Source organism: Paenibacillus polysaccharolyticus, from assembly GCF_900102085.1.
Lineage (GTDB): Bacteria > Bacillota > Bacilli > Paenibacillales > Paenibacillaceae > Paenibacillus > Paenibacillus polysaccharolyticus.
Genome location: NZ_FMVM01000011.1, coordinates 114,869 through 170,677, shown reverse-complemented (window position 1 = coordinate 170,677; position 55,809 = coordinate 114,869). Strand labels below are relative to the sequence as shown.

Below are 55,809 nucleotides of genomic sequence, written 5' to 3'. Positions count from 1 at the left end.
GCTTGGGTGCTTGAAAATCATGCCCCATATTCACCATAACCTCCGCACATTGTGGACATTTATGTTCAAGTCGCGCTGCGGTTTCCTTACTTAGATCATACGGCGATACTTGTTTATAAGACTTACGGCAGTTAAAGCATGCATATATTTCTTTATACGGTCCAGACATGGCATATCGGCACATCTTCCATCAAGCCTCCTTGTCATTTTCCATTATACGGGTTTTTATACATGGTTACGAATCTACTTTTACTTCACTTGTACATAACCTCTTTCCAAGCCAAGCCCAAATCCGCCACAGAAGTGAATCGCTGGAACCGATCCGGATTTACCGCACGAAGGGCAACTTCATATAGTGCTTCTCCGGCATCCCAACGTTCCTGGGAGCGATCAAGTTCTCCCCCAAGCAGTGCAAAGGCCATAGCGCCCATGTTAAACACATTCGTGACAGCATCTATTAACGCACCAAGTTCAAATTCCTCCGGAGACATAAAGCGGGATGAACCCCACATCCGTCCCATCGTATTCGTGAATGTCCCTGCACGGTATAGATCAATATCACAGATGTGAATCTCGTCCGCTGCAAAATCATAAATCAAACTGCCATCGTAGAAGTCTACAGCCACATATCCTTTGCGCTCCGCTTCAATATGAAAGTCCAGAATGCGCTCCATGGCCTGAATTCGCCTCTGTACCGGAAGTTGTCTGAACTGAACATAAGGTGAGCGTGGATCTTCGTACTTGGCTGGAGGCGGGAAAGACCAGTGCGAATGCAGACACTCTCCCTCCACCCAATCGAACATACAAGCGTAACCGTTATCAGTCGCAAAATGGTCTATTAACCGAATCAGACTGTCATGTGCCAGATCTTCATAGATCAAGACGGAAGACTGCAAATGACGTATCGCTTCCTCCGGGTCTGCCATATCATTGGCCTGAAGAGTACGTGCCCCTGCATACTTCACAAATTGCTTTTGACCATCCTCCTGCACCAAACCGAATGAAATATTGCCGGAGTCCTGCTGATCAAATACACAGAAGACAGTACCCAGCGGAGTCAGCCAATCGAAGGCATGTTTTTCTTTTAACATAAATGATACACCATCTATTTCATGAACAACCCGATCGGTCATAGAATTCCTCCTCTTGCCTATAAATTAGATGTTTTTATCTACACTTCTGTTGTAAAAATACGTCATGTGCGCTTCATCATACCCTTGGCCGCCCACTTCTAGCGCATTGCGTTCGATGCCGTAGGTTTCAAATCCATGCCGCTCATACAACCGTTTTGCTGAACTATTTGTCGTCACTACACTTAGGTTAATCTGCTTCATAGTCTCCAGATGTTTACCCCGTTCCAGAACCTCGGATAACAGCTGGGAAGCCAGTCCATTCCCCCGATGAGCTGGTGATACATAGACACCCCAGATGAATCCTTTGTGCCTGAGCTTTAGACCATATTCTCTTTTGAAACCCATCATGCCCGCAAGCATGCCATCAGGTGTGAATGCACCAAGAATGTAATCATCAGGCTCATTATGTATTCGCTCTTTCACCTCACTGATGGATAACTGGCTGGACACCTCGTATGAAGCGCCAAAGGCTTCAGGATGCGTCCGTAGCGCTTCCAGCCGCAGAGGCCAATACAGATCCGATTCATCCCGTTGAATATTACGTAGCATATACCTTTCTTTGAAAGCATCTGAACTCATCCCTCATCCACTCCTTACATGTCAAGAAATATCAGGTCAATCATAATACAATCACTTTCTTACTCTGGAACACCCTTATTCAGTTTATCCTTTCTGCTTCGCCTACCGATCTCGGCTCTGGTTCTGGCTGTCGCGCCGATCACGGTCACGTCCCATCGCTTCCTGAACCCGGTCACGGGCCGGGAGTTTGCTGTTGATATGCAGGAGTAGTCCTGTAATGATCATGAGCAACGCAATGACAATCACTTCAAACATTGATCAGACCTCCATTTCCACTTGGAAAAGATGATGATTCTGCTTCATGTATGGTCGTATAATCACTTATTCCCCACTATTGCAGACCACGGGCAATCAGCCACTCCAGCCATTTCCACGGCAACAACGCCTTTGCAATAATAAGAACCCGTGAACCCTTGCCCAGTGCATAGCGCAATTTTGGTGCACGCATGCGCGCAATGCGTCCGATCAGATCAGCGACCTCTTGCGGATCAGGAGCAGTCTCACTGGCATGTTTCGAATAACGCAGAACCGCATCCAGCTTATGTTTATAAGCCGAATCCTCATTCCGGTGAATCTCACCGAGACCTTTATTCCAGATGGGCGTGCGATAGGCTCCTGGCTCCACCAATACGACCCTTATTCCAAATGAAGACATCTCATGGCGCAGACTTTCTGTGAATCCTTCCACAGCAAATTTTGAGGCAGCGTATGGGGCATATCCCGGAAAACCGGATAGGCCGCTTACACTCGAAAGATTAACAATCAGCCCGCGTTTCTGTCCACGCATGACAGGCAGAACCGCTCGTGTCACCGCGATGAGCCCGAACAGGTTCGTTTCCATCTGGCGTCGCCAGTCCTCCATAGACACTTCCTCAATAAATCCGCCTACAGCAAAACCCGCATTATTCACCAGCACATCGATTTGTCCATATTGCTGAAGCACCGTATCCACAGCGGTATGCACAGATTCCGAATCTGTCACATCAAGCTGTACATAATGAATCCGCTCGGTCACTCCTGCTTCCTCGGCACGATTCGCAAGTTCTCCCTTTCGACTTAGATCACGCATTGTAGCCATAACACGATACCCTTGCTTAGCAAGAGTGATGGCAGTCAGCATCCCAAATCCGCTGGAGGTACCTGTAATGAGAGCTACAGGAGGTTGTTGCCCCGGCTGGCCTGATCTGGTTACATTTGCATGAGCTGATTGAAGTAATTCCGTTGTTTTTTCCGCTCCTGATGTAACCTTGCCATCCACAGGTTTTGGCGAATCCTCTCCTATTTTATACGCCCACACGGTCACATTATCACCTACTTTCATGATCGTTCGATTCATTTTTAACTATATAAATTGAACTAAAGATTTTACACAGTCCACTCCGATGACAGATTAACCTTCCAATCGCTGTTATCCCCAGATTTTTTTTAATTCCCTTCTCCAAAAGGGAAAATCCGGTGATAAAGGCGAACGCTTCGCTTTTCCAGGTTTTTCCTGTCCTCTTCGTTAACGTGTAAAAGAATAGTTCAACTTATATAGTACATGTAGACCCTGCATTGAACTTTAATTAATCCAACCGTCTCTCCACCCGTCGCAACTTCGTGATCCCTGCTTCATACGTATACGGCACAAATTGAACCTCAGGTAACACACATTGCAGTCGACCTGCCAATTTCCCCAACTCTTGCAACACAGCGGCGTGCGCCTGCTCCTGACCCACTTCCTCGCTGACCCGCATTGACACCTCCAGCATCCCACTGCCACGTTGCACCACACGATAATGCTGAATAGCCGGTGAAGCTGCAATCACGGCACGACTGATAAAATCCGGAAAAACCGAAACAGCCTTCTCCTCATAGGTATGCGAAAAATAAAGCGTATCATCACAGCGGCCTTCAATCCGCTCGATGGCAGTAAACAACGAACCACAGGCGCACTGCGCTGCCGCCTCGGTTAAGATATCATTCAGCCGATACCGGATAATCGGCTGCGACGTTCGGGAAAAGTCCGTGATCACAGGCACGAACCGCCGGGTTGCAGGATCAATGTACTCTTTTTCAATATACACAATGTCTTCATTCAGATGTATCGTTCCGTGCTCGCACGTTGCTCCCAAAAAGCCTTCTGTACACTGGTACACTTGATGAACCGTCTGACCGAAGACATGCTCCAGCACCTTACGATCCAGAGGGTCAAGCACCTCGGCTACGGAAATAATTTTCTGAGGCACATGTGTTAGACGTCCTTGCTGATAAGCATCAGCCAGTATACGAAGCATGGAAGGAGGAGCCACCCACACCGTAGGCTGGTATTCTTTCATACGTTCAATCAGGACATCCACACGCTCCAGCAGGTCAAAATATTGGAATTGCAGCTTGCCACGCTTGACCGATTCGTACAGGTTGCTATTCGCCCGCAGGAAGAACGCGATTTTCGCGGGTTTCCACAACCCGCCTGGAAGAAGTTTGGCTAGCACGGTGCCCGTCCACGCATCTTGTTCCCGATCACTTACCAGAAAAATGCCCCGGTTACCCGATGTGCCCGAAGATAACCCTACCGTGACGCCTTGAATGGAGGATTGCTTAAAGTTACGGGTATCCTCACTTTCTCCAGCGAGGATCAGGGCGTCTTCCTTTGTAATACCTACCGTGCTCAGCGTATCGAAATACTGCATCATTACCGTTTTATCGATCTGCGGGAACTGTTTCCACTCGGATGCGTTCAGGTCTCCCCACCACTTTTGGTAAAACGGAGACTGTACCCGTATCCGCTCCACATGCCGAATGATTCGACGTTCCTGCCAAAGTTCAAGCTGTGCCCTGGTACGCCATCTTCGCAAGCCACGTGCAAGTGCATAATGAGTAACGATACGAACAGGATTGCTCATCTCGCTGTTCCTCCTGTTCCCCATGCTTTCAGCGCCTCTTGGCAATGACTCGGCACGATGCGAAGCCGAGGGAACTGTTGATGCAGGTGAACCAGCTTGTCAAAGTTCTGTCTATACTCCTGCCGGTCTGACATAATAATACCTGCCAGTGCATGAGGTCTGAGCTGTTCACGGAAAGCCCGGCTCGACCATACTGCATCTGCACATAAAAAATAATCATGTTGCTCTGTCCGCAGCAATAAACCCATCATGCCTTCCGCATGACCCGATACATCCACGCCGAGCAGGCTGCCATCTCCAAAAAGATCGTATACCTCTTGCCAAGGAAACCCTGATGGGGTTTCCTTGCCTGTAGTCTCACTCATGTCCGCCCATCGCTTGGCAGGGTCGTTCACGGGCAGTGAGCGCTGGATAAAATCGTCAGGTAGCAGTCCGGCCAGAAAACCGGCCTTCACCGCCGCAATTGAACCAAGAGAACGAACCGCCTCATAGGCTCTCGGCAAATAAATAAACTGAGCCTCCGGGAAGTCCTTGGCACCTGCAATGTGATCTCCGTGAAAATGCGAAAGAATAACATAACGGACATCTGACGGCACCAGCCCAATCTGCTTCAGAAAATGAACGGCACTGTCTTCTTCCCGAAATACAACGGGCGTGATATGACGATATAATGCGTTCGGAAGTCGAGCGGTCTCTTCAAAAAAACGGGAACTGTACCCCGTGTCCAGTAGTATCGGGCCATGATCGGGATGAAGAATACAAGCGAAGCCTGCCGGAAAACGAACAGGCCGGAAGCTTCCTCCCCGTAACGTAAGGAACTCTGGATGAGTACAGTAACCCGCTGCGCCTAAATATAATTTTACCGGCTTCGTTGTTAACATTATTCACTCCTCCACCAATCTGCAAATTGTCGCAAACCCGCTTCAATGGACACCTGCGGTACATATCCTAGCTGCGCCTTAGCATCGGTAATATCCAACGTTTGCGGCACACCCAAAGATCCAACGGAGTATCTGGTCAGTAACGGCTCTCCCAGAGCAGGGATGAATCGATGCACACCTTCCAGCATACTGGCCACTCCATAGGCCACTCGATAAGGAATATTCAGACGCCGCAGCGGCATGTCTAACATGTCAAAAAGAGTCCCGACCAACTCTGCAAATGGTCTCGGGTCTGCGTTCGAAATATTGTAGGCTCTCCCAAGCGCATCATCAGAAGCATCACTGCACAATAACAGCGCATCCACCACATTATCTACGCACGTCAGATCAATCAGCGCCTGTCCACCATCAATCATCGGTACTCCCCGCTTGGCATTCGCTGCAACAATCCGCGGGAAAAGCGTTTGGTCGTACGGGCCAAAAATGGCTCGCGGGCGAATCATAATCGATGGCAATCCGTTACGATGTGCCTCCATCACAATGTCTTCAGCCATACGTTTGGTAGCCGCATAATGATTGGCCGATTTAGCCGGCAGCAGGTCATGTTCATGAACTTCATAACGCGGTATGTAGTTAAAATAAATACTCGGCGTGGAAACATGCACGAACCGCTGCACCTGATGGCGTAGAGAATGATCAATCAGATTTTGCGTTCCCTGCACATTACTGCTGTAGAAATCCTGATATTTCCCCCAAGGTGAGGATAAGGCCGCACAGTGGAACACGATATCCTGACTTGTACATGCTGCATCTACAATCTGGACATCTCGAATATCTCCCCTGATAAAGCGAACTCCAGCCGCTTCAAGCACACTGCCGATCTCTTGCTGTCGCCCCATGCCTGTCACTTCCCAGCCTTCTGCTGCAAGCCTTATCGCCAGATGTCTACCCAGACAACCTGTAGCCCCGGTCACTAATGCTCTCTTCATCGTTGTTCACCGTTCCATTCTATGTCATGAGTCAATGCTTCCGTCAGCGTAATCTGCTGTGAACGTGCAAGACGCCAGGCAGCAAGTACGACCGCAAATTGTTCAAAAAAAGGCCGCCGATCCTGCCGCACATACACCACATCCCTGGCACCCTGCCAAGCCGTCCTCCAAGCTCGCAGGCTACCTCTGCTGCTATGAATCTGCCGGATACCACTTCCCAGCATGGGCAGTGCTAACATCGCCTTATCATTACCTGACCGCGGTGTCACTTCGATCCCTTCGCTAAGTACCACTTCAGGTTCGAGCAATGCACGCACCAAGTCGTTACCAGGATGAAATAGATGAATGCCACTGGTTGCCCTCGGGTTACACTCAATCGCATACACCTGACCCGTCACGTCTTCGATAAAATCAAATCCAATCTGTCCGCTGAAGCTCGTCGCGCGCACAAAGTGTTCTACCCACGCGCGCGTGCCCTCATGTTGCACCTGTTCAAAAAAAACACTCGCGCCTACACTGCCCGTACGATATCGGCTGTCGTAGGTGGCATGCGCGATTAAATGGCCTTCATGCACTACACTGTAGGTGCACAATCCTCGTCCATGAATGTACCGCTGCGCCACCCAAGGTGAGGCAGGAGACAACGTATCTTCGCCCGGTGGATCGTGGTACCCAAGTTTCGGCATACGTACTTTGGCCGCAAAACGGGAATAGACCGGTTTCCAGACCCACTCTCCCTTTAAAACCTGATGCATCTCCAGCCACTCCTGCGGAGTTTGAATCAGATGTGTATCCGGAACCGGAAGCCCCATAGACTTGGCAAGCCTATTAAAATCATACTTATGATGCAGAACGTGCAACTGCTCCAGACTGGAAACAAGAACACGACAACGCTGTCTTAAGCGTTCAGCCCCACCAGCCACATAAAACACTTCTTCGCACATCGGAATCAGCACATCGATCTGCCATATCTTAACCCAATGTTCCAGTGCGGACAGGTACTTCTCCGTATGGTGACGTGGCGATGGAACAAGTACGCATTGCTCCACCGCACTAGACGTTCTGCACAGATGATGTTCCATACTCTCCGCAATAAATACAAGGTGACCTGACCGATGCAACATACGCGCCAAATCCAGCGTAACCGGAGCTCTTCCCCCGGTAAGGAGTACCCTGTATGTATGACCCGTTTGTCCTTGAAGCACACGTTGGTCACGTCGTGCAAATCTAGTAGTCAAAGATCAGTCCTCCCAAAGACAGCCCAGCCGCCGTTCCGATCATCAATACCCGATCACCACGCTCTATTCGTTGCTGACGAATCGCCTCATGCAATCCCATCGGAATGGAGGCCGCAATCGTATTACCATGACCTTGTGTAATATCCATGAACCGTTCTGCCGGAATTCCAAGCTTCTTGCGAATCAGGCGCATCGCCATTGCACTGCCCTGATGAGGAATGACCAGAGAGAAATCCTCCATTCGATCCCCGGAAGCTTGAAGCATCTCATTCATAAACCCGGGTAACAGCTTGGACGCCATGCGAAAAATCGCCTGTCCATCCATATGAAAGAGGAATGGATCTGGATGCGCTACATCATACTGGGCCGCATGATGCCGCGTGCCTCCGCCTGCAATCTCCGAAAACCGTGCCCCGCGGCTATAGGTTCGCAGCGATGCATGAACGATCTGTGACCCGGATTCCTCAGATGCTCGCTCAATGATGACTGCCGCCGCGCCATCACCAAACAAGGCAGCACTTTCAGGATCTTTCCAGTTTAATCCGGCTGAAGCAATCTCGGTGGCTACGAGCAATACACGCTGGTAACGTCCAGCGTCTACCATATAAGAGATGACATCGAGTCCGTTCAGGAAACTCAGACAAGTCGCATCCATATCAAAGGCAGGAACACCTGATTCTTCCTGTCCCATGGCCTGCTGGATAAAGACGGCTGTGCTTGGCAACGGCTGTTCTTTCGTACCGCTGGTGCATACCAAACAATCGATCTCACCAAAAGACAGCCCTGCATCGGCCAGAGCTGCTTCTGCCGCTCTGGCACCCATATAGGAAGAAGTCTCTTCGTCCGAAGCATAATAACGATAGCCGACGCCCGTCGCTTTGCTGACCCAGCCTGCGGGCACATGTAATCGCTCATCCAACTCTTCGTCTGTCACCTTCATCTGAGGCAGGTATTTTCCTGTACCTGCGATTCTTACTCTTCTAAGCTGCATATGCCCAACCTCTTCTCTTTCAAGCGTGTTATGTAAATTTCGTGATATTACCCATTAAACGAATATACCTGCAACTGAATAATAGTGATAATGAAAAAGAATATTTGAAGCAGCCTGATGATCGATCCCGAGCCTAAATATCATCGAAATAGACGGAAGGGCAGATTGCTCTGCCCTCCCATTCACATATTAATGATTCCTGCACATGTTTTTCACAGTCTGAAAATGGAGGCACCTATGTAAACTGTCTGCTCCCCATTATTTGGATTTAAGGAGATCAGCAAGTGCCTTATCCAGCGAAGCATAAGTGAACGTAAAACCTGCCTTTTCGATTCTGTCGGGAATGACCCAGCGGCTCTTGAGTACCAGTTCCGTTTCCGTACGGATAAATATAGCTCCAAGCTCAAGCATCCAGCGTGGGGACGGAAGTCCGATACGTGCACCCATCTGCTTCCTAAGACTTGCCATCAGTTCCCGATTGGTCACTGGATGAGGAGATGAAGCATTATAGACCCCTTCCAGATCCGGATGCTCCTGTACAAATATCACCATGCGGAACAGGTCCTCCATATGAATCCAGCTAAATTTTTGGGTTCCTGCTCCCTGGGCTCCACCCAGGCCAAATCGAACCAGATTCGTCAGTGGTTCCATCACCCCACCTTCCCCAAGCACAATCGCAATGCGTAGTGCAATTTGACGTGTAGATGGTAGCTTGAATCCGAAGAATGCCTGCTCCCAAGCCTTGGCAACCTCCACAGAGAAACCCGAACCGATCTCTCCATCTTGTTCCGTCATTGGACGATCTTCCGCATGTCTATAGATGGTAGCCGTACTGGAGTTAATCCACAATTCAGGCGGATGCACACAAGCCAATACCGCTTCCCCGAGAATGTTTGTGGTTTCTGTTCTGGAATCCATAATGATTTTACGATTCTCGTCAGTATAACGGCAATTGACCGATTTACCAGCCAGATTAATCAGCATCTCCGCGCCTTCAAGTGCTTCAATGATGGCTGTTCGATCTTCCCAGGCGATGTGTCCAGACTGGCGTGAGATCACCAGCACATCGTACCCCAGCTTTTTAAACCGGACTGTAAAATCTTGACCAACAAATCCCGTTCCACCAGCAAGTACAACCTTTTTCACGGTATCCCCTCATTTCAGCAGATGCATCATGCCATCTACGCATTGCATTCATATCAGACTAAACAACGTAGCAGACCGTTTCGTTTGATATGGATTCCATTTCCGTGTAGAGAGACGCCCATCGACGTTTAAAAAGTTCAATTTCATTCAAATCGCTCGCTCAGCCTGCTTCTTGCACGCCAATCGCTGTATATAACCGACTTCGCTCTTCGTTCGCCCAAGCATTCGATGCATCCTGCTCTAGTCGAACCTGTAGTTCGTCATGAAAATCATGAATCATATACCCTTCGGGGAGTTCACCCAATATGGATGCAAAATCATACTCAGGCAAAATTCGCCGCCCTTCGCCAATTTCTTTTAGCCAATTCATCCAGTCTTGCAGTGCAAGCACACCTTCCTGCCACAACTCAGCCTGCAGACCAAGCACATCCTGCAACTGCTCATAGGCAAGTACATCCGTAAATTGGCGACAAGCCTTGACCCCCAGTTCGTACAATTCAATCGCTGCACGACGAATATCATGCGTTAACCCTATCTCAAGACCTCCCAGGTAATCCTGAACCTGAATATGCTGACCATCATCATACAGTAAAGGCGCATGGGCGAGCATGCGAATAATGTCTTGTAAATCGTTCGTTGAAATCATGTTCTGCTCCTTCAGAGCAGGTAATTGATATGCTGTAATGATCATTCACTCCTGTTTCGGTCATCTATTGTTGACCTATAGTATAACATGCTTTTCTTCGTTGAATCTGGGATATAGAAACAGAACCCTCTTGACAAACAGAGGAAGAAACGAGGTTCTCACACACTGCGCTTGACTATATACTACAAGTTGTAGTAGTTTATACTTACTACGTAGTGTAGTAATAAAATTATCGTTATGGACGCATAACGTTGTAAAGGAGTGCTTCTTTGGTGCACCAAACTCAAAAATGGTCCGAAACCGAGCTGGAACTGATGGAGGTGATCTGGTCTTGTACTCCTCCGGTCACTTCTTCCGAACTGTTAGACATGTTTAAGGAAAAGGGAAAAGCGTGGAAGGCACAGACCATTTCCACTTTCCTATCCAGACTGGTGGATAAAGGGGCTCTCACTGTCACGAGACAGGGTCGAACCAACTATTATGAGCCTCTTTTACAGCCAGAAGACTACAAACTTCTGAAAACCAAAACAGTACTCGATGGCCTCTATCAAGGCTCTGTTAAAAATCTGGTTTCAGCCATGTATGACGGGGATAAGCTTTCAGAGAAAGACATTGCCGAACTAAAACAATGGCTGTCGGAAAAGTAGGTGGCGCGCATGAATCTCTTTATTGATCTGCTGATAACGTTGACGGTGGCTGGAAGCATTGCCGCTGCTTGCATTCTTGCCTTGCGCCTTCTGCCGGTATATCTTTTCCCCGCTTCCTGGCGTTACGGACTGAGTAAAATGGCTTTCGCCTTTTATGTACTGCCCCTATCGTTCGGAATGACATGGTTCTCCAGTCTTTTTCATCATGCTTCACACCGAAACCTTGAACAATCTAACTTTTTGAACGGTATGCTTGAAGGAGCGCTTACCCCAGAATGGACGATATCTTCTACAGCGGCGTATGTTTTGCTCAGTGCTTGGGGAGTAGGCGTTCTCGGTTATACGACGTGGCAGATCTATTGTTATTACAGATTCATCCATGCGTTGAAACGTACACAGTCAGATGTGAAAGAAAATAGTGAGGCCGCCTTACTGCTCCCCATGATCAAAGAAAAGTTAGGTATTCGGCAGCATGTCAACCTGGCATATAGTCCAATGTTACGAAGTCCCGTGCTGGTCGGTTTAACGAAACCTACGATTTATTTGCCTCAAGCGGGTACAGCTCACTTGAATATGGGTCTGGTTTATCACCATGAATTAACTCACCTTAAATATAAAGATCTGTGGGTCAAGGCACTCACTCTAGCGGTCAGCGCTTTGCACTGGTTCAATCCTCTCGTTCACCTCCTTCGCCAAGAGATTCACACCTGGAGTGAATTTTCTTGTGATGAAAAGGTTGTCCAGAAGATGTCCATCGAAGATCGCAAACGTTATGGCGAAACCATTTTAAATGTCACCGCAGGGGCGCGAAGCTTGCCTGTGCAATTTTGCTCATCCCTTTCAGGGGAGGGAAAACAATTAAAAAGGAGACTTACGATGATGTTTGATGTCAAAAAAATGAAAAAGAAACATTGGATCATAACAATTTCATCCGTTTGTTTAATTGCTGTAGCAAGTACGTCTACAGCTGTATGGGCATCGAGCCATACGCCCAAAGTAGAGCGTGGAGCCACTGAAGCTATAATTGTACCTGACAACTCCAGAGAGACTGCCAGTCGAGCCACCGAACCTAGTGCTTCTACACCTCGAGATGAAGTCTCTGAAGCCGTAATTGTACCTGACAGCTCCAGAGAGGCTACCGTTCCAGCGGCTGCTTCCAGAACCACTTCTCTTTGGGATGAGGTCTCTGAGGCTACAATTGCACCTGACATCTCCAGAGAGGCTACTGTTCCAGCGGCTGCTTCCAGAACCACTTCTCTTCGGGATGAGGTCTCTGAGGCTACAATTGCACCTGACATCTCCAGAGAGGCTACTGTTCCAGCGGCTGCTTCCAGAACCACTTCTCCTCGTGATAAGGTCTCTGAGGCTGTAATCGCACCTGACAACTCCAGAGCAGCTGCCGAGTCCAGAGCAACTGAGCTTAGAGCTGCTTCTAGCGATTCTGCAAAAAAATGAGTCTTGTCCACCCAAGTTTAATGTAGTGTTCACCATAAAAAATAGAAAACAGGACGAAGCATTTTTATTCCTTCCGCTTCGTCCTGTTTCTCGTTTGACTATAAAAATGCCTTCACAGTGCCAAAATATTCACGAATCATATTAATCGGCTTCAAGTACCCCGGTGAAGGAGCGGATATGCCGTATTCTGCAGCGTATCCGTTTTTGGCCGCAATATATTTCGACCTGAACATGTGGTAATCGCTTGTGACAATCATAATTTTGGGATGTTCCAGCCCGGAAGCAAGAATGATTTTTTTAGAAAAAGCCAAATTTTCCTGCGTACTTGTCGAGCGATCCTCCATGATGATCTGAGCAGGGGCAATGCCCTGATCCACCAGGTAATTTTTCATCGCAAGGGCTTCAGGAATGGATTCACCTGGCCCCTGTCCACCAGATACAATAACTGGAGTCTGCGGGTGAGTGCGAATATAATCCAAGCTGGCATCCAACCTTTGTTTCAAGGTCAGTGACAATTCGGTGCCCTTGATGCCCGACCCAAGTATGATGACATAGTCCGCTCGCTCCTCTTCCTTTGAACCAAGCTGGGTAAATACCAGAGCTTCAATAATGATAAAGGAGACGGCGCCAATGCCGAAAACGACCAACAACCCGCGTTTCAGCCAGATGTGTTTCTCGTAATCAATCCGTCTTAATATGATAAAGGTTGCCGCGAGGAGAGTAAAAAATTTCACGGCAAAGTTCCAGCCCCAAAAGATCAGAAAGAAAACCAAACACGCCAGCAGGATCAGATCCAAAATATATCCTTTCTCCCGTAAAAATTTCTGTATCAGTACAGCAACACTCCTTCCCATACATAGACATCCACACTTGTTATATTATGCTCTTACAATCGTGAGCTTGGGCCAGTGCTGTTGCCAATTCTTTTTGCACACACGTTCGTAATAGTAGGCCGCGTCCATAAACGCCGGGCTTTTGCGCACAACTAACGCATACAGATCCTCCAGTCCATAAGGGGCACATATCCTGATTTGATCGTCAGATTGTAGTTGTACACCGATGGCTGTTACTTGCTCAGGCCAAAAGCGCAGTGCATCTTCAGTCGAGTGATATGGCATGTCTCCGTTGTGCAGGTGCATCCTGGCTTGATTTTTAACCGACCACTTCGTGTTACCTGTTGCAGTACACAGCTCCTGCTCCAGTTCGTAATCCCGTTCCTCTCGAAGATCGGCAGCATTAAAATAAACAACATCAATATCGCTATTCAGCTCCCGTCTGGTAAATCCATGAAGATCATCCCATATGTAATTACGAATATAACCCGCACCGATGTAACAATCGGGCAACTCTAGCGAACGTACAATCCGCAGATCCTGCATGATCTGCTCATGTTGTCGCAACGTTTGCACAAGTCGTTCTTCATATTGCACAGCAAATCCTCCTTGACCTACTCGAATCCGATATCTTCATTCCAGCTTGGCCGTCCGTCGTTCTTAGGGATAGATGAGACTACTGTTTTTTAATATAACATGTTTCGAACCCTGGAATAAAATAAACAACTCCTCTCAAGCTGTCATTTTCATGTACATCCAAAACGAATGCACGCCTGAAAATCACGATTCCTGAGCGGAGTTATGATGTCATATTGATCGATGATCATTGGTGAAGATAATTAACGCTTACGATCCAGATATTTAATACTTATTATAGGGCTATTTAATACTTATTATAGGGCTATTTAATACTTACTATTGAGCTATCTAATGCTACCTATCCGGCTATTTAATCGGTATCCAGATTTGAGGCGCATGTTTCATGCCGCGGTAGACTTCCAGTTCAGGCAGCCAGGCATGTTCGTATGCATTTGAAGGGAACCATTCACCTACAATACGTTTCCACAGCTTTTGTATTCCCTGAGGCATCGGTTCCTCAACCTCGAAAACCACCCATTTACTCGCGGGGAACGTGAACGTAGATAGCCCTTCCGGTTGCTCCCCTTCATACGTTGTTGCAATCCAGTACTCCATCTGCTTGTCCTCGATCTCGCCCTGATCTACACACACCCCTAGCAAACCCGGGATAACCCCGTTATTCAATGCAGCTATCCGATCCTCTGCACCGCTGTGATACGCTTCCTCCCACATATTAGGAATCCCCTGCAAATGCTGCCCATCCACATATGAAAAGCGTTGTTTGATGCCTGCGATGGAAAATGCCTCTTGTTCGACAATATGATGTTTCATTGGCTCTGCTCCTTGTAAACTGACTTGAATAACGAGTCGATTATACGACTGGACTGAGGCACCGGACTTTCGGGTTTCGCTTGGCGATATTCCATGTTGTCTGCGGTAAGCCTTGGTGAACGATTCAGGCGTATCATAGCCATACTTGAAGGCCAAATCCATAATTTTGGGATCTCCCTGCAACAGTTCATGGGCCGCCAGTGTTAATCTTCTGCGCCGGATGTACTCCGCCACGGTAACGTCGGTCATTAAACCAAAGATACGTTGAAAATGAAATGCCGACATATGCGCATGCGCCGCAATCTGATCCGTCGTCATAGGCTCCAGTAAATGCTCTTCTATATATTGAATCGACTTCTGTATGGCTTCAATCCATTTCATGTACTGCATCACTCCTTGCTTATCATGATACACGAAGAAGGGTAGAGAAGCCTGTCATTTTGTGCTTTCTTTTGACCGATGTCTTTCTATCCTATCCCCACACACCAATCAGGAGAATGCCGCCAAAAATAACGATGGAACAGAGAATCCGTTTCATGCCCTGCTGTTCTTTTAATAACCATATCCCGAGAAAAGCCGCAAATACCGTACCCACTTCCCGAAGCGGGCCCAATCTGGCCATCGGAGCCTGTTCCAGTGCAAATAGAAAGAGCAGATATGATCCCGGATTCAGCAAAGCCCCAAGCAAAATCGTCGAACGATTGACCTTCCATTCCTGACGCAAGCCAGCTGAAGCGAGCAGCGCTGGCGTTAATCCAGCCACAAAACCAATATTCGTAACCTCAAGCAACGCCAAGGGCGAAATATGTTGCAGATTTAATTTGTCCACAAATACATAACTCGTCGTACATAAACCCACACACAAGGCCATCAGAACTGGCTTCGCCCCCTTCATTCCAGAGCCTGCTTGTCCCTTCCTGCTCCCCACACCACTAAGAACGATGAAACCAACAATCATACAGGCAATGCCTAACCATCCGAATCCCGACAACCTTTCTCCTAGAAAAGCAACCCCGATCAACGGCACCAGCAACGTACTCGTGCCCCGCATAATCGGATAGATCTGAGACAGATCACCAAGCTCATACGTCTGAGACAACAGCCAGGAGTATAACGCCTGAAGTGCCATCGACACGATCAACAGCGCATAAGCTGACACGGGTAACGACTCGCGGGACAATTCCACCACCAGCACAGGCAGCAGCAATACGGTGGGAATCATCATAATCGACCATAGAAAAACACTTTTGTTCAAACTTCGTTTTGTAAACATACTCCAGACGGCATGTGCCATTCCTGAAGCAAGCACCAGAATTAACGGTAAAATCATGCTGTATACGTTCCTCTCTGTTTTCCTTGCTTATTTGCTTATCGCTTTCTATTTCCCTTGCCACGCTATAGTACACTCTAGAATACCTTACGTCGCGGTCTCCGGTTGATGCTCCGGCTGTTCCTTCACCACCGATCCATCCTCCAGACGGAGCCAGGTATCAAACTCCCGCTCACCTTCACACATCTGAATGACACGTCCTCCGCGTAGCATACCTTCCCTTCCATAGGTACTGTGGCCACTCGAACGCCCGTAACAAAGACGTATCCCTTGATACTGACCGTGAAAATCATTCACATGATCGTGTCCGCAGAACGTACCCATTACATCCCCCATCTCCAGCAGTGCAGCAAACAAACCCGAATTGACTTTCGCACAGCAGACAGGTTCATATTTGTTGCCATAGCAAACCTGACTATCCCACATCAGTTGATATTCCGGAATCGGGATATGGAAAAACGCCAAGGCTGGCAGCTTATCCCCCGGACTGCGGCCGGGATTGACGCGTGTGGATTCATCCATCAGCCATCGGAGCTGACTCTGCTGAATCCAACCATAACCGGGGATCGATTCCACGGTCGAATAACTCCCGGAATCGAGCAGATACAACACGGCTGCCGGAAGTCCATTCGCCCCGGCAATCTCCAGCGTGTAATTGCCCAATCCTGCAATATCACGCGGACCGGCTTTCGTCACACTATGCGTATGCTCCTGAACTACACGCATGAGCTCTACTGGATTGATTCGTTGCTCGGCATCATGATTGCCAAACACAAAAGCCCACGGAATCCCACACGCCTCCACAGCCGAGACAGCATTGCGAAAAGCCTGCTCCGGATGCTCGCACGCCTGATTTCCCGAATCGACAGGCCCGGTGTAGATCACATCTCCTGTGAAAATAACCAGATCCGGCTGTTCCAGTTCGATGATTGATTGCATCATCCGCCGGCTTCGCAGATCTTCAGGTCGCCCGTCTTTCCAGTGTATATCGGTAAATTGTACGATGGTAAAGGTTCCATTTTCACGAAAAGCAAGCGGTCGTTTCACTGTGTTGTCCTCCCGAATACCACATGAATACGCATTGAATGCGAACAATAAGCTTCACTTCATTCATGCAGTTTGATCTATTGGTTATATGTATTGCTGATTAGTGCTTGAAATAACTCTTGAAACAACTCGTGTTCAATCCTGTTTTAAAATGTGGTTTATTGTGGTTTTCAGTTGTTTCATTTGATAATATCGCCACATCTATCCTCTGTCAACACATCTCTAGATATCTATCAACCATATCTACCGAATGAAATTGACAAGTGATTTTCTTCAACTTAAACTGTTAAAAACAACAACAATCCACACAAAGGCCAAACTTCTATAAAAGAAAGTAACGGAGGCGGAATTTGAATGTCGTTAACATATGAGGAGCGAAAACAGACGATCCTTGCCCAGCTTGCCACACAAGGCAAAGTTCAGGTACAAACGTTGGCTCAGCTATTTCAGGTATCCACGGAAACCATAAGGCGGGATCTGGATCGGCTGGAGAAGGAAGGTGAATTACGTAAAGTGTACGGGGGCGCTGTACGTGTCCGCTCAGGTATGATCGAAGCGCCCTTCCAGAAGCGCTCACAGTTGCAAGTTCAAGAAAAGCAGGCTATTGCTGTCGCTGCAGCTGCCTTGATTGAAGACGGCGAAACCATCATGCTGGACAACGGCACAACCACACTCGAAATCATGCGCCAATTGCAACATCGCTCCCTTATCACGGTGATTACGAATTCCGCACCCATCCTGACTATTGCCCTGGAATCTTTTACAGGTAAAATCATTTTTGCCGGAGGCGAAATCAACACTGCTGTTCAAGCCGCCACTGGGCCTGGGGCACATGAGATACTTGACCAGTTCAAAGTGAACAAAGCGTTCATTTCGGCTGGAGGTGTTTCCTTCACCGATGGAATTACCGATTATGTACTGGAGGAAGCCCTGATCTCGCGTAAAATGATGGAACGCGCCGAAGAAGCCATCCTGGTGGCGGATCATACCAAGTTTGGACGCTCCACGTTTGCCAGAATTGCACCTGCCGATCACATATCCATGGTGATTACAGATTCAAACTGCCCTACTGAATGGATCGAAAACTTTGGGCGACTGGAGATTGAAACTGTCATTTCAGATTGACATCGATATACACATTCTATATTTTGGATATAATGATCATTCTATTTTTACTGAAAAATGGGTGAAAGGAGTGGCCCAAGCGATTATGAGTAGCAAAAAGGAAAAGCTTCTTAACGTGTCTGAGGACCTGTTCTATTTGCATGGCTTTCATGCCATTGGCCTAAAACGGATTATTACCGATGCTGACGTGGCTATCATGACGTTATATAATCACTTTGCATCCAAGGAAGACCTGATTGTCGAGGTACTTCTGCGCCGCGAACAGCGCTATCTCGAGCAACTCCGTTTATATGCAGACAACAAGGCAAAGTCCGTCTTTCTCAATCTGGCTGAGGGTCATGCCAAGTGGCTGATGGAACATGAAGCCAGGGGATGTCTTTTTTTACGAGCGAAGGAAGAATTCGGGGCTGATCCGAACCATGTTATCGTACAAACCGTTAACGGGCACAAAAAACACCTCATAACCCTGATAAAAAAAAGTGATCCCGAAGCAAACGATCGAAGCATCATGCAATTTATGCTGTTGTTAGAGGGCTCGACGGCGCTGGCCGAAACGGAAAATGTAAAAGAGGTCTGCCGGGAACTGATTCACATGACTCAAAATAGTTTCAATTCATAACACAAAGGGTGAGTTCATATTTCAACTCACTTTTTTATTTTCATAAGAAGTATAATGATCGTTCTATCTAAAATAAGGCGGTGAAATTCAATGAAAAAGATAGTCCTTCCTGGCGTTGCCCTGATCGCAGTATGTTATGCTTTTGGGCGTTTCAGTTACGGACTGTTTATGCCAGAAATCTCCGAGGCTTTACAATTATCCGAATCGGCATCCGGGGCCAGTAACTCGGCAACCTATATTGCTTATTGTCTTGCCCTTCTGACTGCGCCGCTTATCATTAATCACAAAGGGCACCATTACGTCATTCAACTTGCTGGAATCAGCGCTATTCTTGGTTTGATCGGCATCGGACTTGCGCATGATACCTGGCTACTTGCGGTCAGCGTATTTCTTGCCGGACTCAGCACAGGATGGGCCTCTCCAGCCCTCGGGAATGCAGTGAGTGCAGAACTCGCACCAGATCTGCACGCCAGAGGGAACAGCTGGATCAATACAGGCACCAGCTTTGGCATTATCGTCTCCGGTCCACTCTACTTGCTATTCACCGATTTATGGCGTATAAGTTATATCCTGTTTGCCCTCATAGGCATAACCGTGTTGCTATGGAACCGACATGCGATTCCTGCAACCAAAACACTCCCTTGTACGAAGTCCATCTGGTCTTGCATGAGACCCACCAGACCGGGATCGGCTTTACTCATGGCTTGTATGTTAACAGGCGCAAGCTCTGCGATTTATTGGACTTTTGCCCGAAACTTTCTTACGGACGAGAAAGGGGCCTCCGATTCGGAAGCCGTCTTATTCTGGATTGTTATGGGCGTGACAGGTATACTCGGCGGAAGTGCGGGTCGGATTATAGAACGGATTGAGTTAAGCTGGTCTTATCGTATAGGTATCCTGTTGTTATCCATTTCGCTTGGCGTTATTGTTCTGCCTTCGATGACGGCAAGTCTGGTTTCAGCTGTCCTGTTCGGTAGCACGTACATTTTTCTCACAAGTATATTCATCGTGTGGGCAACGAGACTGTTCCAGCCGAATGTCTCCATCGGCATTAGTCTTGCATTTCTTGCACTTGGCGTGGGTCAATTCCTAGGATCATTTATGGCGGGATACAGCATTGAGGTATTTTCAAGCACGGTCGCTTTTCTGGCTTTTGCTATTCTCGGTTTGCTGGGATTATTCCTTCGTGTTAAACCCGCTTAAGATGGCTCTGAACAATCGAAAGCCAAGCTACGTTCTATTCAATCGTAAACGTAAATAAAGCATCGTCATGAGTGGATTTAACGATATGCCCGTATAACCTCGTTGTCCCAGACTTGAATTTCAATATATCGTTCGGGCCCATGTTCGCCCGTTCGATTCCACTCCTGCGGCAAACCATAAGTCTGAATCAATTCACCGATTTCGTCTTTGGTATAAACCTGCTTGCGATAGGATTTATCGTCTTCATAACGCATCGTTGGGAAGAGATCACCGTACGTAAAGCTCACAACTTCTGCCGGCAATGCTTCCCATGGAATGATGATATGGTTCGGCTCCTTGTACCATGTTTCCAGCCAGGGGCATACACCTAGCGTGAGATAATGGGGATAGTCTTGTGCCGGCTTTCCTCCCTTAGCTGTGAATTTCTCATATGCCATATGCTCGAGGCGTCTCCTTATTGTTATGTAGTCGGAAGACCGCTGAGCGGCAAAAACTCGGCCTTCCTGCCGAATCTGTTGTGAAACTGCTTCGGCCTCTCTCTGAGACAGGCTTGAGAGATTACGGAACGGGCCTACATTTTTCTCGAAATAATGGTATCCATTAAGTTTTTTTATGCAGCTCATCTCCTTACAAAACATTGGATGGATTGATTCTACTCAAACATCATATCTTATGTTGAAATTTTTAGTTACTTCATCTTTATTAATTAGGAATTTTTAGTCAAAAATGATAAACTAGAACTATCGTATACCTAATACGGTTTCATCACTTTGTTAGTCCAATCATTTGATTTGTACAAAAGAAGGAGGTCATCCTATGTTTGATGTAAACGTAAAGCAAGTAGATGATCAACTGATCATACGCTGGCAGTTTACCAAGATTGAAATCCCCATTTCACAAATCACATCTGTAACTTTAGATAACACCTATGGAGGAAGTGAGCCTTCAGCTGTCCGAATCGGTTATGCTCGTTCAACCGAGCGGATTCTGATCCGAACCACTCATCAATCCTACATTTTATTTACGAGCAGCGAGAACATGTATCCTGCAATTCAAGCCATGGTTTCTCCCTCAGTAACCTCATCTATCGAGTAGCAAATGGCTAAGAGCCACCGATCAGATTAAAAATCTAGTCGGTGGCTCTTTTCAGTTTGATCTCGTTTTACGTATCCGTTCGTACCTCGTCCCACGTTTGATCCAGATAACTGATTAACCAGTTAAGTGCGCGATGCCGTTCATAAGCTACACCGGGATTTAAACCCGCAGGTGGTAACTCCTCTTTAATTCTGCTGTTTACACAGACCCAATTGTACCGATAAATCAAGTCGGCCTCGTCCAAAATTTCATCTTTACTACGCAGAGTGGCATCCGACAGGAACTCTGCGTAGCTGTCCTTTTGCTGTAGATAACCAACGTCCTTACTTACGTTGCAAAGCTCAGTAGGTGCACTCAATTCTTCCACGTACCCTAGTGCCCATAGCATGACATGGTATGCCTCATATCCCCAAGAGAAGCGAATAACCTCTTGCTGCTGTGCTCCATGCTGATCCAGAAAAGACTTTTCATCCGGAGAAAAGAAGGCGGATGCATCATACTTGTCGATGACTTCCTGCACAAGCGCTGCCGTGTCATCGTCACTTTCACCCGCTCCAAGGCACTCACCTTTTAGGGCGGCTATACAAAGAGCTACAGCACGCTGCGCAACCTCTTCCTTCGTTCGAATCGTTGTATCCTGCTCACCTGCCCTTGCTGGCAGATTGGCATTATACGGAACACCTTGCGCCGCTAATCGCTGCTCTGAACGCGCCTTGCGCTCCACAGCATCCGCTGAGGGTGGACGAGTGTCATCCAGATAACTCGTGTGCGCGGTTACCGTGTAATCCTCTACTTCGGATTCTCCGTTTACATCCAGAAGCAGCTGACCCTGAGCATTCAGTAGGGAGCCACCTCCGCAGAAAATGATGGCATCCAGCGCTTCAGCCAGTTGTAATAACTCGTTAAAGAACTCTTCCGAGATATCTTCCTCTGTCTCGATGCCGATCACCATGTTCAGGGTGGAGCATTTAATCAGTACCTTTTCCTGAAGCGCAGCATTACGCCCTTCGATCTGACTCATAAACCCAAGCATACCTTGAATCATCGTGCCGAACTCCTCGGGATGCGTCTGGCTGGTCATGATGTTGAATCCCTTTGTTTTTTTGCTAAACCATTTCTTCTGAATCACCTGTATGTGCGTATGGTCTTCTCTTCGCTGGATGGCAGCATCAGGATAGATGGATTGGATCATTTCATACAACTGATCCAGGTCAAACTGGGAGCTGTATATCGCACAGTTTCTCATGGGGTGTTCGCCCTCCTTCTTGTGTCTGAATTCTAGTTAAGTTAGATTAAAGATTTTACACAGGCCACTCCAAAGACAGAACAACCTTCCAATCGCTGTTATCCGCAGGTTGATCTTCGATTAATCCTTGTAGGGGTCGAACTCATTGCCACCCGCCATCGCTACGCCTACCGGGCGCAGTACATGATTGATTTTGAGCGTATTGGCATGCGCATTCAGCACGTCTTGCAATTTTTTGTAGACAAACGGGCTCTCATCCGTGCCAGCTCCACGGAGCTCCACACCATATGCTCGAATGGCGGCTTGCATCTGTTCTTCACTAATCTCGCCGCCCATACGTGTGCGAAGTTTGTAATTCATTTTGCCTGCCGCCTGCGTACGACTCATGATCCGTCCTGCCCCGTGAACCGTACTGCGGAAAGACTCCGTATTCTCCTCACTATGAATTCCTTCTACAATGACCGAAATATCCCCCATACTCCCGCCGACAAAGCCAAGCTGGCCCGGTGCCAGCGGTGTCGCTCCTTTACGAACAACGACGACTTCCTCGCCCATATGCTGCTCTTTCCACGCAAAGTTATGATGATTATGTACGGCATATTCAGCACTCGCTCCAAGGATATCCAGCACCTGTTCAATCACGTAATCCCTTCCGGCATAGGCATAACGACCCGCCAGTGTCATACCCGCCCAATACATATCACCCATTTCACTGTTCAAGTCAAACAGGGTCGGCGGCTGATCCATCGATTCACCCGGTGCTTTGCCACTGAACTCTCGTCCAGCCGCCAGATTAAGGAATCCACTCGCTACCTTATGTCCGAAGCCACGGCTGCCAAAATGATTGGCAATCCATACCTTGCCCGTTTTCTCTTCCACAAAAATATCGACAAAATGATTGCCGCTTCCCACGGTTCCGAGTTGATTGCGCGCCAGTGTCTTCAGCTTCTGTTGCAATCCGCTCTCGATGGTATCAAAAAGCTTCCAGTTCGGATCGTCGAACAACTCATGTTCCACCGGGGTTGGGTTGTTCCGCCCTACGCCGAATGAGATCGTTGCATTAATATCATCCATAATGACCGCAATCCGGTCACGAATATCGTCCCACATCAGGTTCGTGCGCACTGCTTTGTTGCCGCAGGCAATATCGTACCCCACTCCTGACGGACTGATCATGTTGCGGTAAGCAACCACTCCGCCGATCGGCTGCGAATATCCCTTGTGATGATCGGCCATTAAAGCCACGCCCAGCACATCTCCATATTTCGAACAAGTCACCGCCTGACTGACGGCATTCTCCAGCGGTTCCCCCCAGACTTTGATGTTATCCACGATACGCATATTCGGTAACCTCCTATGTATTCTTTTTCCTAAAGTTTAACAAAAATCTATCCTTCTCGATATGCTACTAAAGTATAGGTGTAGGATACGCTATATTGCTGTAAAGAGCTCCCCCCTTCCGTTGGATAACAGAAAAAGAGAGCGTCCGCCAAGGCTCACTCCCTTTTAACTGTGTTATAGAAAACATACTGCCGTTTATAAATGTTTTCGGTATCCCTGAACCTTCTCGTCTCTAAAGCCCAGTTTCTCGTAAAATCGATGGGCTTCCTTGCGCTGATCTCCAGACACCAGAATGATGTACGCACATCCCAGATCTTTGGCAATATGTTCGATCTTAAGCATGAGCTTCTGTCCAACACCCTGCCTGCGAACCCGTTCGGAGACAATGACATTTTCCACGACCATAAATGGCTCGCAAGAACCCATCAGATCCATGCATTCAACTCCCATAACCGATCCCACAAGTTTATCCTGATCATAGGCTCCAAGCACATAGTATTGACCCTGTTTCTTCATTTGCTGAAACGTCTTTTGCATTTGCTGCGCATTCATATGCTGTTCATTGGGAGGTGTACCCATCAATTCATGGTACAGCTGGTTTAACGCAGGCAAATCCTGCGGTTCAATCTGTTTAATTGTAATCATCGTGATGCCTCTGCTCCTTCTGATCTGATGAGATCCTTCTTGAAATAGTATTGTTGGTGTCCCGTAGGTGCATTCTCGATCATCGTCATCAGCTCATACCCGTGTTTTAGGTAAAATTCAGGAGCCTGATACGAGAAGGTGTTCAGCATAATGAAATCACACTCCTTCTCCCGGGCCAAACGCTCTACCTCCTGTAGCAGTTTCGTTCCATACCCTTTGTGCCTCTCTTTGGCATCAACCCACAAGATATCTAGCTCGACCCAGTTCCAGCATAAGGTGCTCAGTACCCCTGCTACAATCTGCCCTGCCTCGTTTCGAATATGAAAATGAAGTTCCTCGTATCTGTTCCTTAAAGCCTCGCTCACATGTGCCGCATTGTAAGCGACCAGTTGCTGGCGGACATAGGCTGAATCTTCTTCGGTACTTGGCGTAATGTTGGTATTTGGCATATTTGCTCTCCCTCTCGGTTCTACATCAATTAAAATTCGCAATCTACTATCTATGTATTTCATATTATCGCTTAACGTTATCTCACTCATCTTATACTAAATTACACAAAATGGAAACAACGCACCTCCCTCATAGGAAAGTGCGTTTGTTATCGTTCCATTCAATTCTGACTAAGCTACTAGCTACTGGGCTTCGGTCAGATAAACATCTACATACCCCCAACCCGTCATCCCCAACGGATCTGTAGCCATTATCCCAATTCGTATAGGCGTATTACTTGTTCCTAATGCTTTCACGTATAAGTTTTGTCCAACCATTCGAACAGTTGCTAATTGATTATCAGAAAATGTCGCTTCTAACTTAAGGGTCGAACTGTCATCATCCTCATCTCTAAACATGTAGGACAAGTCTATCTCGATTTCATCTCCACCTACATAAGCTGTATTTCCTGCTGGTGCCTCGATCAATTTAGGAGGAGAACCATCAAAACCATATATCAGTTCTTCTTTCAGTAGCAGGGCATGATGCATTATGGAATCTGGTTCTTTTCTGAGGTTGATTTGATTGGAATCTAACCTTACATATTCCAAATTCATTAAATCTACCAGTCCCCCTGGAATGTGAACAAGCTGATTGTTTTGCATAAACAATGTTTGCAAGGAAGTCAGCCCTGTCACGTCCAGCACACTAAGCTCATTATCTCTCAGATTTAGGTAATGCAACTTCTCAAGCCCTGTGACGTTAATTTCACTCAGACGGTTGTTCGACAGATCAAGCCACTCTAATTGTTCAAATTCAGAGGCATCCGCTTTGCTTATGTTATTTCCAGATAAATCAATTTCTACGACATTTAATCCATTAAATATATCGACACCGGTAAGATCGGAAATGCCAGCATCTCTTGCATACAATCCTCCTTGAGTCTGGACAAGTGCCGTAGCTAATTCTGCTTTGGTCAGCGGATCATCTAGCCCCTTCTGTAGCCAAAATGCCATAGCTCCAGCCAATTGCTCGTCAGGGAATTGGCGGCTAATCGTATTCACTTGCACGGTAACCTGGAGTTGTGCCGTTACACTGGCACCTTGTTCATCAGTAGCTTGAATGGTCAGCATCGTCTGACCAACAGCTCGTGGTGCAAGGCGAATTACCGAGTCCGTCACAGTAGAAGATACCATGTTCTCATCTCCCGACAAGATAGCGAACTTCAATGGTCCACCCTCTGGATCGCTGAAATAAGAAGAGGCCTGCAAGTCCTTAGAAGCGTGATCCAACGTCAATTCCTGAGCAGGCAAACCTCCAGGGGCAACGATTGGAGCATGATTGCTGGTTCCTGGATTAGATGGATTTGTTGGATTAGATGGATTGGAAGGGGTTGAAGGTACAGACGGATTAACCGATCCTCCACTTCCTCCATCTGTTGTTCCGCCGGACGTTGTTCCAGTATTATTGTTGTTGTTGTTCCCTGTACCTGTACCATTCGCAGTGCCTACTGTTCCTGTAATTGTACCTTGTGTCTCCGTCACCTTGCCTGGATTATCTTTTGGAGCCTGCGAATTAGAACCATCTTGCTCTGAACCTGATTCCCTCAATACTCGAATCGTGTCTGTTGTTCGCACTGCAATGACAGCCATCTCTTGTCTGGACGTGGAACGTTTGGGTGCAAAATATCCATTCTCCCCCTTGAGAAGACCTAATCCAACGGCCTGTTGCACACCGGGCAAAGCCCAGGCGCTAATATCCTTGCTATCCTTAAATGATAACGATTGTTGACCATCAGATAGCCCATCATACCCTTTCACCTTCAGTGCCCGAATCATCGTAACAGCGAGCTGTTCTCTCGTCACTACACCATTCGGCCGGAATGTACCATCGGGATATCCATTCATAATGCCAGTTAAGTTAAGAGCATAGATATAAGATTCGCCTGAACTTGTACGCTCTAAGTCTTTAAATAACTGTTTCGGTCGTTGGTCTGAAGACGAGACCTTGATCTCCAGAAGCTGAGCCAACATATGTGCAAGTTCCCCTCTTGTCATAGGTGCATCTGGGTTGAAACGACCTGTTCCGTCTGGAATAATCCATTGTTGCTGGGTAGCTTTTTCAATGGCTTGCTGGGCCCACGGGGCAGCAAGCTGCAAGTCCTGGATACTTGTTCCATCCTCCGCGGCACCTACTGCTCCCGGAGCACCAAAGAGAGTGAACGACAACACAGCGGCTATATATGGCACAACTTTATTCCGACGCTGTTTAGAGTAACCTTTGTAATTGGAATGATGATTAGACATTTCTTAACACAACCTCCTACGGAATCTTATCGCTATTGACACCGGAAATTCACAGCGTTATTTCGTTAGATTCATTGTAGGAGAGACGACATCATCCAAACAGTCTACAAAAAAGTAGACATTGTTTCATAACTTATAATAAGCCCCGCTGTTCAGCAATTTGTACCGCATGCGTACGACTGCTTGCTCCGAGTTTGGCGAACACACGGCGAATGTGAGTATTTACGGTTCCAGGTGATATCCCAAATTCGGCAGCAATCTGCTTGCTGGTTAACCCTTCTGCAATATGACCAAATATCTTCTGCTCCATGGGACTCAGTCCCACTTTCTTCTGTTCATGCTTTGCTTCATCTGGTGCTGAACGGCCCCGTACCTTTTGGTTTTGGACAAAAGCAGAGAGTAATTGCTTCACATAAGCTAATTTCACTCCATCATCCGAGATGGCCTTCTTACGGCGAAGCACCAAATACTGTTGAAGTAGCCATTTTACCGGCTCGCCTTCGGAAACAAATGAACGGATATATCCTTCAGGTTCTCCCAAAACAAGAGCACGCGATAAGGCTACAATACCAGCACCTGAGTCCCCCTGCTTCTGTAGTATTACGGACTCTAACAGGGCACATTCAATCTGTTCCGTCAACAGATCGCGTTTTTCAGCATGTTCTCGAACTCGTTGCAGTTCCTCTTGTGCGTAATCATAATGTTCAAGAGCCACGGCAGCACGTAATCGAACCATCCATCGAAATAGTTGGTCACAGCTCATTTCAACGAGCATTTGTTGTTCGTCTACCGGATTAGCGAGAATGTGGGTAGCCGTGTCCACAGGGCTCTGCTCAAGCCCTATTCGATTGCGATGTGCTTCTAATACAGATTTCCAGTACTCTCTATCCTTCTCAGACAGCAGACTCTCAGCCTGCTGCAACAGCTTTATACCTTCCTCAGCTCTACCTGAATGTAATTCAAGCCTAGCTTTCAGTACATATGCAGGAACAAGTATCGCCGCCACTTTGATCTGCAAGGCCACTTCAAGAGCTCGTTCCGCATACTTCACGGCTTCGGATAACTGGTCCTGTTCCATCAAAACCTCACCATATCCTGCTCCGTAGTAGGACGTTACATAGGCAGGTTCATCATACCATCGCTTTGTAATGGCTCCAAAACAAGCTTCAGCTCTCCTCAAGTAACCATGAACGCCGTGAAAACTTCGCATACGCATGCTCTCTCTTCGATCATAGTCCATATACTGAAACGCGATATCATCAGGGTAACCCTGATCAATATAAGACACCAGATAAGAAGAAAGTCCTTCTAAATCACGGTTAAGATACGCCATATAGGCTCTCATGACACAGATCACTTGCAACAAATATTCAATAATTTCTGGCGCAACCTGCCCTTGGAGATGCACGCGGATGACATGCTCGAGCTCATCCAGTTGCTTCACCATCTCCCCATAAGGCATTTCACGTGCAACAAGAAACAAATAAGACATATATAACTTAGGACGAGCTTTCACTATTTCTAGCGGCAAAACATCAAAATATTTACGAAGTGTCCACCACTCTCCCATGATAAAATGGGCGAACAATTCTTCTAGCAATCTTGCGGCATCTTCCAAATGTAGCCCAAGAATATAATGATCCAGCGCTTCAGATGGATATCCGTTCTGTTCATACCAAAGTGCGGCAAAACCATGTAATTCGTTGGCCAACTCGGCGTGATTCCGTCTCAACTCACGCCTCAGGAATGCCGAGAATAAATGATGATAACGGTACCATTCTCCTTCCCGATCCAGAGGAATAAGAAAAAGATGTTCTTTCTCCAGCTGCCTTAACAACTGTGGAGCTTCATGCAAACCACTTAACACCTGACCTAAACGACTGTTCATCCTTCTTGTTATTGCAGTTCGAAGCAAAAAGCGCTGCATTTCTGGTGACTGACGCTGGAATACCTCTTCTAACAAATAATCCGAGATGTTTCTGTTTCCTGCTTCTTGATCCTTTGTACGAGGTGGGAATGAAGTCATGTTTACCATTGAACTTTTCACCGTGCCTGCACCTAATGTGTGAGATAAAGCAAGTAGCTTTAACCCGGCTGCCCAACCCTCTGTGTGCTGTACCCACCCAAGTGCATTCTCGCTGGCATGCTCCATACGCATAACGTTTTGGCAAAAATCAATACCTTCCTCCGGTGTAAACGCAAGATCCTGAAGTGTAAGCTGCTTCAACTCGCCCCTTAGGCGCAGCTTCTCCAGCTTAAACGGAGGATCCGTCCGGCTCGATATGACCAGATGAATAGACGAAGGAAGGTTTTCAATAAAGTCCTGCATCTGTGAATGAACTTCCGGCCGCGTTATCGCATGGTAATCATCCAAAATAAGCATGGTGTGCTGACCACTCTGTGCAACACGATTCAGCAGCAAAATTAATGTCTCTCTCGGCTCGACTGGATAGCGCTGCAAAAACTGAGGCAGAATTTCTGCGCACAACCCCTGCCTCACACGATCCAACGCATGAATAATGTAAAGCCAAAACTGAAGTGGATCTTGATCCTTTTCATCCAGACAGACACAAGCCGCTTGCCCTGCGGCACTTCTCAGCCAACTCCCCAATAGTGTTGATTTTCCCGAACCGGCCGGAGCAGTCAATAACGTCATCTTGGATTGCATAACTTCATCGTATTGCGAACTGAGCCTTGCACGATCCATGGTATCCGCTGGTAAAGGGGGTAATTCCAGTTTGTTCGTCAAAATCATAAATTGAAGCCAGTCGCCATGGAAACCAGCTGTTTGTTCTTGCTGCATGTAATCCTCCTGAACCCGCACTGAGGTGCACATTATAGAAATCGTTGTATGTACATTTAGATATTCTAAGTATACAGGGAACAACGTCGATGCCGCACACCATTTTATACAAAAATCAAAGGCAAATAACCCTGCACAGACAGTACAGGGCAAAAGAGACGTTTATTTATCTTGGATCACAACAACTCTAATAGCGCGAGTGCTACATCACGTGGGGTTTTCAATTGCCCTGTCTCATAAGCATCTCGAAATGCGCCAGACAGTGCAAATTCCTCTGTACTTTTTCCTCTCGCCACAGCCTGCAATTCCGTATCCACCATGCCTGGATCAAAGGCGACGATCTCCACCGGATTAGACTGTGAGACTTGCTCCATCGCAACACACTGTGTAAACATGTTGATTCCTGCCTTTGATGTACAATAGGCAGCCATCGAAGGAGCAGCATAACTGCCCGAAGCGGAACTCACATTAATAATTTTCCTTGGAGCCGTTATATGGTTGGTATGATGAATAAAAGATGACGTAAGAATCATCGGTGCGGCCAAGCTAATATTCAGATGAACGCTAATCTCGTCCGCAAGACACTGATCTATGGGTTTCAACGGTTCAAGCATGACCGCATTGTTGATAAGTCCGATACATTCCACGGAAAGAAGCGGAATCTGCTCCAATATGCCCGAGATTACATCGTCGATGCCCTGAATGTCTGTAAGGTCGAACTGGACATGAGTGTACCTTTCGTAGATATTGCCCAAGTCGGATGCTCCGCGTGCTATGCCGTAGACGGAGTCTCCTTTTTCCAAACAAAGTTCTGCAAGCTGTCTACCAATGCCTTTGGATGTACCTGTAATAATAAAGGTTCTGTTACCCAATATGCTCCTCTCCTTTCAATTCTCATATCTGCTCTAATGCCGCAGGATTGATATGTATTTCATCTCTAAACTTGTTCATCCTGTACTTCTGGTTTTCTCCACATGGTCACCCACAAAATAGGCAAACCAAAGTACGGATCTTCCTGACCCATCGCCTTCATTGGGCGCAGTTCCACACACTCAAAGGGGTCTTCCAGTAAATACTGAAGCTTCTCCTCCGTAAAAGCAAGCCCGCCCCGCATCGACTTCTCGCGGTAAACTTCCCAATCGTCCATCACATGCTCCGGGCCGCCTTGATCGCCGAATCCTGGTGCAAAACAGGTCATGCCGAACAGCCCTCCCGGCTTCAGCGCACGATGAATCATCTCAATGTAAGGAATACGCTGATGCGGTAGCAGATGGTGCAGACAGCCCGAATCATAGACCAGATCATATTCCTGCTCCGGCGTCAGATCGAACACCGAACGACATTCAAAATGTACATCCAGCTGTTCTTCCGCTGCCCGTTCCTTGGCCCAAGCAATCGCAGTCTCTGACAGATCATAGGCATCAACCTGATAACCGTGTCCCGCTAAATACAATGCATTCCGGCCGGGGCCACATCCCAGCTCCAGTGCTCTGCCACCTTTTAACCGTCCAGCTTCTACATCAGCAACCAGATTCTCGTCTGGCTTGTTTGGAAAAAACGGAATGGGTCTGTCCCGATTCTCATAGAACGGCTCCCAAAATTGCTTGGCCGATCTGAAATCCGCATCGAGCATATCATAGAGATCCTGCACACGTTTTATCGTTTTCTCCAAGGTCCAAATCCCTCCTGTTTTAACGCTTAAAATGGGTACTTCTCCACTATTGTTACCCTGCTGTTCCACTAGCATTTTTGCATGAAATCCTACTCCATTCACTACACTTTATTATAACATTTTTAACCATTCATTCTCTATTTCCCATGTAAAAATTCAGTAGAATATACGTTGTTTTTCCCATACAAAAAGCGAACAACATCGCAAGTTGTCCGCTTGAAATTACAGTTATAAGATTACCGGTTTAAAACTATAAATACGTTTCGTTTTAGACCTTGCGCTCCATCACGGCAAAGTAATTTTTCTCATTATCTGCAAAATTAAAGACACGCCCTGTCGGCATCTCTACAATCTCTCCAACCGTTACATGTTTAGCAGACAAATCCGCATATAACCGATCAAGGTCATCGGTGAAAAACATCAACGAAGGTGTGCACAGATTTACCCCGGCTGACATACGTGCCACGACCTCTTTATCATGCAAAATGATGCTGGTCTGTGAATCTTTCGCAGGAGCGATCTCAATCCACCGCATACCTTCATCAAGAATAACCTCATCCACGATATGGAACCCGGCTACTTCCGTCCAAAAAGCCAGAGATTCATCCTGGTTATTGACGTACAGCATAACTTGGCCTAATTTGCTAAACATGTGCCAACCACTCCTCTAATCAAGTTATCTCGGTATTCCTTCAATCTTAGATTGCCTCAGATTCCAATTGAGTATAACATGCATGTCCTATTTTAAGATAAACATTTTAGAGCAGCTGAATTGACGTTTCATGCCACCTATACGGCGAGGAAAGTTTGCTGTAATTTCTTAGCTATATTCCCAGTCGATCTCGAAGTGAAGTGATCTGGGCAACATGATGTTTGCCATGCCATGCATACAATCCTAGACAATGATCCAGTCTCATCGTTTCTTTGGATGCAGGATGATAGAACTTTTTAGCATAGTCTTCGTCCGTTAGCGCGTATAGCAATGCCGACCAGCGGCGATGTAGTGCATCCAGAAGATGCAGTGAAACCTCCACACCCAGATCCTTGGAATCGCTCAGTTCGGCCCAGCGTTCCTCAAAATACGGGCGAATCGTAGGCGTATCTTCTGTCAAAGCGAGCTTGAAGCGAATCACACTGTTCATATGACTATCTGCCATGTGGTGAATAACCTGTTTCAGCATCCAGCCTCCGTCCCGGTATGGCAGACTTAGCTGCTCTTCATTCAATCCTTCTACCGCTTCTCTCGCACGCTTAGGCAGGTCTGCAATATCTTGAATCCATTGTTGCCTATGAGCCAGCGTTATCTCACCTTCATGTGTGAACTGACCAATTGGATATCTATAGTCCATCTTATTTCCCCCATGATCCCTGTGGATTTGTTTACTGCATATGAACACGACACCACTTACCGGGCTATTTTATAGAGTGTACTCCATCAGCCAGCAATCTCTCATCTGTCCTTCATGCAGTTCATGCTGTGGCAATTGTTTAACCCTTTTAAAACCACATTTCTCGTAACAAGATAACGCACGTTCGTTCCACGCTTGCGGGTCCATAACCACTCTCCGGGCATGTTTCTCCTGAATCAAATACGCTGTCATAGACTTCACCAGTTGTGAGCCGATACCCTTGTTCCAGCAATCCGTTTCCCCGATAAACTGATCCGTCCCATAGATGATCTCACCATTGTCAGCATAACCATATTCCGCACGTTCCTCCGTCTCCAGCTCATAGAACTGAATGTATCCGATTGGCCTCCCGTCATACTCTACAATACAACGGGCCGCCTCATCATCCTGATTGTAAAAATGTGCTCTCACAAGCTCCAGATCATGCGGCTGATCCCGGCCTTCGTAATACTGTAGAACCTCCGGGTCAGACAGCCATTTGACTAGCAACTGCTCATCCTCCGTCTGTAGCAGGCGAACTGTCAATTTCCCCACTTGATATACGATATTCATTTCATCCCCTCCCCGAATCCTTACGCTTTTACAGCCTTCCATACATATTTATGCTCTCGAACGGCTATTTTCCCATCAATCGTATGTTCCTTTAACTTGGTTTGCAATTGTTCACGAAACTCAGAGCTTGTGTAATCCGGGTTACCCGGAACGTCTGCAAGGAAGAGAGCAAACTCGTGTTCGTCAGGAAAAATCATACGCGCCTCATGATGTTCTTCGATCTCAATCTGCTTATAACGGTTTCGTTCCAATCGTTCACGCACCTTGGTTACATCCGTATGTATTCCAAACAGCAGGCCTCCCTGAGGGAGAAGTCTTCCGTATTCAATAATGGATGTGGGAACCCTGTTATATGAGTAGCATGTGCCCCCATTTTAAGAGTAAAGTCACCGTGTCCACAGCCTGCATCAAGCACCGATGTATACCCAGGCAGTAACTGGATCAGCCGCTCTTCGAACATTTCTTCTGCGGACTTTCCATCCCAAATGTACTGTGCCCGAGCTCTGTATCCACCATTACGTCGTGCAATCATATCGTACCACTCCATACTCATAGACATCCTCCTATCTGGAATCTTGATCCTAAAGTAACATTCGGGCGAAACCATACAGATTCCTCTGTTCTTATAAAATTGAAACGCATCTATTTCATCGTCCGTATTATGCTCGAAATCATAATTCCCCCATAATAATCCATGAATCTGGAGGTTGCTCACATGTCATTTTTCAAAAAAATGCTGGCCAGTGTTGGTGTAGGTGCAGCAAAAGTAAATACGGAGTTACATACAACAGAAGTTATGCCCGGAGGAACTCTTTCGGGAATAGTGTACATTGAGGGCGGAGGTGTGGAGCAGCAGGTTGATCGGATTTATCTATTAATCAAAACGCACTACATTCGGGAAAGTAATGATCGCAAAGTGAAGGAAACGGCTGTTGTAGCCAAATATCTGCTCACCGAGGGGTTCACCCTGCAGCCTGGTACAAAACTGGAAAAGAGCTTTCAATTCGATCTACCGGAAAATTTACCGATTACACTACACCGTGCGGAAGTATGGGTGGAAACGGGACTGGACATCTCTAGCGCAGTAGACCCATCAGATCGGGACCTTATTCATGTTGTGCCTTCCAGGGAGATGGAGATCGTTCTGGATGCCATGGATATGCTGGGATTCAAACTTCGTGAAGTAACCAATGATTATGCTCCAAGGCTCGGTGGCAATCTGCCGTTTGTACAAGAGTTTGAGTTTGTGCCGACAACGAAGTTCCGCGGATATCTGGATGAACTTGAAGTTCTCTTCTATCCAATGGGGAATTCCCTGGAACTGTTGATCCAGATCGACCGTCGTGCACGTGGACTTAGCGGAATGCTCTCCGAAGCCATGGGCACGGATGAGACCTATGTGCGCCTGCAACTGCACGAGAGACATCTGGAGCGTGGCGCACGTTCCGTCGCACAAGGCTTGGAAGAGATTATTTCAGAGCATCTATAGACTACGAACATGCAAAACATCAAGAGAGCAGCCCCTGGCTATGTATCCATCTGATGCCAAGGGCTACTCTCTTTATCTCTTGTTTTTTCCCACAACATAAGAACGAACAACATAGTACGCTATAGCCAAAAGGAATATACCACCAACACTTAGGGTTATCATCAAACCGCTTCCACTTGCCACATGTCCAAAATCAACTTGCGATGCCGCACCAGACGTTTGTAATGGTGTACCTTGCGGGACATGCTGTAATGTTAAAAACATACCTTGGGCTACTTTCCAAACCACTAACAAAAGTATGAAAATAAAGCTAACGATAATGGTTTCAATCCCCACACGTTTGTTCAGACGCATTCATTTCTCCCCCTTATTCTTATAGAACGAGAAACTGCTCCAGTTGCTGCTTTAATTCATCTTTATGCTCGTCTACATACTGGTACAGCAAATCGAAAACTTCTTCATTATCCGCTTGAAAGCTTAAATGTTGACCTTCCTGCTCTACCTGCTGTAATAACTCATGGATCTGTGTCCCATGTGTCTGCAAACTTGTTGAGATGTCGTGTTCGGACAGACGTTCCACGTTCTCTCTGAGTTTTTCTGGCGTAATTCCTTGTTCCTTCAAGAGTTGTTCCACCTTTTGCAAAATCATCGCATCTGTCTCATTGCCACTTCGGATTAACGCTTCGATGACCTCTCTCAGATGCTTTCCGCTGGCATTCTCCAAATAACCGGTCAATCCATTCATGGATAGTTCGGTATCCAGATCAATAATCAGCATAATATCTCGTATTACTACAGGCAGTTCTGAAACTTGTTCCCGAATCGTGGCAAATTCAGCCCGGTACATATCCATCGCAATGCTGCCCACCATTTCTTCGCCTGACATCTCTTCGATATTCACAAGCGGCATTAACTCCGCCAGTTCTTCCTGTAACTTGTTCATCTCACTTATCCTCCTGTATCTCTCTATATAGCGTAGTCATGATCTGCGCCGCCACGTCTCTCCATCATACCAGAATATGCTGTATAGAAAAGAAATCGCGCCAAGTTAACATGCATTTGACTCATGGAAAATAATTCGCTGTTATGATCTTGGCATCACAAGTTTAGGGAGGGGTAAGGATGCGTCTAGCCTTGTTCACAGATACTTATCTTCCAGAAACCAATGGTGTCGCAGGAACACTCCATCGTCTAAGCAACCATCTGAATCGCAGAAATATAGAACATCTGCTGTTTACATCCCAATCCATCATGGAAGGAAACGTTGAAGCTCCCGTAAGCTCCGTAATCAATATCCCCTTTTTTCTGTATCCCGAATGCAGAATCGCTTTTCCCAGCAGAGTAACTGCCTATAAACAGCTACAGGAATTTCAGCCTGATCTGCTTCATGTCGCTACACCGTTTAACATGGGGCTGCTTGGCCTGAGATATGCACTCAAGTTCAACCTTCCACACGTCATCTCTTATCACACCCACTTTGATCGTTATCTCAATTATTACAAGCTTGGAAGTGTCATCCCACTCTACTGGAAGTACATCAAGTGGTTTCATCGCACCTGTGATACTACATTCGTTCCGTCCCAAGACACGATGTACACCTTACAGTCTCAGGGGATTCAGCGGCTCAAGCTCTGGTCTCGCGGCATTGATTGTAACCTCTATTCTCCATGCAAACGAACCCCCAGCATTCGCGAACGGTATCAGATCACCGCACCTCTCATCCTGCTCTACGTGGGACGCATCTCCCCGGAAAAAGATATAGCCACCCTGACAGCCACGATGCAGCAATTGCCCGCAGAAATACAAGCCCATGTTCACTGGATCATTGTCGGTGATGGGCCTGCCCTTCCCAAGATGCAACAGCAAGCGCCTGCCAATGTTACGTTCACCGGATATTTGCATGATGATGAGCTTGCATCGATGTATGCATCAGCAGATCTGTTTGTCTTTCCTTCTTGTACAGAGACCTTCGGCAATGTTGTGCTGGAAGCCATGGCCTCGGGTCTTCCCGTACTGGCTGCTAACGCCGGCGGAGTCAAAGACCTCGTCGTACATCAACACAGCGGCATACTTGTTGAGCCGGGTAACGTAGACGCATTTATAAGAGAGATTAGCTTACGGGTCCATTCTTCGGAACTGCTGAAAAAGATGGGACTTGAGGGCCGGAAACTTGCAGAGCAGCGTTCCTGGGAGCAGATTTTTGACACCCTGATTGAAGATTACGAAGAGGCCACCCAGCAACGTCATCGACAGAAGATAGGTCGAATCTACACGGCATAAATTTTGCTAAAGTAAAGTTTTCAATTCCCGAAGCTGCTGGATTGTATGTAGCGGTGTTGTCTCCACTTCCTCCGGCCAAGGCTGGTTTACCTTCATCCAGATTGTATTCATGCCTGCTTTGGCCGCCCCCCGAAACTACTTTTTCTTTTTATGATAATGATAGCCTGTGCACAGACCTTTTTTAATCGATTTTGCGGAGCACTTGTGTCCACCGTTTTTGTCCAATCGACCAGGATGTGCATACGCCGAGGAGGATACACCGATAAGCATAACCAGCGATAAAATAAGTATAAAACCTTTTTTCATATTAAAATTCACCTTTCTTTTGACGCCCTATGCTTTAGGGCTTTCTCACTTCACTTTATTTCATTTTACATAAAAATCCACAATATGGATATCCCTTATTCCAACTAAAGTCCCTTTATATAAGCTTATATTGCCTCAACGCATGAGTTATTCCATCCTCACTCGCTTTCAGAGTGACGTAGTCCGCACTTTGCTTAACACGCTCTCCACCGTTTCCCATAGCGACACCTACGCCCACATAAGTTAGTAGATCTATATCGTTCTCTCCATCCCCAAAAGCCATCGTATCCTCTCTGCGTATATTTAGGTGAGTTAGAACTTTCTGAGCCGCTACAGATTTACTGACTTCACCCGCTTCTAGCACATTGCAAACGTACGGATGGAATCGTACAAATCGTAAATAAGGAAACTGTTCTTTATATCGGTTTGTCTCCTCCTCATTTGCGTATAAACACATACAGTATATTTCCTCATCGAGCGTCATGATCTGTTCCGCATATTCCATCATTCCAAGTGTCTCTCGAAGAGCAACTATCACATGATGATCCGTCCGACCAGTTCCGTTCATGCCAAAAGACTCCGTAAAGTAGGAAAGTGCATGTCCCTGAGAATCAGCAAAATGACTGAATTCCCTAACCATGGTTGAAGAAAGAATGGATTTATGAATGATTTCACCACGGCAAGTAACCAAAGCTCCATTAGCTGAAATAACCGTATCTATGCCAAGATGCTTAAACTCTTCACATAGATGGTGTGGTCTGCCCGTCACAAGGATGATATGAATTCCTTTTTGGATTAACCTGCAAATGGACTCTTCGGTACACTTGGAGAGACTGCGATCTTGTTCACTAAGCAACGTACCGTCCACATCCAAAAATACAGCTTTTATTACTTTTTTCATTAACCCTCATCCTCTTCTCCTCTACTGCTGGTCGTCTGTCGGCGCAAAATGCTTCAGGTCTGATTTCGTTTTACCGCTCTTCTGCGCCTCTTCCGAAATGCGATGGCTAAACTGAATCACATCATTATGTGCAAAATATATATACTCCACATCCGGTTCATCCTTAAACTTCACTACAGCAAGGAAGGGCGGCAGTTTTACGCTCCAGACGCCTTCTACGGATTCAATCTCATCAGGAGAATAATGTTTCTGCTCCGTTAAATATGTTGTGACACGATGTGCATAGATCATTTTGTTGACTTTTACATAGATAAACGGCGTGAGAATCAATACAATGAGCGTAATGCCAATCGTCCATGATACGATCTTTTTCGTTTTACTCATTTTACTTAACGCCCCTTGTCGTTTCTACCGGATCTGTACCTCGTTGGAACGCCTCATGTACCACATCTGGAATGTGCCAGCTACATCATCTGGTATATCGTGAACATATTGATGCATGACAGGTTTGGCGCGATTTACGGTATAGATGGAAGCCAGCCCCAACTTGCGCTGCAAGGGATGACGTGTAATCTTGATTTCAATGACCTTTTCCCGTTTGGACAGAAACAGTGTCGAAGTCAGCGCACCTGAGCGAAACTGAATGAACTGATCGTTCAGTGCATACCGCGTATGATAAAAATTGATCACCCTACACGTTGTAATCCACACGAGCAACAGTAGCGAAATCATCCACCATGTCTGTTCCATGCCAAACAAAACCGGTTTGAAGTATGCTAGCACACCCGTGACGATGATCCACAACCAGTTTGGTTTAAGTAACCGCAACCATAACGCTTTCCGAGGCAGCTTCTGCATTTCCTCCGTCACATGGTAGGAAGGCAGCATTTCTTCAATGATGCGATAGGCCTCCCTCACAGGTAAAAAGGGATATAATGTGTTAATCTCCTGGCTAGCTTCACCCAAACTGCCTGCGGTTGTAAGTTCTACCTCGGCAAGACCCAGCATTCTTTTCATCAGGGACTGTGTAATCTTGACGGCCTGTACACGATCTTTCTGGATCGAGAACGACGTCTTCTCCAGCATGCCCTTTGTAATATAAATTCGCTTGTCATCGGACGTGATCTGAAAATCTCCATATTTCACAAAGGTACGCACAATTCCAAGCCCGACAGATACAAGTATCAAAAGCAGAATGACCAGGCTCGTCACCCACCATGATTCAAGCCAGGTTAATACAAGGCTTTCGGTTACGGTTTCGTCTGGAAAGAAATCCTTCACGGTTGAGTACAAGGAACCCAAGATCGGGATCAACACCAGAAAACTAAGTGAAGTAAACGAAGCTTTGAACACATCTTTGCGCGTAGAACGGTAGTGAACGACGTGTTCGAATGTGCCTTTAATTCCTGTGTCATTGTTATTGGCATTGGCGCTTGAGTCACTGCCTGCTTGTTCTTCAGTTTCGATATACTGCTCTGCAAGTAGACTTTTCTCATCCTTTGCATCCTGCTCATCATCCATAGTTCCCTCAACCGTAGCTTGGACTTCGGATAAATGACGGGCTACCTGCTTTTCTAACCGTTCTGCTTCAGAAACCGAAACGACCTGTAGCTGAAACGTCGCATCATCACCCTTGATCCCCGTTTCGAAGCGTATAGAGGTTACTCCGAATAAACGATGAACAAAGCTCGTATGTCGGCTCACATTTTGTACTTTCGTATACGGGATCGTTCTGCGGGTTCGACTGAATGCTCCCGTGTAGATATGGAAAGCTTTCTCATCGGCTGAATAACGTGTTGTGAACCATTTCCAGATGATCGAGATTAGTGCTATGGAAATACCAATATAAAAAATCATCCGTGCATAGAAAACCCATGTAGAATCTGATCCTGCACGGAATACAAATAAAAACAGAATAAAGGCAAATGTGCTTTTAAGCAGATTGCCCAAACTCCACAACAAGCTGAGTGCATGATGCCGTTTCTTCTCCGTCATTCATCCACCTCGTTAATCCGGGCATAATCCGCAATCTGGTTACGTAGCGCAAATGCCACATCTTCCGGCAAGGCCGGTATATGATGAGATGAACCCATCGTTCCGATGGACACCGAGTACAGTCCGTATTTTCTCATCAATGGCCCCTGATTCGTTGATACGGATTGCACCTTGGCCATCGGAATGACTTGGTGCACCTTGTTCAATGCCCCATGCTTCAATTGCACAAACTCTGCGTTAACGCCATAAAACCAATATCGATACAACCACACGGGCTGCAAAAATATATCCCACACAGCATAACCTGCGGATATAACCGTGACTCCCCATAAAATCCAGCCGATCCACGGCCTCCAATCATACACGGAGTCCAGTATAAGCAACGCTACCAGTACCACAAAGCCAATGACGTTGTAGAGGATCGCGCTAACTCTCCACAAACTTATGGCATGAGGGGAAAGCTTCTGTTGCGGCGTGCTCCATTCCTCTGTTCCAGTTGTTTCTGACATGTTGTTGTCCTCTCCTCTCTCTTGTCTCTTTTTGTCTTTATACTTTACGATGATGCGTATATATCGATGCAGTAAGATAAAAGAAATAAAAAAGATGACTCCTGTTCAAGTGCAGGGGGTCATCTTTTGTTTTCGTTTATTTTCCAGCAAAATCCTGCACTTCACACAACCATACCATATTTTCGCTTCCTTCACCCCAGTAGTCCTTCGTCACAACATACGGTTCTCCAAACTTCCGCCGCCACTTCTGCTGTGCAATTCGATAACCACTGTCCAGACAAAATTGGGTAATCCCCCGCTTCTGTAGTTCGGTGACCAATGCCGCAATAAGCGCTGAAGCAATCCCCTGGCCCTGCAGTTCAGGTAAAACATACAGTGAGCCCAGCGTTCCAACGTGATCCAGCCGATGGTTGGTGCATTCCTGAACGACTTTCCCGCAAGGCCCATATGAGATCGTACCTACGATCTTCCCTTCTTTTCGGGCAACAAAGAAAAAGGGACTTGTCGTCGTTGCTTCAAGATCAGATTCATGTTGCAAAACAGATTGTACTATAGTCTTTTTATGTTCGATCTCTTCCTGAATTTCATCCAGAAGTGATCCGATCCCTTCCTGACGGTATGCCTCTGGAATCGTTGTCTCAAAAATATGATATGCTCCATCCACATCTGCTACCGTCAGTGTTCCGATTGTTATCAACTTGCCTGCATCTCCATTCATCTATAAGCCTGTATTCATGTTGTTGATCTTTTCGCTCCATTTAGTCCGTACGGCGCTGAATGACTTGTCTCAGTTGATTCGCGTTCTCTAGAGGGATCGTATATCCAGTCGTCGTATCCTTTTGGTTTACAAGCAAACCTTGCGTCTTTGGATCTGCACCCAATGACAGATCGTACCGAGTGACGGCGCCATCTGCATATGTGATGTTCATATTGTACTCAGCTGCATAATTAAGATCACCTTTCATACGCTCGGCACTGAATATGGCTTCGGTCACGATTTGAATCTCGTCAGCGCGATCAAATTCTACATCGCGGCACGTTTTAGAGAAGTGAGCCTGATTACAAGATAACGTGATTAACGTAGGAATCCCTTCGCTCTGTTCTAGTTCCTCAGCCTCTTTGGAGCCCACATCACTCGAATTGTTGCCACCACACGCTGCAATGAATATGACGCTGAAGAATAGAAGCAACATTCCGATATGTCTCACCTAGCGGCCTCCCATTCAGCTAATAAGTCGTTTAAACGCGGGACTGTTTTTTGGACAAAAGCTCGTACAACCTCTTCGGTAATGTAACACGGAATGATGCCCGGCGCTTCCCCATGCAGAAAAGAAAATGTACGCTCCCGCCAGCATAGAATCTCTTCTACCGCTAAACGATCTGTCATCTCATATCCTGACGAGTTATTTAAGGCCGACCATACTTCTTCACTCCAATTCATGGTGCGATACAGATTAAAATCAATCTGATCCGTCTCCTTGTAATATAAACGGGCCAGGTCTTCCTTGGTTCGCACGACTCCCTCACGCTGGTCATGCTCACGAACCTGTTCCTCGAATGCAGGATACACACTTCGAAACCAGTAATAATCCGTCATCACATGCATGAAGTAACCAGTGACAAAGGAAGTCCAGCCTTCACTCTTGCGCTCGCTGATGTAATCACCATAAAACTTCTGGAGACGTCCGGTATAATTGTCTTCTTGCTCAGGATAAAAATGAGTATACTGCTTGTCGTCCCTTGTTGTGCCTTCACGCATATGAATGGCATCTGGCGCAATATTTCCGAGATAAAATGCTCCCAGGTCCAGTGGTTCAGGCAACGTATCAGCCAATCGATGGGCTACACTTAGATGCACCATAGGCAGAGGCATAGACCGATCTCCTTTTTCCATTGAAGGAATGGTTATAATATTTAATCTCTCGTTAGCTCACCAAACCTGCCACTCTCTCGTCCTGCATCCGGTCGAACAACTTCTCCAGATCTGTATGATACGCAGGTTGCTCCTTCACCAGCAAACGGATATATTCCGATCCACACTCGTAAAATACGAGGCGGTTAAAAGGTGCTGTATCGCCATAATGATTAGGCTGCAATTCATACTTGGCTCGAATCAAATTCTCGATATACCTTGCTACTCCTTCATTCCATTCCAGCCAGCTCCAATATTCCGCTTGCTCTTCTGTAAGAGATTGGAACAATGCCGTTCGCGCCACCTGAATTTGCTGTAAATTCTCACTTTTCAACGCTGATAGAAGAGATTCAATTCGTCCAGCAACAATCTCATCTTCGTACGGGAATTCGTAATCGATCTCCCAGGTTACACGCTTTAACTGGGTCATTTTATGTTTAATCTGCAGACGGTCAACGATGCGTTCCTCGTATTTTCCATAGACAGAACAATGCACGTATTCATGGAACAGAAAAACCTTCTGCTCTAGATCTTTGAAAACAGAAGCCGTCACAATCGCGCACATGCGATTGTCCATATGGTGTACAGGCACCGCGGCGAGACATTCATCGGGGAAATACAGGTCGTCCGGTACGGTTTTGACCCATTCATATTGCCCGGATGCAACTGAATAATCATAGATATATAACAACGACTCATGCACTACAACAACCGGATGGTGTTCTGCAAAAAAAGGATGCAGGCTGACCAGCTCGATCTGAAGCTCATTTAACTCGTTAATTTGCTGCAAAAATGTATCCATGTCTAACCCTCTCTCTTTGCAAAATGATACTATTATCATACTAAATCAGTATCCGTAAATCACTGAGAGAAAAATGATAATGTTGTGCGAAACTCCTCCTAGCTTTTGATATATCCCGCTTTGGACAGCACATATTTGGTGAATGGATTGATATCCGGAATCGGCTGAGTCAAGTCGAAGTACCTGAGCTCTAACCCTTCATCATCCATCACCGTTGGACTACCCGTAATGCCGCCTGCTTCATAGATTGCCATGACATTGTATACCTCATCTCCATGCGGATAACGGTAATACATATCCTGACCCGAAAAAATGGTAATCAGTTTATATGCCTCTGCTCGCAGACCAGCTTCTTCATATAGTTCACGCGCAGCATTCTCTTCCAATGATTCACCCGGTTCAAGCGAACCGCCAATGGTACCCCAATCCAAGCTATCTGTTCGTTTCTGGAGTAGCAGGTGACCCTGCTCGTTAAACACCAGTACACATGAACCTGCCATGATCAAGGGACGTGTGCCTACCAATTTTCGTAAATCCATGATGTACCCCATGTTAGCCTCCTGAGTCCAAATGTAGTTAAAACAGCCCCCGTTTACTTAGGAACCGGATTGTTTCAATATCCCCTGATCTACCGAATCTTGTACGATTTGTTGTGCATACTTCCACAGCGTTGCTGACCCATTTGCAATTTCGGCATTACGATTTAATACCTGATCACTCGTAATGTTATATTTCTGCCATGTATCACCTTCATTCTGATGATTATGAATGATCGGCTGCAACCGATCCATGGAAGAAGCAAACCTGGCCTCCGGTGTCTCTTTGGTCTCGAACTCCATCCACAGACTTAACAGTTCTTCGGCTTGGTCTTCTGGCAACATACCAAATAATCTGTGTGCAGCTTTAAGCTCTCGTTCATGTTTATCTGTGTTTCCTTGGGTGTCATACGCAAAGGTATCTCCGGCATCAATTTCAACAAGGTCATGAACAAGTAACATCTTGATCACTTTAAGCATGTCGATTTCCTTGTTAGCATGACCATGCAATATGAATGCCATCATGGCTAGATGCCAAGAATGTTCTGCATCATTCTCGAGCCGATCGCCATGGATAATTCTCGTTCTTCGTTCAATCGTTTTCAGCTTGTCTATTTCAATCAGAAACTGGACCTGTGACTCTAGTGTCTCATCCACGCTCTTACCCCCTTCAATTACTAACGCATACACTCTGAAATGCTGTACCAATAGACCTGATAGTTAAAATCCAGAGATAAACCTGCACCTTGTGCTAAACGGATCGAACCTATGTTATCCGGAGAGCAATCCCAATAGGGACGGATGCCTCTATCGTTACATTCGTTCATATACGCTTGAGCAGCCAAGGCAGCATAATTTCGCTTACGATGACCTTCCAATGTTTCAATATCAATGGCATGTGTGTTTCCATCGACAAAAGCAGAAATACATATGCACACAATCTCTTCCTCGCGAGTAACAACATAGCCAACACCATGTTTCAGAAAAGCATCTACGTTTGTCCAGAAATGCTTGATCTTATATGTGACAAAAGAAAGATTATTCAACCTATCGTCTTTCAAAAGTACTTCGTCTATTATAATAACCTGTGTTCCCTCGACTGGTTGTATAAGCATTCTAGAGGAAGATGAGCGCTTGGCACTCTTTGTTTTCTCTGTTCGCTCTATTCTTTCATCCGTTGGGTTTAGCAGATACACATGCTGTGTATCATCGTTCAGTTCACTCGGGCCAGCCATATGCTCAAGTACCGCTTCCCACCGACTATCTTCTACGCCAATCTCTACGTCAGAAATTTGTAATGATGCTAACGTGGGATAAATCTGTGTCTCCATGTACTCTCGGAGTTCACTTCGGAACACTTCATTCTGAAAATCACCAATTAGCTGATAACCGGATTGCCCCTGAACCCATACAAGTGCCGCTTGAGGATTGAGGGTATCGTCGACATAGACCCGTCCCGGGTTCATGCCTGATGCCACTGCTTTGACCTCCATATTGCGACAGGCATTGGTTAGATGTTTTATTTTGTGAAATTCAGAAGCCTCCAGCTCAGTAATCATGTACTCAATCCTTTCTTCACCTCACCGCTCTACTTTCTGCCTTGCTCGACTTTCATTTTAAGGATTTTCCACGTCCAGGCACCATACCAGATGCCGGCGGCAGGAAACAGAACAAGTGCAGTCAGTAAGTTTACATAAAACTCACCATTCAAGGTTAAACTTTGCCCGCTCCATGACGTCATCACCAAGGTATACAAAAAAGCAAGTGGCAGACCCCAGCCCAAAACACCGCGCACTAGGATATGATGCCTTTTTCCTTGCTGTAATTGTTTCTCCCATTTGATCCGTTGTGACTCTTTCATATGTCATATTCTCCTTTAAGCCTGCATAGCTTCTTGAATTTGTTTGAGCATATATTCGGCATAATCTCTTAAACGTGTATGTTCCACATTGACCGATTCACGTTCCCCGTTGTACTTAGCCAAACATTGCGAGATAAGTTCCTGATGTTCAGGCATTGCTTCTGCCACCGCACGCTCGCCAGCCTCTCGCTTGGAGTAAATCACTGATTCCTGAATATACAACAGCACGCGCGACAAACTTAATACGTAATAGACCGGATTATCCACGATTTCCTCCAATGCTGAATTTGCATCGGAGGCGATAGAATGGATGACATGTTCGCGGTTCGCCGGTTGGAACAATTCCTTAATCGGCTTGCCATACAGCACAATACCTCGATCATAGATCACCGCCATATGTGCAACCACATCCGGGTCTTCATGACCACCGCAGAGATAATCAGGATCATTTCTGTACTTCTCCCGGTGATATGCAGAATAATGAAACTCAAAAGGTGTAGGGTATTGACCACGTGTTACAGCTAACTCTAGTACAATACTAATCTCAAACCCTTTCGGAATATGCATTTCATCTTCTATACGTATCAGTTGGTCGGCGATTCTGCGGTAACTCTCAGAGGACCTTTTCTCTCTACATACAACTAAAATATCGATATCACTCTGCAGCGGATGGAAACATCCCATCGCCATGGAGCCATGTAAATACACGCCTGTTAACGCGTCGGTTAACTCTTCCTTTAATACTTCGATGAGCCTGCTCAATATGGTCTTTTCATTCACCTTGACTCTCTCCTTCTGTCAGAACCTCAACTGTCTATTTCCACCTTCATCTCCCGAACATAAACAGCCGTTCCTCTGATTCGGACATCCATTCCCTCTTGCTCCCGACGTACACTCACCTGAACCTTGCCATCTCTGCCAATCTCATGCCCTTGCTCTACTGTAAAATCAACCTCGTGAATCTCCTGATTCACATACGTTAAATAATAGGCTCCCATCACGCCTGAAGCGGTGCCCGTCACCGGGTCTTCCGTTGTACCTGAGTATGGCGAAGAGAAATGCCTTGCATGCATGAGAGCATCATCATCGCGTGTTTCGAAGCAGAAGGGATGTAAGGATGACTTGGGATTTTCAGATAAAATGTCCGGGAACTGAGAAGAATCCGGTTTCATTTTAACAAATGCCTCTAAACGACGAATCGGAATTAATAATGTCCATGTACCTGTACTCCCGTAAACGATGGGCATGGTCATGTCCAGATCATCCGTTGTCAGATGAATTGCTTTAGCCAGTTTCTCAACATCGCCTTGAAAGGGAACAAAACGTGGCTGATCCTGCTTCATCTCCATCAACCAGGTGTCACCTTGTTGTTCAAACTGAATTGGTAATATACCTACGTTAGTTTCAATTGTAATGGCGTCTTTACCCTCTAATAAACGACCTGTCTTAAGTCCATACATCGCCGCCATCGTCGCATGACCACACAGATTAATCTCGTGACCCGGAGTGAAATAACGTAACCGGACATCAGCCGTTTCAGATTTCAATACAAATACCGTCTCATTAAAACCGACAGCATGAGCAATCTGCTGCATTGCAGTTTCACTCAGATGATCTGCTTCAAACACAACGCCCGCCGGGTTGCCCTTGCCTGGAATGCTTGAAAAAGCTTCATAGTGGTACACTTGGATAGCACACATCTACTCTTCATCCTCTCTTTACAAAGCAGGAACTGCCCCGCCGTATAATTCAAGTGATTCATTTACAACAACAACAGCCCCACCATCCGGGCACGCATATACTTTGCTTTGATGGTTTTGAGCGTATTCTCTGAATGATTTCATCATCTCTTCGGAACGATCCCAATGGGGTGCAAACTCGAAATCTACAAGAGCAAGGGCCTGTAAATCGGTCAAACCGATATGATTCTCGTCTGCATCCTCACCGTATCCAGCTATTTGAATCGTAGGTGTCATCAGGATACTGCCCGCGCTAACCCCAATCAAAATACCACCGTCACTGATATAGGAACGCAGCTGTTCAAGCATATTTCGTTGCTGTAGCAAACTTAGAAAATAAAACGTATTCCCGCCAGATAAATGAATTGCGTCACATTGGAAAAGAGAGTCCAGCATGCTTTCCTCATACTCGGTATCCAGATCATAATACTGCACATCTTCCATCCCAAACTGGCGATAAAAACGCCGAGTGTGCTCGACATAAATCCGCTGTGGGTCGGAACAGGAAGGGATGTAACCGATTGAAGGCTTTTTGTGCTGAAACAAACTTCGAATTCTCTCATTCAGTTCATCATGGGGCTCAAAATACAGATCGCTTAGCAAAACCAGTTTAGGCCTGAGCATTAGATTTTCCCCCCTCTATTATTAAGGCGTGTCTTAGCTTGTTACTACCGACTTACGTGCATTCCATGCTTCTTAAACTCGCTGTCCAAAATGGAGAAAAAACACTGGTCCGTCCACTTATTCCGCCACCATAACTCTTCCTTGAAAATGGCTTCTCTTGTCATGCCTACATGCTGCATTAAAGCCGCTGATTTTACATTCTCGGCATTACACATGCCTACGACTTTGTGTGCTTGTAACTCGTTAAATGCAAATTGTAGTAATAACCGGGTCGCCTCGCTTCCGTACCCCTGTCCTGCATATTCAGGCAGCACTGCGAAACCAATCTCCCAGCTTTTGCGAAAATCAACGTAACTCCACATCTGAACGATGCCCACTGGTGTATCACTGGCATCATTCAAGCGACGGATAACAAAATCATACGCATACGGTGTCTCGCCCTCAACGGGGAAGTGACTCCGGTACTTCTCCTTCGCGTCCTCTTCCTTCGTTTCCACACTCTCCTCATAATTCCACAAGCTTGCATCACATTCCAGTTTGCATATAAAGTCCATATCCTGCTCGTTTAAGCTAGTGATCCGAATCTGTTGTCCAACGATTTCCATACTAGTGCCTAGTTCTCTTCTCCAAGGATAGCGATATAATGTACATGATTAGAAGATTCGAATAACCTTACATGCCATAACTATTGCAATTGCCCATTAATGTATCTACGATGGTTGCTTGAAGCATCTTGTATCCACAAATCCAGTTCAACCCGGCTTACATAAAACTGATCTTGAACTTTTATAAAGGGAAACATTTTCCCCTCAAAGTGGTGAAAAGCATTCAAACTGCTCTGTTCTGTTTTAATGATGCTCATCACCTGATCTTCATTCATGCCCAGATATGTAGCCGTCTCTTTCAGTGTCAGCAAAACCTTGTCAGACAAGAGCGTCTGCTGTTGCGCTGTCTGATTCAGTGTTCCATTACTTGAATCTTTGTCCTGATTCATGAGCAGTACAGAGCTAATAATAAATGAGACCCCCAGAATAAAACTGGCTAATAGTATCGATAATGAAAGGGAAGTGGACTTCATATGAACCCCCTATTTGATTCAGAATGAACCGCGTGACATTTTCATCAGCAAAATGTTTGAATACACTCTCTCGGTCTGCCAAAGTTAGTTCTCTCATATACAGTCTTTGTGTCTCCATCGACTGAAACAGCGTCATCAACCATTTCTCCTTTTCAAGCTAAACATCACGGACAGTGTAGTACCCTGCCTCTCCAAGAAAATCATCTCTAGTTAGATCATGCTCACCTAACATCATTCTGTAATTCGTAATCGTACCATCGTGTGACACGATGAACGTATGTCCCGTCTGTTTTCTGCACCAAGCCAAGAGTTGCTCTGCTAGTCGTGTGAACTGTTGTGTATTCATCTGATTTATACTTTCTTCCCAGGCTTCTAATCCAACATCTATGTATTGCTTATCTGGGTATAGCAAGCTGAGTTCTGCCATTGAATAGATTTGATCACAGCCTAATGGAGCAAACTTCAGATCTTGAGGATACATTCTAGGGCCGACTAGAGGGCTAATTACAGCCCCATTATGCTCATTCGTCATTAATAGTTCTACCGTTTCAAGAGTACGTTTAGTAGGACTTATCAAAATAGTATCGTGTGGCATTATCTTGATGTTTTTACGTAAGGCAACGATTTGTTTTTTTCCCTGTTCAGTCAACCCCGGGTGTAATCGGTTAAGCTCCTTCGGATAATTCAACAAATGCTCCGCGTGACCATGACGAATAAATGTAATATCCACTCGGTACCCCTCTATCTCTGAATAAAGTGTCTAGTGCTGCTTGCATCACGAAGATTAACGAGTTCTTTTCGCAAAAAGTCGGCATCCATCATCGAGCCGCCCATCCTTCAACAAACCCATTTTGAAATCCGCTTACAAACACGGAACTATTACTCATAAATTTTGCCCATGTACATCATCTGAGCACATCGCTTCCAAGGGTTATCAGGCTTCTCATAATGCGTTAATCCCTTAATGGATTCCTGCCCCCAATCTGCTGCAGCTTCCAAATATGATTCGATCGAATCATGTTGCCATTCATCGGCACAGGTGTGTCGATCCTTACTTAAAGCACTTAGGAAAGCAATAAAAGTGGCTTCGTCCTGCACCTCATTCACAAGTTCAAATAATGTCTTCTGCACCGCGTTCTGAACCTTCTTTCATGTTGTACTTGTTAATCGATGTCCGCAATGATCCACTTCGCAGCATCACCATCTGTTTTCCATTTCCAAAACACCATGGTGGAGCTGGACTCGATGTCGTCTTCGTCCACTTCCGTAATCATTACAACACCTTGATAGAGCTTTTTTTGTTCCGTAATCGTAATGTCACCCATGGAAGTGATTTTACGAAAAGTATAATTCGGCATGCCGGAGATCGGAGATTCCGGCGCAAAGAGGCTCATATATCCCTTTTCATCCTGTTCATATAAGTAACGCATATGCGTATTCATTAGTTTGACAATTTCCAGCTCATCACCAGAATACTTGCTCTCATCCACATATTCGGGCGGGGCAACTTCATCTTGTGGCATAGAGACTGCTGATTCATCTTCATCCACGGTTAATTCGTCATTCGTACTTACCGAGGCCTCCGTTTGTTGTGTATCCTCAGGCTTTGTTTTACTCTGACAAGCCGTTACAAGCAACAACATAACACTGAGGATCAAGGCATACTTTCGGATCATTCCACTTCACTCCCAGTTCGTTTTTAACCCATGACTTCCTGTAGATGTAAAAATTTTCTCCCAGGTACATCATAACCCATAATGTGGGATTTGCGAACGAAATAAGTTAACTTCAAGACCACATCCTTCCATCATAAAAAAACACGCTGCCTGCATGGATATATCCATGCTATATGCAAGCGCGCTAGCTTAATTATTTATTTACAAACCTATTTAATATTCCTGTACCCTTAACTTGGAGCTCCTTCCCCTCCTCATCTTTCAAAAGATATCGCTGTTCCTGTGATGTATTACCATCTTTGCTGACCTCATTTCGTAAATCTTCATATCATGTTAAACGCAAATCAAATACATCTTTACCTCTTTCTTATCTATTAAGCAACCCTTCATCAAACCATACATCCTCATAATCCTCGGCAATCAGGAACCTCCATCCCGGAGCAAGTCCGAGATATCGACTAATCTTCGCATCCCATTCATCAATATGAGCAACATGTAGCGGTACAAAGAAATCATCAGCTGCCGAATATTCCTCGGCCCAAATGTACCAGCCCGTCGTATCGCCTTCTGGCTGAATTCGCATCCCATGGATAGGCTCGCGTTTCTCCTTTACGTTCCAGGCAATCCCTACCTTCAGGTGGGGTTCACTCGGAACATAGTCTGCATGGTATTTCTCACACAGTTGCTTCTGTACGTGTATAGCACTCTCCTGCTTCACCATATCCCTCCATCCTTGGCATCAGATGCTGTAATAGCCTCTGTATCCTGATAACCATTCGTCTTTGGAAAAATCCACAAAGTCGTACGGCTCGCACTTCTTGAGATAAAGCACCTGATCATGCGCTTGTTCGCCGCCCTTTTTTTCCAAATACACAATGGTTTCTTCAAAGCCCGCACCGCAAAGCAGCTGCACATCAATGTAACTGCCTGCGTCCTGATTTTTTCGTTTGGCTTGCCAGATCAGCTCTGTGTCCTCTACGCTACCGATAGCAAACAACATGATGCACAGCAGTTTCAATACCTCATGATCCTCTGCTTCCCGGCTTTCCATCTCTTGTTGCACCAACTTACGAATCGATTCCCGATGTTTCTTGTCAGGCTCCAGTCCGTACAATTGCAACAATTCATCTTCATTCATACCTGTTCACCTGACTTACCTCAGAATGTCGTTTAATTCTTCCGCTTTTTTCCTGCTATCCATTCTAGCATAAAAATAAAACGCAATAACATGCAACACGATTGATAGAAGCCACATTCCCGGGAACCAAGGCGCAATTAGCTCAAACATCTCTCTGGAAAACAACCAAATGATGCCCATGCCTCCGGCAATGTTACATGTAGAAGAAATAACGATGTTCCATATCGGCTTCAACGTAAGATGATTCCACAGTGCGCTGTACATCACTCCAAACAATAAAGCCGCAATAAGGGAAATGCCTGCAATGTTCCACAAATACACCATTTGAATGGGCTGATCGCGGTAGAACAGTGTCAGCAGCAGAATGACCCAAAGTGTCGTGACCGTAAATACCTGAAAAAATGATTGTTTAAGCTGATTGATCATGATAGTTTCCTCCTAAAGTTTTGAATATAAAACCGACTGACGGAGTAGCTGGAGCCATCGGTCAGATTAACCTGAATTCTGGCATGTTCGGCAGCTGAAAAGTTGCTGATATGTGTGGTGTTAATCATCGTCTGATTGTTGATTCGTACGAATGAAGTATCTTGAAAATCTTTTTCCACATATTTCAGACGTTGGTTAAGCAAATATCTCTCTCCTGTGACGACACGCACCCCGCACATGCGATCTTCCGATTCAATGGCAATGACGCTGCTAAGTCTAATCCTCACCTGACGATTGTTTTTCGCTTGGATCACGACCAGTTCCGTCTCGGATTGACCAATCGCTTCCCGAATACGATCCCACCTTGACTTCTCTGCAGGATGAGTTACTATTTTGGCCTCGTTAGGCTGCATCTCCTGATTTTCCTCAAACATAACTTTCACGCGTTGCCCTCCTCTCACCACTCATATTACATATCTGAAAAGACACTTCCCACTACTTTGCGTTTTGTTGCATGAACCCGTAGTTGTGTTGCATTAAAAACAAAAAAACTACTCTCCAGAGTAGTTTCATGCACCTTTTTACTCGTTTTCACACTATTGGAGTTGAACAACTCGGCCAATTCGCTCATAAGCATCCATAGGGAACTCATAACTCCATCGAGTCTTATATTCCTCTAGACCCAAGTCCTTCAACTTACTGAATTCCCGGTAAAATAATTTCGTTAGCTTAACTAGAGTTAATTCCTCTGACATCAGCAAATTCCCATCTGTGACCACATGTGAGCTAAAATTGTCATGCATCTCGTACACCATAAACTGAACCCGTGCCTGAGCGATTTTCTTGATTTTAAAGCGGCATTCCCCTGGCTCCGTCTGCATCACCATGACAACTTCTTCAGCACCTCTATGTAAGGCAATGAGTTGACTAGCCATATCCCCCAAGGCATCCGACAACCAGGAAACTGGAATTTCGATGATTTCCTGTAATTGAGATTCAATCTCTATATCCAGCCATCCATGTGGTTCGAGCTTCATCTTGATGTCCATCTATGTTGCCTCCCTACCTCATGCTGTAGTGCAAAATATGCTGAATACCAGGCAATGCCGTAAAGTGAACTTGTTCATTTTTAGAGTAAACCGGGGAAAATCCGGTGATGAAGGCGACCCCTTCGCTTTTTCAGTTTTTTTCTGTCCTCTCCGTTAAAGCGTAAATGAATAGTTCAACTTATAGATGTTCGTAGACATGCCATTCCTTGAATCTTGTTTTCAAATTCAAGGCGGTCTTCTGGATAAAAGTTGATATGCTGTCCATCGTCAACACATGGAAATCATCCACAGGCTCGTTCTCCTGGTTCATGAGGAAATCCAACTTTTCTCCCCTATACTCGTACACCTCCAGTGCTGTCAGGCCACCAAACTCATATGCCTTTGCTGTTATCAGTTGATCTAACCACCCCGAAGCACCAACGTATTCACGCAGAATTCTGAACTCCAGCTTCTTCACATCATGGGTGTACACACATCGTCCATTCGGTTCAGCTTCATATGGTGGATAAATCTGATAAGTCCACTCACGATCAGTGTATATATGGGCGATGTAACCGCATAGATATTGCGAAAATTGAGGGTCTTGCTGCATTCGTTGTCTGTTCGATTCAATCACCTGCTGAAAATCAACATCTGTAGGAAATTCATGTTCTACAGCCATCAGGTGAGTTTTTGCCTTGTCACTGCGTATGTTCGTTCTCACATGAATGGAATCCGGTGCTAAACTCCCCAGCAATAGAGACGGAGATGGGTGCGAATTGATTTCGGCTGCAACTGCAAAATGAACCATTGGCCAAGGCAATCTAAGCCCTCCTTTTATACAGAGATGTTATGATTTCAATGACGAAGCAGCGTGGCTTCCCCCTCTTTCAAAACTCTGTCCTCCTTACATCTTTCCGCACAAACAAAGAGGCAACAAGTGCAACGGAACTTATAAGCGGTAACCAAGCCATCCAGCCCATAATGACCAGTATAGGTGCCAGCATCAGAATGACTCCGAAAAACACCATCAGACGTAGCTTTTTCCTAATGCCTTTGACCGTCCAGATCAGCCCCGTGCAAGAAAGTACGATTAATAAAGCAATGTAGTATCCATCCATCCTGCTTTTCCCCCTTCGAGAATAAAATCAGCACTTTGATGAACAGTAACCTCCGTTTATGACATCCGCTATCCAATCAAGTAATCAACCACCGGGTATGAGATTACGTTGCGGTCCCGATATGTAGAGGATATGACCTCGGGATGTGTGCTAAGAATGCCGTTCTGTAACATCACGGGTCTGAATCCGCGCTCCATGGCACCATTGTATGTGAACAGGACACACTCTTCTGCGGCAAAACCGGATACGATGAGTAGTTCAACGCCTAAATCTTTGAGCGTCTGCTCCAGATTGGTTTGCCAGAATGCATTGGAACTCTCTTTGGTGATCGTAATATCTTCCCCATCCACATCAATCTCTGAAATGACCTGATATTGCTCGGGTTCTGCTCCCTCCATGCCTTCCACATCTTGAATATGCACGACCACATGGTCATTGGAGCGAAGTACGTTCGCGACATGATTGATATATTCGCAGGCATGGTCTATGGCCTTCTGATCCATCTTTTGACGCACAATGCTCTCTTGCATATCCACAATTAACAATCCTGTTTTCATCCGATCTCTCCTTCTAATATCCAATCGTTTAATTCGTATTTCTGCTTGTCGTTATCCAGTTAATCATCCCTAAACAATTCATGCAGCATTCGATCCCGATTCTCCAGAAAGCTGCGAGTAATCTGATAATGATCTGTATCCTCATACCTGATCTCGTGAATATGTCCGTCGTCAAA

General features: G+C 46.1%; 71 protein-coding genes (2 of these 71 only partly in view). 8 read left to right on the top strand and 63 right to left on the bottom strand.

Annotation, left to right across the window (positions count from 1 at the left end; all coding sequences use genetic code 11):
• The 12 genes from BLQ13_RS16830 to BLQ13_RS16780 form a co-directional block, all read right to left on the bottom strand.
• Positions 1 to 184 carry the 5' end (the start) of a hypothetical protein gene (locus BLQ13_RS16830; RefSeq protein ID WP_090922141.1) on the bottom strand. 185 nt of this gene lie to the left of the window's left edge, so the window shows 184 of its 369 coding nt (coding positions 1-184); its start codon is at positions 182 to 184; the stop codon falls past the left edge of the window.
• 70 nt (positions 185 to 254) lie between these two features.
• On the bottom strand, positions 255 to 1,133 hold the full coding sequence (locus BLQ13_RS16825; RefSeq protein ID WP_090922139.1) for a protein kinase family protein: 879 nt from the start codon (positions 1,131 to 1,133) through the stop codon (positions 255 to 257).
• 24 nt (positions 1,134 to 1,157) lie between these two features.
• Positions 1,158 to 1,712, bottom strand: coding sequence for a GNAT family N-acetyltransferase (locus tag BLQ13_RS16820; RefSeq protein ID WP_090922137.1), 555 nt, complete (start codon positions 1,710 to 1,712; stop codon positions 1,158 to 1,160).
• Positions 1,713 to 1,814: 102 nt separating this feature from the next.
• The gene (locus BLQ13_RS28570) at positions 1,815 to 1,967 is read right to left on the bottom strand and encodes a hypothetical protein (RefSeq protein WP_167375768.1); all 153 of its coding nucleotides are present in this window, start codon (positions 1,965 to 1,967) and stop codon (positions 1,815 to 1,817) included.
• 76 nt (positions 1,968 to 2,043) lie between these two features.
• A complete protein-coding gene (locus BLQ13_RS16815; protein WP_090922135.1) occupies positions 2,044 to 3,033 on the bottom strand; it encodes an SDR family oxidoreductase in 990 nt (329 codons plus the stop codon).
• A 244-nt stretch (positions 3,034 to 3,277) separates the two neighbouring features.
• The gene (locus BLQ13_RS16810) at positions 3,278 to 4,597 is read right to left on the bottom strand and encodes a F390 synthetase-related protein (protein ID WP_090922133.1); all 1,320 of its coding nucleotides are present in this window, start codon (positions 4,595 to 4,597) and stop codon (positions 3,278 to 3,280) included.
• The gene (locus BLQ13_RS16805) at positions 4,594 to 5,478 is read right to left on the bottom strand and encodes an MBL fold metallo-hydrolase (protein WP_090922131.1); all 885 of its coding nucleotides are present in this window, start codon (positions 5,476 to 5,478) and stop codon (positions 4,594 to 4,596) included. Before BLQ13_RS16805 ends, BLQ13_RS16810 begins: the two co-directional genes overlap by 4 nt.
• Positions 5,478 to 6,467, bottom strand: a complete 990-nt coding sequence (locus BLQ13_RS16800) for an NAD-dependent epimerase/dehydratase family protein (protein ID WP_090922129.1) — start codon at positions 6,465 to 6,467, stop codon at positions 5,478 to 5,480. Before BLQ13_RS16800 ends, BLQ13_RS16805 begins: the two co-directional genes overlap by 1 nt.
• Complete coding sequence (locus BLQ13_RS16795) at positions 6,464 to 7,705, bottom strand: ATP-grasp domain-containing protein (protein ID WP_090922127.1); 1,242 nt, start codon at positions 7,703 to 7,705, stop codon at positions 6,464 to 6,466. The genes BLQ13_RS16800 and BLQ13_RS16795 overlap by 4 nt, the downstream gene beginning before the upstream one ends.
• The gene (locus BLQ13_RS16790) at positions 7,695 to 8,696 is read right to left on the bottom strand and encodes a beta-ketoacyl-ACP synthase III (protein ID WP_090922125.1); all 1,002 of its coding nucleotides are present in this window, start codon (positions 8,694 to 8,696) and stop codon (positions 7,695 to 7,697) included. Before BLQ13_RS16790 ends, BLQ13_RS16795 begins: the two co-directional genes overlap by 11 nt.
• A gap of 258 nt (positions 8,697 to 8,954) precedes the next feature.
• Positions 8,955 to 9,842, bottom strand: coding sequence for a TIGR01777 family oxidoreductase (locus BLQ13_RS16785; RefSeq protein WP_090922123.1), 888 nt, complete (start codon positions 9,840 to 9,842; stop codon positions 8,955 to 8,957).
• A gap of 160 nt (positions 9,843 to 10,002) precedes the next feature.
• A complete protein-coding gene (locus BLQ13_RS16780) occupies positions 10,003 to 10,533 on the bottom strand; it encodes a hypothetical protein (protein WP_090922121.1) in 531 nt (176 codons plus the stop codon).
• Positions 10,534 to 10,760: 227 nt separating this feature from the next.
• Between BLQ13_RS16780 and BLQ13_RS16775 the strand changes: the two genes are divergently transcribed.
• Together BLQ13_RS16775 and BLQ13_RS16770 are read left to right on the top strand one after the other, a co-directional pair.
• Positions 10,761 to 11,135 carry a BlaI/MecI/CopY family transcriptional regulator gene (locus tag BLQ13_RS16775; RefSeq protein WP_090922119.1) on the top strand — a complete coding sequence of 125 codons (375 nt, stop codon included), beginning with the start codon at positions 10,761 to 10,763 and terminating at the stop codon, positions 11,133 to 11,135.
• Between the two features lie 9 nt (positions 11,136 to 11,144).
• Positions 11,145 to 12,590 (top strand): M56 family metallopeptidase, encoded by a 1,446-nt coding sequence (locus tag BLQ13_RS16770; RefSeq protein WP_090922117.1) that lies wholly within the window; start codon positions 11,145 to 11,147, stop codon positions 12,588 to 12,590.
• Between the two features lie 98 nt (positions 12,591 to 12,688).
• Here the strand turns inward: BLQ13_RS16770 and BLQ13_RS16765 are convergent, their stop codons facing one another.
• The 5 genes from BLQ13_RS16765 to BLQ13_RS16745 form a co-directional block, all read right to left on the bottom strand.
• Positions 12,689 to 13,444, bottom strand: a complete 756-nt coding sequence (locus tag BLQ13_RS16765; RefSeq protein WP_208606798.1) for a YdcF family protein — start codon at positions 13,442 to 13,444, stop codon at positions 12,689 to 12,691.
• 24 nt (positions 13,445 to 13,468) lie between these two features.
• Positions 13,469 to 14,020, bottom strand: a complete 552-nt coding sequence (locus BLQ13_RS16760) for a nucleotidyltransferase family protein (RefSeq protein WP_244159347.1) — start codon at positions 14,018 to 14,020, stop codon at positions 13,469 to 13,471.
• 348 nt (positions 14,021 to 14,368) lie between these two features.
• On the bottom strand, positions 14,369 to 15,214 hold the full coding sequence (locus tag BLQ13_RS16755; RefSeq protein WP_090922115.1) for an AraC family transcriptional regulator: 846 nt from the start codon (positions 15,212 to 15,214) through the stop codon (positions 14,369 to 14,371).
• Positions 15,215 to 15,305: 91 nt separating this feature from the next.
• Positions 15,306 to 16,163, bottom strand: coding sequence for an EamA family transporter (locus tag BLQ13_RS16750; RefSeq protein WP_090922113.1), 858 nt, complete (start codon positions 16,161 to 16,163; stop codon positions 15,306 to 15,308).
• Between the two features lie 87 nt (positions 16,164 to 16,250).
• Positions 16,251 to 17,210: a metallophosphoesterase family protein gene (locus tag BLQ13_RS16745; RefSeq protein ID WP_090922111.1), complete on the bottom strand. Its 960-nt coding sequence runs from the start codon at positions 17,208 to 17,210 to the stop codon at positions 16,251 to 16,253.
• A 354-nt stretch (positions 17,211 to 17,564) separates the two neighbouring features.
• Between BLQ13_RS16745 and BLQ13_RS16740 the strand changes: the two genes are divergently transcribed.
• The 3 genes from BLQ13_RS16740 to BLQ13_RS16730 all read left to right on the top strand — a co-directional run bounded on the left by BLQ13_RS16740 (position 17,565) and on the right by BLQ13_RS16730 (position 20,157).
• Complete coding sequence (locus tag BLQ13_RS16740) at positions 17,565 to 18,335, top strand: DeoR/GlpR family DNA-binding transcription regulator (RefSeq protein ID WP_090922108.1); 771 nt, start codon at positions 17,565 to 17,567, stop codon at positions 18,333 to 18,335.
• Positions 18,336 to 18,405: 70 nt separating this feature from the next.
• Positions 18,406 to 18,954, top strand: a complete 549-nt coding sequence (locus BLQ13_RS16735; RefSeq protein WP_244159346.1) for a TetR/AcrR family transcriptional regulator — start codon at positions 18,406 to 18,408, stop codon at positions 18,952 to 18,954.
• Positions 18,955 to 19,044: 90 nt separating this feature from the next.
• The gene (locus tag BLQ13_RS16730; RefSeq protein ID WP_090922106.1) at positions 19,045 to 20,157 is read left to right on the top strand and encodes an MFS transporter; all 1,113 of its coding nucleotides are present in this window, start codon (positions 19,045 to 19,047) and stop codon (positions 20,155 to 20,157) included.
• A 77-nt stretch (positions 20,158 to 20,234) separates the two neighbouring features.
• Here BLQ13_RS16730 and BLQ13_RS16725 read toward each other — a convergent pair whose 3' ends face one another.
• Positions 20,235 to 20,594 (bottom strand): hypothetical protein, encoded by a 360-nt coding sequence (locus BLQ13_RS16725; RefSeq protein ID WP_244159345.1) that lies wholly within the window; start codon positions 20,592 to 20,594, stop codon positions 20,235 to 20,237.
• 379 nt (positions 20,595 to 20,973) lie between these two features.
• Between BLQ13_RS16725 and BLQ13_RS16720 the strand changes: the two genes are divergently transcribed.
• Positions 20,974 to 21,252 (top strand): SunI/YnzG family protein, encoded by a 279-nt coding sequence (locus tag BLQ13_RS16720; protein ID WP_090922105.1) that lies wholly within the window; start codon positions 20,974 to 20,976, stop codon positions 21,250 to 21,252.
• A gap of 67 nt (positions 21,253 to 21,319) precedes the next feature.
• Here the strand turns inward: BLQ13_RS16720 and BLQ13_RS16715 are convergent, their stop codons facing one another.
• The 13 genes from BLQ13_RS16715 to BLQ13_RS28910 form a co-directional block, all read right to left on the bottom strand.
• Positions 21,320 to 22,498, bottom strand: a complete 1,179-nt coding sequence (locus BLQ13_RS16715; RefSeq protein ID WP_090922104.1) for a DUF4272 domain-containing protein — start codon at positions 22,496 to 22,498, stop codon at positions 21,320 to 21,322.
• Between the two features lie 120 nt (positions 22,499 to 22,618).
• A complete protein-coding gene (locus tag BLQ13_RS16710) occupies positions 22,619 to 23,839 on the bottom strand; it encodes an RtcB family protein (protein ID WP_090922103.1) in 1,221 nt (406 codons plus the stop codon).
• Between the two features lie 195 nt (positions 23,840 to 24,034).
• The gene (locus BLQ13_RS16705; protein WP_090922101.1) at positions 24,035 to 24,484 is read right to left on the bottom strand and encodes a GNAT family N-acetyltransferase; all 450 of its coding nucleotides are present in this window, start codon (positions 24,482 to 24,484) and stop codon (positions 24,035 to 24,037) included.
• On the bottom strand, positions 24,481 to 24,933 hold the full coding sequence (locus BLQ13_RS16700; RefSeq protein WP_090922099.1) for a GNAT family N-acetyltransferase: 453 nt from the start codon (positions 24,931 to 24,933) through the stop codon (positions 24,481 to 24,483). Before BLQ13_RS16700 ends, BLQ13_RS16705 begins: the two co-directional genes overlap by 4 nt.
• Before the next feature lie 183 nt (positions 24,934 to 25,116).
• On the bottom strand, positions 25,117 to 27,219 hold the full coding sequence (locus tag BLQ13_RS16695; RefSeq protein WP_090922097.1) for an S-layer homology domain-containing protein: 2,103 nt from the start codon (positions 27,217 to 27,219) through the stop codon (positions 25,117 to 25,119).
• A gap of 133 nt (positions 27,220 to 27,352) precedes the next feature.
• Positions 27,353 to 30,022 carry a winged helix-turn-helix domain-containing protein gene (locus BLQ13_RS16690; RefSeq protein ID WP_167375767.1) on the bottom strand — a complete coding sequence of 890 codons (2,670 nt, stop codon included), beginning with the start codon at positions 30,020 to 30,022 and terminating at the stop codon, positions 27,353 to 27,355.
• 176 nt (positions 30,023 to 30,198) lie between these two features.
• Positions 30,199 to 30,894 (bottom strand): SDR family NAD(P)-dependent oxidoreductase, encoded by a 696-nt coding sequence (locus tag BLQ13_RS16685; RefSeq protein ID WP_090922093.1) that lies wholly within the window; start codon positions 30,892 to 30,894, stop codon positions 30,199 to 30,201.
• Positions 30,895 to 30,959: 65 nt separating this feature from the next.
• Positions 30,960 to 31,694 carry a class I SAM-dependent methyltransferase gene (locus tag BLQ13_RS16680; RefSeq protein ID WP_090922091.1) on the bottom strand — a complete coding sequence of 245 codons (735 nt, stop codon included), beginning with the start codon at positions 31,692 to 31,694 and terminating at the stop codon, positions 30,960 to 30,962.
• Positions 31,695 to 31,962: 268 nt separating this feature from the next.
• Positions 31,963 to 32,346, bottom strand: a complete 384-nt coding sequence (locus BLQ13_RS16675) for a VOC family protein (RefSeq protein ID WP_090922089.1) — start codon at positions 32,344 to 32,346, stop codon at positions 31,963 to 31,965.
• A gap of 172 nt (positions 32,347 to 32,518) precedes the next feature.
• Positions 32,519 to 33,043, bottom strand: coding sequence for a YfiT family bacillithiol transferase (locus BLQ13_RS16670; RefSeq protein ID WP_090922087.1), 525 nt, complete (start codon positions 33,041 to 33,043; stop codon positions 32,519 to 32,521).
• A 69-nt stretch (positions 33,044 to 33,112) separates the two neighbouring features.
• Positions 33,113 to 33,655 carry a GNAT family N-acetyltransferase gene (locus BLQ13_RS16665; RefSeq protein WP_090922085.1) on the bottom strand — a complete coding sequence of 181 codons (543 nt, stop codon included), beginning with the start codon at positions 33,653 to 33,655 and terminating at the stop codon, positions 33,113 to 33,115.
• Between the two features lie 20 nt (positions 33,656 to 33,675).
• The gene (locus BLQ13_RS28915) at positions 33,676 to 33,918 is read right to left on the bottom strand and encodes a hypothetical protein (RefSeq protein WP_244159344.1); all 243 of its coding nucleotides are present in this window, start codon (positions 33,916 to 33,918) and stop codon (positions 33,676 to 33,678) included.
• A 5-nt stretch (positions 33,919 to 33,923) separates the two neighbouring features.
• On the bottom strand, positions 33,924 to 34,208 hold the full coding sequence (locus tag BLQ13_RS28910) for a class I SAM-dependent methyltransferase (protein WP_244159343.1): 285 nt from the start codon (positions 34,206 to 34,208) through the stop codon (positions 33,924 to 33,926).
• Between the two features lie 162 nt (positions 34,209 to 34,370).
• Between BLQ13_RS28910 and BLQ13_RS16655 the strand changes: the two genes are divergently transcribed.
• Positions 34,371 to 35,144: a sporulation protein gene (locus BLQ13_RS16655; protein WP_090922083.1), complete on the top strand. Its 774-nt coding sequence runs from the start codon at positions 34,371 to 34,373 to the stop codon at positions 35,142 to 35,144.
• Between the two features lie 72 nt (positions 35,145 to 35,216).
• Here the strand turns inward: BLQ13_RS16655 and BLQ13_RS16650 are convergent, their stop codons facing one another.
• Together BLQ13_RS16650 and BLQ13_RS16645 are read right to left on the bottom strand one after the other, a co-directional pair.
• On the bottom strand, positions 35,217 to 35,498 hold the full coding sequence (locus BLQ13_RS16650) for a hypothetical protein (RefSeq protein ID WP_090922081.1): 282 nt from the start codon (positions 35,496 to 35,498) through the stop codon (positions 35,217 to 35,219).
• A 19-nt stretch (positions 35,499 to 35,517) separates the two neighbouring features.
• Positions 35,518 to 36,087, bottom strand: a complete 570-nt coding sequence (locus BLQ13_RS16645; RefSeq protein WP_090922079.1) for a DMP19 family protein — start codon at positions 36,085 to 36,087, stop codon at positions 35,518 to 35,520.
• Between the two features lie 179 nt (positions 36,088 to 36,266).
• Between BLQ13_RS16645 and BLQ13_RS16640 the strand changes: the two genes are divergently transcribed.
• On the top strand, positions 36,267 to 37,424 hold the full coding sequence (locus BLQ13_RS16640) for a glycosyltransferase family 4 protein (protein WP_090922077.1): 1,158 nt from the start codon (positions 36,267 to 36,269) through the stop codon (positions 37,422 to 37,424).
• 135 nt (positions 37,425 to 37,559) lie between these two features.
• Here BLQ13_RS16640 and BLQ13_RS28325 read toward each other — a convergent pair whose 3' ends face one another.
• The 30 genes from BLQ13_RS28325 to BLQ13_RS16490 all read right to left on the bottom strand — a co-directional run.
• The gene (locus BLQ13_RS28325) at positions 37,560 to 37,694 is read right to left on the bottom strand and encodes a YHYH domain-containing protein (RefSeq protein WP_244159351.1); all 135 of its coding nucleotides are present in this window, start codon (positions 37,692 to 37,694) and stop codon (positions 37,560 to 37,562) included.
• Positions 37,695 to 37,845: 151 nt separating this feature from the next.
• The gene (locus BLQ13_RS16635; RefSeq protein WP_090922075.1) at positions 37,846 to 38,631 is read right to left on the bottom strand and encodes a Cof-type HAD-IIB family hydrolase; all 786 of its coding nucleotides are present in this window, start codon (positions 38,629 to 38,631) and stop codon (positions 37,846 to 37,848) included.
• Positions 38,632 to 38,652: 21 nt separating this feature from the next.
• Positions 38,653 to 39,015: a DUF3139 domain-containing protein gene (locus tag BLQ13_RS16630; RefSeq protein WP_090922073.1), complete on the bottom strand. Its 363-nt coding sequence runs from the start codon at positions 39,013 to 39,015 to the stop codon at positions 38,653 to 38,655.
• A 24-nt stretch (positions 39,016 to 39,039) separates the two neighbouring features.
• Entirely contained in the window at positions 39,040 to 40,626 is a 1,587-nt protein-coding gene (locus BLQ13_RS16625) for a PH domain-containing protein (RefSeq protein ID WP_090922071.1), read from the bottom strand.
• A complete protein-coding gene (locus BLQ13_RS16620; protein WP_090922069.1) occupies positions 40,623 to 41,135 on the bottom strand; it encodes a PH domain-containing protein in 513 nt (170 codons plus the stop codon). The genes BLQ13_RS16625 and BLQ13_RS16620 overlap by 4 nt, the downstream gene beginning before the upstream one ends.
• Positions 41,136 to 41,271: 136 nt before the next feature.
• Entirely contained in the window at positions 41,272 to 41,832 is a 561-nt protein-coding gene (locus BLQ13_RS16615) for a GNAT family N-acetyltransferase (protein ID WP_244159342.1), read from the bottom strand.
• A gap of 61 nt (positions 41,833 to 41,893) precedes the next feature.
• Positions 41,894 to 42,343: a YhfM domain-containing protein gene (locus tag BLQ13_RS16610; protein ID WP_090922065.1), complete on the bottom strand. Its 450-nt coding sequence runs from the start codon at positions 42,341 to 42,343 to the stop codon at positions 41,894 to 41,896.
• Entirely contained in the window at positions 42,340 to 43,008 is a 669-nt protein-coding gene (locus BLQ13_RS16605; RefSeq protein ID WP_167375765.1) for a zinc dependent phospholipase C family protein, read from the bottom strand. The genes BLQ13_RS16610 and BLQ13_RS16605 overlap by 4 nt, the downstream gene beginning before the upstream one ends.
• Before the next feature lie 52 nt (positions 43,009 to 43,060).
• The gene (locus tag BLQ13_RS16600; RefSeq protein WP_090922061.1) at positions 43,061 to 43,849 is read right to left on the bottom strand and encodes a hypothetical protein; all 789 of its coding nucleotides are present in this window, start codon (positions 43,847 to 43,849) and stop codon (positions 43,061 to 43,063) included.
• Between the two features lie 98 nt (positions 43,850 to 43,947).
• On the bottom strand, positions 43,948 to 44,400 hold the full coding sequence (locus BLQ13_RS16595; RefSeq protein ID WP_090922059.1) for an NUDIX hydrolase: 453 nt from the start codon (positions 44,398 to 44,400) through the stop codon (positions 43,948 to 43,950).
• Positions 44,401 to 44,445: 45 nt separating this feature from the next.
• Positions 44,446 to 45,042, bottom strand: coding sequence for an HD domain-containing protein (locus BLQ13_RS16590; protein ID WP_090922057.1), 597 nt, complete (start codon positions 45,040 to 45,042; stop codon positions 44,446 to 44,448).
• 20 nt (positions 45,043 to 45,062) lie between these two features.
• On the bottom strand, positions 45,063 to 45,944 hold the full coding sequence (locus tag BLQ13_RS16585) for a GNAT family N-acetyltransferase (RefSeq protein WP_090922055.1): 882 nt from the start codon (positions 45,942 to 45,944) through the stop codon (positions 45,063 to 45,065).
• A gap of 29 nt (positions 45,945 to 45,973) precedes the next feature.
• Positions 45,974 to 46,246 (bottom strand): hypothetical protein, encoded by a 273-nt coding sequence (locus BLQ13_RS16580; protein ID WP_090922053.1) that lies wholly within the window; start codon positions 46,244 to 46,246, stop codon positions 45,974 to 45,976.
• Between the two features lie 15 nt (positions 46,247 to 46,261).
• A complete protein-coding gene (locus BLQ13_RS16575; RefSeq protein WP_090922051.1) occupies positions 46,262 to 47,026 on the bottom strand; it encodes an aminoglycoside adenylyltransferase domain-containing protein in 765 nt (254 codons plus the stop codon).
• Between the two features lie 26 nt (positions 47,027 to 47,052).
• Positions 47,053 to 47,946, bottom strand: coding sequence for a PhzF family phenazine biosynthesis isomerase (locus tag BLQ13_RS16570; protein WP_090922048.1), 894 nt, complete (start codon positions 47,944 to 47,946; stop codon positions 47,053 to 47,055).
• Positions 47,947 to 47,964: 18 nt separating this feature from the next.
• Positions 47,965 to 48,609, bottom strand: a complete 645-nt coding sequence (locus tag BLQ13_RS16565; protein ID WP_090922046.1) for a Type 1 glutamine amidotransferase-like domain-containing protein — start codon at positions 48,607 to 48,609, stop codon at positions 47,965 to 47,967.
• 44 nt (positions 48,610 to 48,653) lie between these two features.
• A complete protein-coding gene (locus tag BLQ13_RS16560) occupies positions 48,654 to 49,214 on the bottom strand; it encodes a GNAT family N-acetyltransferase (RefSeq protein ID WP_090922044.1) in 561 nt (186 codons plus the stop codon).
• A gap of 80 nt (positions 49,215 to 49,294) precedes the next feature.
• Positions 49,295 to 49,687, bottom strand: a complete 393-nt coding sequence (locus BLQ13_RS16555) for a helix-turn-helix domain-containing protein (protein WP_139168913.1) — start codon at positions 49,685 to 49,687, stop codon at positions 49,295 to 49,297.
• A gap of 157 nt (positions 49,688 to 49,844) precedes the next feature.
• On the bottom strand, positions 49,845 to 50,417 hold the full coding sequence (locus tag BLQ13_RS16545) for a histidine phosphatase family protein (RefSeq protein WP_090922037.1): 573 nt from the start codon (positions 50,415 to 50,417) through the stop codon (positions 49,845 to 49,847).
• Between the two features lie 149 nt (positions 50,418 to 50,566).
• The gene (locus BLQ13_RS16540) at positions 50,567 to 50,818 is read right to left on the bottom strand and encodes a DUF7660 family protein (protein ID WP_090922035.1); all 252 of its coding nucleotides are present in this window, start codon (positions 50,816 to 50,818) and stop codon (positions 50,567 to 50,569) included.
• 32 nt (positions 50,819 to 50,850) lie between these two features.
• On the bottom strand, positions 50,851 to 51,363 hold the full coding sequence (locus BLQ13_RS16535) for a hypothetical protein (RefSeq protein ID WP_090922033.1): 513 nt from the start codon (positions 51,361 to 51,363) through the stop codon (positions 50,851 to 50,853).
• 367 nt (positions 51,364 to 51,730) lie between these two features.
• A complete protein-coding gene (locus tag BLQ13_RS16530; protein WP_261769181.1) occupies positions 51,731 to 52,084 on the bottom strand; it encodes an immunity protein Imm33 domain-containing protein in 354 nt (117 codons plus the stop codon).
• Positions 52,085 to 52,102: 18 nt separating this feature from the next.
• Positions 52,103 to 52,501, bottom strand: coding sequence for a hypothetical protein (locus tag BLQ13_RS16525; protein WP_090922031.1), 399 nt, complete (start codon positions 52,499 to 52,501; stop codon positions 52,103 to 52,105).
• A 15-nt stretch (positions 52,502 to 52,516) separates the two neighbouring features.
• Positions 52,517 to 52,927 (bottom strand): hypothetical protein, encoded by a 411-nt coding sequence (locus tag BLQ13_RS16520; protein ID WP_090922029.1) that lies wholly within the window; start codon positions 52,925 to 52,927, stop codon positions 52,517 to 52,519.
• Positions 52,924 to 53,361 carry a LytTR family DNA-binding domain-containing protein gene (locus BLQ13_RS16515; RefSeq protein ID WP_244159350.1) on the bottom strand — a complete coding sequence of 146 codons (438 nt, stop codon included), beginning with the start codon at positions 53,359 to 53,361 and terminating at the stop codon, positions 52,924 to 52,926. The genes BLQ13_RS16520 and BLQ13_RS16515 overlap by 4 nt, the downstream gene beginning before the upstream one ends.
• Before the next feature lie 162 nt (positions 53,362 to 53,523).
• Positions 53,524 to 53,976, bottom strand: a complete 453-nt coding sequence (locus BLQ13_RS16510) for a hypothetical protein (protein ID WP_090922025.1) — start codon at positions 53,974 to 53,976, stop codon at positions 53,524 to 53,526.
• Positions 53,977 to 54,154: 178 nt separating this feature from the next.
• The gene (locus tag BLQ13_RS16505; RefSeq protein WP_090922023.1) at positions 54,155 to 54,778 is read right to left on the bottom strand and encodes a hypothetical protein; all 624 of its coding nucleotides are present in this window, start codon (positions 54,776 to 54,778) and stop codon (positions 54,155 to 54,157) included.
• A 67-nt stretch (positions 54,779 to 54,845) separates the two neighbouring features.
• Positions 54,846 to 55,076, bottom strand: a complete 231-nt coding sequence (locus tag BLQ13_RS16500; protein WP_090922021.1) for a hypothetical protein — start codon at positions 55,074 to 55,076, stop codon at positions 54,846 to 54,848.
• Positions 55,077 to 55,144: 68 nt separating this feature from the next.
• Positions 55,145 to 55,633 carry a cysteine hydrolase family protein gene (locus tag BLQ13_RS16495; RefSeq protein ID WP_090922019.1) on the bottom strand — a complete coding sequence of 163 codons (489 nt, stop codon included), beginning with the start codon at positions 55,631 to 55,633 and terminating at the stop codon, positions 55,145 to 55,147.
• Positions 55,634 to 55,692: 59 nt separating this feature from the next.
• A protein-coding gene (locus BLQ13_RS16490; protein ID WP_090922017.1) for an AAA family ATPase crosses the window boundary here: on the bottom strand, positions 55,693 to 55,809 show its final stretch. 597 nt of this gene lie beyond the right edge of the window; only the last 117 of its 714 coding nucleotides appear in the window; its start codon lies beyond the right edge, outside the window; it ends in the stop codon at positions 55,693 to 55,695.

Coding starts and splice junctions, on each gene's coding strand:
- BLQ13_RS16705 (WP_090922101.1), bottom strand. CDS start 24,484: ATGATTACAATTAAACAGATTGAACCGCAGGATTTGCCTGCGTTAAAC.
- BLQ13_RS16675 (WP_090922089.1), bottom strand. CDS start 32,346: ATGTTTAGCAAATTAGGCCAAGTTATGCTGTACGTCAATAACCAGGAT.
- BLQ13_RS16805 (WP_090922131.1), bottom strand. CDS start 5,478: ATGTTAACAACGAAGCCGGTAAAATTATATTTAGGCGCAGCGGGTTAC.
- BLQ13_RS16690 (WP_167375767.1), bottom strand. CDS start 30,022: ATGCAGCAAGAACAAACAGCTGGTTTCCATGGCGACTGGCTTCAATTT.
- BLQ13_RS16525 (WP_090922031.1), bottom strand. CDS start 52,501: ATGAATGAAGATGAATTGTTGCAATTGTACGGACTGGAGCCTGACAAG.
- BLQ13_RS16650 (WP_090922081.1), bottom strand. CDS start 35,498: ATGCGTCTGAACAAACGTGTGGGGATTGAAACCATTATCGTTAGCTTT.
- BLQ13_RS16600 (WP_090922061.1), bottom strand. CDS start 43,849: ATGGATACATTTTTGCAGCAAATTAACGAGTTAAATGAGCTTCAGATC.
- BLQ13_RS16820 (WP_090922137.1), bottom strand. CDS start 1,712: ATGAGTTCAGATGCTTTCAAAGAAAGGTATATGCTACGTAATATTCAA.
- BLQ13_RS16635 (WP_090922075.1), bottom strand. CDS start 38,631: ATGAAAAAAGTAATAAAAGCTGTATTTTTGGATGTGGACGGTACGTTG.
- BLQ13_RS16625 (WP_090922071.1), bottom strand. CDS start 40,626: ATGACGGAGAAGAAACGGCATCATGCACTCAGCTTGTTGTGGAGTTTG.
- BLQ13_RS16825 (WP_090922139.1), bottom strand. CDS start 1,133: ATGACCGATCGGGTTGTTCATGAAATAGATGGTGTATCATTTATGTTA.
- BLQ13_RS28910 (WP_244159343.1), bottom strand. CDS start 34,208: ATGAGTATGGAGTGGTACGATATGATTGCACGACGTAATGGTGGATAC.
- BLQ13_RS16580 (WP_090922053.1), bottom strand. CDS start 46,246: ATGAAAGAGTCACAACGGATCAAATGGGAGAAACAATTACAGCAAGGA.
- BLQ13_RS16640 (WP_090922077.1), top strand. CDS start 36,267: ATGCGTCTAGCCTTGTTCACAGATACTTATCTTCCAGAAACCAATGGT.
- BLQ13_RS16720 (WP_090922105.1), top strand. CDS start 20,974: ATGTTTGATGTAAACGTAAAGCAAGTAGATGATCAACTGATCATACGC.
- BLQ13_RS16755 (WP_090922115.1), bottom strand. CDS start 15,214: ATGAAATGGATTGAAGCCATACAGAAGTCGATTCAATATATAGAAGAG.
- BLQ13_RS16555 (WP_139168913.1), bottom strand. CDS start 49,687: ATGAAGTCCACTTCCCTTTCATTATCGATACTATTAGCCAGTTTTATT.
- BLQ13_RS16700 (WP_090922099.1), bottom strand. CDS start 24,933: ATGCCAAATACCAACATTACGCCAAGTACCGAAGAAGATTCAGCCTAT.
- BLQ13_RS16725 (WP_244159345.1), bottom strand. CDS start 20,594: ATGGCATATGAGAAATTCACAGCTAAGGGAGGAAAGCCGGCACAAGAC.
- BLQ13_RS16585 (WP_090922055.1), bottom strand. CDS start 45,944: ATGATTACTGAGCTGGAGGCTTCTGAATTTCACAAAATAAAACATCTA.
- BLQ13_RS16595 (WP_090922059.1), bottom strand. CDS start 44,400: ATGGGGTACATCATGGATTTACGAAAATTGGTAGGCACACGTCCCTTG.
- BLQ13_RS16605 (WP_167375765.1), bottom strand. CDS start 43,008: ATGCCTCTGCCTATGGTGCATCTAAGTGTAGCCCATCGATTGGCTGAT.
- BLQ13_RS28570 (WP_167375768.1), bottom strand. CDS start 1,967: ATGTTTGAAGTGATTGTCATTGCGTTGCTCATGATCATTACAGGACTA.
- BLQ13_RS16520 (WP_090922029.1), bottom strand. CDS start 52,927: ATGATCAATCAGCTTAAACAATCATTTTTTCAGGTATTTACGGTCACG.
- BLQ13_RS16730 (WP_090922106.1), top strand. CDS start 19,045: ATGAAAAAGATAGTCCTTCCTGGCGTTGCCCTGATCGCAGTATGTTAT.
- BLQ13_RS16620 (WP_090922069.1), bottom strand. CDS start 41,135: ATGTCAGAAACAACTGGAACAGAGGAATGGAGCACGCCGCAACAGAAG.
- BLQ13_RS16500 (WP_090922021.1), bottom strand. CDS start 55,076: ATGGATGGATACTACATTGCTTTATTAATCGTACTTTCTTGCACGGGG.
- BLQ13_RS16770 (WP_090922117.1), top strand. CDS start 11,145: ATGAATCTCTTTATTGATCTGCTGATAACGTTGACGGTGGCTGGAAGC.
- BLQ13_RS16510 (WP_090922025.1), bottom strand. CDS start 53,976: ATGGACATCAAGATGAAGCTCGAACCACATGGATGGCTGGATATAGAG.
- BLQ13_RS16570 (WP_090922048.1), bottom strand. CDS start 47,946: ATGTGTGCTATCCAAGTGTACCACTATGAAGCTTTTTCAAGCATTCCA.
- BLQ13_RS16710 (WP_090922103.1), bottom strand. CDS start 23,839: ATGCGTATCGTGGATAACATCAAAGTCTGGGGGGAACCGCTGGAGAAT.
- BLQ13_RS16560 (WP_090922044.1), bottom strand. CDS start 49,214: ATGGAAATCGTTGGACAACAGATTCGGATCACTAGCTTAAACGAGCAG.
- BLQ13_RS16780 (WP_090922121.1), bottom strand. CDS start 10,533: ATGATCATTACAGCATATCAATTACCTGCTCTGAAGGAGCAGAACATG.
- BLQ13_RS16670 (WP_090922087.1), bottom strand. CDS start 33,043: ATGGACTATAGATATCCAATTGGTCAGTTCACACATGAAGGTGAGATA.
- BLQ13_RS16515 (WP_244159350.1), bottom strand. CDS start 53,361: ATGTTTGAGGAAAATCAGGAGATGCAGCCTAACGAGGCCAAAATAGTA.
- BLQ13_RS16790 (WP_090922125.1), bottom strand. CDS start 8,696: ATGCAGCTTAGAAGAGTAAGAATCGCAGGTACAGGAAAATACCTGCCT.
- BLQ13_RS16695 (WP_090922097.1), bottom strand. CDS start 27,219: ATGTCTAATCATCATTCCAATTACAAAGGTTACTCTAAACAGCGTCGG.
- BLQ13_RS16815 (WP_090922135.1), bottom strand. CDS start 3,033: ATGAAAGTAGGTGATAATGTGACCGTGTGGGCGTATAAAATAGGAGAG.
- BLQ13_RS16495 (WP_090922019.1), bottom strand. CDS start 55,633: ATGAAAACAGGATTGTTAATTGTGGATATGCAAGAGAGCATTGTGCGT.
- BLQ13_RS16645 (WP_090922079.1), bottom strand. CDS start 36,087: ATGAACAAGTTACAGGAAGAACTGGCGGAGTTAATGCCGCTTGTGAAT.
- BLQ13_RS16665 (WP_090922085.1), bottom strand. CDS start 33,655: ATGAATATCGTATATCAAGTGGGGAAATTGACAGTTCGCCTGCTACAG.
- BLQ13_RS16750 (WP_090922113.1), bottom strand. CDS start 16,163: ATGATTTTACCGTTAATTCTGGTGCTTGCTTCAGGAATGGCACATGCC.
- BLQ13_RS16565 (WP_090922046.1), bottom strand. CDS start 48,609: ATGCTCAGGCCTAAACTGGTTTTGCTAAGCGATCTGTATTTTGAGCCC.
- BLQ13_RS28325 (WP_244159351.1), bottom strand. CDS start 37,694: ATGCTTATCGGTGTATCCTCCTCGGCGTATGCACATCCTGGTCGATTG.
- BLQ13_RS16535 (WP_090922033.1), bottom strand. CDS start 51,363: ATGATCCGAAAGTATGCCTTGATCCTCAGTGTTATGTTGTTGCTTGTA.
- BLQ13_RS16655 (WP_090922083.1), top strand. CDS start 34,371: ATGTCATTTTTCAAAAAAATGCTGGCCAGTGTTGGTGTAGGTGCAGCA.
- BLQ13_RS16630 (WP_090922073.1), bottom strand. CDS start 39,015: ATGAGTAAAACGAAAAAGATCGTATCATGGACGATTGGCATTACGCTC.
- BLQ13_RS16765 (WP_208606798.1), bottom strand. CDS start 13,444: ATGGGAAGGAGTGTTGCTGTACTGATACAGAAATTTTTACGGGAGAAA.
- BLQ13_RS16810 (WP_090922133.1), bottom strand. CDS start 4,597: ATGAGCAATCCTGTTCGTATCGTTACTCATTATGCACTTGCACGTGGC.
- BLQ13_RS16740 (WP_090922108.1), top strand. CDS start 17,565: ATGTCGTTAACATATGAGGAGCGAAAACAGACGATCCTTGCCCAGCTT.
- BLQ13_RS16530 (WP_261769181.1), bottom strand. CDS start 52,084: ATGGTGAAGCAGGAGAGTGCTATACACGTACAGAAGCAACTGTGTGAG.
- BLQ13_RS16800 (WP_090922129.1), bottom strand. CDS start 6,467: ATGAAGAGAGCATTAGTGACCGGGGCTACAGGTTGTCTGGGTAGACAT.
- BLQ13_RS16715 (WP_090922104.1), bottom strand. CDS start 22,498: ATGAGAAACTGTGCGATATACAGCTCCCAGTTTGACCTGGATCAGTTG.